This window comes from Achromobacter deleyi (genome assembly GCF_902859705.1).
GTDB classification, from domain to species: Bacteria; Pseudomonadota; Gammaproteobacteria; order Burkholderiales; family Burkholderiaceae_B; genus Achromobacter; species Achromobacter deleyi.
The window spans coordinates 223423-276663 of the sequence record NZ_CADIJO010000007.1 but is presented as its reverse complement, the minus strand read 5'-3'; the positions used below and the strand labels follow the sequence as shown (position 1 = coordinate 276663).

Sequence of the window (53241 nt, the reverse complement as noted above, 5' to 3'; positions counted from 1 at the left end):
CCACACCTGGGCGCCCGGCCTGGCGGCGCTTGCCGACGACGCCGCCTGGCAGGCCTGGAGCCAACCGCTGCTGGACGCCCACGCCAAGGACGGCGCGCGCGAAGCCGGCACCCTGTTGCTGCTGGCCCCTGAAGGCCAGCGCGACGGGCTCGATTCCGAAACCGTGGCCGAGCGCCTGGGCTCGCTGGCCGCGCAGGCCATCGGCGCCTCGCGCGCCGCGGGCGTGGTCGCCACCGGCGGCGACGGCGCCCGCCAGGTGTTGCTGGCGCTGGGCGCCAGCGGCATCGCCCTGGTGGATGAAGTAATGGGCGGCGTGCCCCTGGGCACGCTGACCGGGGGCACGGCCGCGGGCCTGCCCGTGGTGACCAAGGCCGGCGGCTTTGGCACCGAAGACGTACTGGTTCGCGCCGTCCGCGCGATCCGCGACAGGAGATTTTCGCGATGACACAAACCCCTCCCCGCAATCCGCCGCTGCTGGCAGTGACCCTGGGCGACGTGGCGGGCATCGGGCCCGAGATCACGGCCAAGATGCTGATGGGCCACGACGAGCTGCGCCAAAAGGCACGCCTGGTGGTGGTCGGCGACGTGGACGTCATGGCCAACGCCGTGCGCCGCCTGGGCGGTGACCCCGCCATCGTGCGCCGCGTGGAACGCCCCGCGGACGCCACCAACACGCCGGGCACGATCGAAGTGCTGCAAGCCGGCCCGTCACTGGCCGACGTGAAGCTGGGCGAGATCAGCGCCGCGGCCGGAGACGGTTCGGTGCGCTTTGTCACCACCGCCTGCGCGCTGGCGCGGGCCGGCGAGGTCGACGGCATCGTCACCGCGCCGCTGAACAAGGCGGCCATGCACGCCGCCGGCCACAAGTGGCCGGGCCACACCGAGCTGCTGGCCCATGAATTCGGCGTCAAGACCTTCTCGCTGGTGCTGTCGGCCGGCGACCTCTACATCTTCCACGCCACCACGCACGTATCGCTGCGCCAGGCCATCGACGACCTGACGCCGGCCCGCATGCGCGCGGTGCTGCGCCTGGCCGGTTCGTTCGCCAAGGCCCTGGGGCGCGGCGACCAGCCCGTGGCCGTCTCCGGCCTGAACCCGCACGCCGGTGAAAACGGCATCTTCGGCAGCGAAGACGCCGACATCCTGGCCCCCGCCGTGGCCGAAGCCAACGCCGCCGGCATCCTGGCCGCCGGCCCGATTCCGGCCGACGCCCTGTTCCCGCAGGCCGTGCGCGGCAAATGGCAGTTCGTGATCGCCTGTTACCACGACCAGGGCCATGCGCCCTTCAAGGCCGTGTATGGCGATGACGGCGTTAACATCACCGTCGGCCTGCCCGTGGTGCGCGTGTCCGTGGACCACGGCACTGCGTTCGACATCGCCGGCCAGGGCATTGCCCGCGAAGACAGTCTGATCCTGGCCGCCGAGCGCGCCGCGCATCTGGCCCCGGGCTGGACGCATGTATGGGAAACTGCGCGGGCTCAAACAGGAGGTTGATTCCATGGCGCCCGCCACCGCTGACGATTTGCCCACGCTCGACCGCTCGGGCGAGGTGCCGCTGCATGCCCAGATGGCCGCGCTGCTGCGCGGCGACATCCGCACCCGCAAGCTCGATGCCGGCGCCCTGCTGCCCAGCGAGGCCGCCTTGTGCGAGCGTTTTGGCGTGGCGCGCAGCGTGGTGCGGCAAGCGTTGTCGGCGCTGGCGGCCGAAGGCCTGATCCAGCGCGAAGCGGGCCGCCCCGCCGTGGTGGCGGCGCCGCAGGAACATCGCCGGCTGGTGCAGCGGTCCACCGGCCTCTACGAGCAATTCGCCCAGTCCGGCGTGGCGCTCAAGACCCGCGTGCTGGCGTTCGGCGCGGCTGAACCGCCCCAGGCCGTGGCCGATTTCTTCGGCACGGCCGACCTGCTGCTGCTGGAACGGCTGCGCCACGTGGCCGAGGCGCCGCTGGCCTATGTGCGCACCTGGCTGCCCGCCGCCGCCGTGCCCGGCCTGCGCGGACAAGACCTGGCCGATGCCTCGCTGCATGGTGTGCTGACCCAGCGCTTCGGCCTGCGCCCCGGCGCGGGCCGCAACCAGATCCGCGCCGTCGCCGCCGACGCGACCTTGGCCAAGCTGCTGGACACCCAATCCGGCACGCCGCTGCTGATGCTGGAAGGCCAGGGCATGGACCAGCACGGCCAGCCGCTGGAATGGTTCACCACCTGGCATCGGGCCGAAAAACTGGTGTTCGACGTGGACGTGAGCGTGGCCCACGAAAGCGTACAACCGCGGTTGCAGGAAGGGGCCGGCCCTATCGGGTCCATCCATGCGGGGGCCTCCCATGCGGGGGCCGCCCATGCAGGGGCCGCCCATGCGGGGTCAGCCGCCCCCCCGACGCCTGGCGCAACGCCCGACCCGCTGGCCCGCGCCGAAGCCCTGGTGGCCGAGCTTTCCGCCGAACTGGCGCGACTGCGCGCCGATTCCTCGCCGCGCTGACAAGGCCCGCCGTTCAGGCGCGCCCGACCTGCCCCGCCACCTGCCGGGCCAGCGCCTTGCGATCCACCTTGCCCACCGCATTCTCGGGCAGCCGGTCCACCCACCACACGTCCTTGGGCACGTAAATGCGGCCCAATCGCGCCAGGACTTCGGCGCGCACGGCGGCGTCTTGCGGTGCGTCCACGGCCCCCGCCCGCTGCACGAAGGCCACCGGCACCTCGCCCAGGTCCTCATCCGGCGCGCCGACCACGCAGCAGGCGGCCACGCCGGGCATCGCCGTCACCACGCCTTCGATCAGCGCGGGCGAAATATTCTCGCCGCCCCGGATGATCACGTCCTTGATGCGGCCGGTGATGGTGAGGTAGCCCTCGGCATCGAACCGGCCCAGGTCACCCGTCGCCAGCCGCGCGGGCGCCTGCCCGGCCGGCCCGGCTTCCAGGCCCAGGTAGCCCAGCATCAGGCTATCGCCTTCGATGCAGATCTCCCCTTCGCCCCCGGCCGGCGCTTCGCGCCCATCCGGCAGGCGCAGCGTCACGCGCTGGCCCGCCAGCACGGTGCCCACCGTCCCCACGCGGCGCGCATCCGGCGGGTTCATGGTGGACGTGCAGGTGGCTTCCGACAACCCGTACGACACGATCAGCGGACACCCCAGGAACGCCTCGATGCGCCGGTGCAGCGCCTCGGTAATGGGCGCCGAGCCGCAACGCGCGAAACGCAATCCGGCCAGGCTGTCCGGCTCGAACGCCAGGTCCAGCATGCGGGCATACATGGTGGGCACGCCCGTGATGACCGTGGGCCGCCACGTGCGCAGCAAGGCCGGCATGTCCTCGGCCCGAAAACGCCCGTCCAGGACCACGCAGGCCCCGGCCAGCAAGGGCGCGAACACCTGGTTGTTCAGCGCGTTGGTGTGGTGCAGCGGCATCACATGCAGCAAGCGGTCAGCCGGCGTCAGCCCCGTATGCGCCAGCACGCCGCGCGCGTTGTTCATCAGGCCGCCGTGGCTGAGCAGCACGCCCTTGGGGTGGCCGGTGCTGCCCGAAGTGAACAGCAACAGCCCCGGGTCGCGCGCACCGCGCGGCAGGCGCGGCCAGGCGGAATCGCCACGCGCCAGTTCCCGCGCCGGCAAGCACCGCGCTGACGCCAGGCCGCAGGCCTGCGCGGTCGCGGCATGGCCGTCATCGAACAGCATCCACGCCAGCCCCACCGCCGCCACGCGGCGCGCGGTTTCGGCGTGCGCCAGGCGCGGCTCCAGCGGGCAGGGACAAGCCCCTGCCGCCATCACGCCGAGTATCGCCACCAGTTGGGCGGGCGACCGTTCCATCGCCACCGCGACATAGTCCCCAGGCTGCACGCCTGCGGCCTGCAAGGCCGCGGCAGCCACGCCGACCCGCCGGTGCAGTTCGCCGTAGGTCAGCACATCGTCGGCCGCCAGGATGGCGGGGCGCGTTGCCCAGTCAGGCTGCGCCCACAGGCGCGCGCCGGCTGCCGTCACGGTGGTGTCGGTATCGCTCAGCATCAACGTTCCTTTCAGTGAGGCCTGGCGCCGCCGCAAGCCACGACGCCGGGCGCCCCGCTTCAGCGCAGCGCCACCGCCGCGTCGCGTTCGAATTGGCCGTCGGCATCCAGCTCGCGCAGCGCGCGGGCCTCGGCCTCGGTCGGCGGCGGCGTGGGCTCGGCGCCGGTCGCGTCGAACACGAACCCGGTGCGCTCCCGCACTTCCGACAGGCTGGATTCGGGATGCCACGACTGCAACGCCAGCCGGCCGTCGCGTTTGACGAACACCGCGATCGGCGTCACCACGCCGTGAAATCCCCCCCACGACGTCATGAAGTCCAGCTTCTCGACAAAGGCGCGGCGCGAATGCTCGGTGCGCCAGGTGCAGGCCCGCCGCGCGGTCGGCAGCATCACTGCGCCGCCGCCCCCGCCGGGCAGACGCACCTTGGGTGCATGCCAGTCGCCAATGGATGAATTGTTGGCGCAGCCGGCGCCGTCGATCTGCGCCGCGCCCAGAAACGTCAGGTCCATGCGGCCACGCGTGCACAGGTCGTAGAAATCTTCATTGGCGAAGATCGACGCGGTATGTTCCGCCAGCACCGGATCGGAGCTCGACAGCGGAATGTGCGACGGCCGCGGGTTCACGCCGCCCGCGACGTTGATGTAGACGAAGTCCCAGTCGTAGGCGCGCTTGGCCAGCAGGCAGGCCAGCATCGGCATCGTGGAATTGACGCCGCTGAAGGTGATCTCGTCGGGGCGGATGAAGCGCGCCAGGTTCGTCACCACATACGAAAAACCAGACCATTGCTCAGCCATGTGCCGCTCCCGCTTCAGGCGCCGCGGCCAGGTGGGCCGCCAGGTCGCCCTGTTTGTCCATGTAGGCTTGCACTGCCGGATAATCGATGGCGTAGTCCGGCCAACAAGAGCCCGGCCACGCCGAACGCGGCAGCACCGTAAACGCCTGCACCATGAAGTACGGCACCAGCGTGGCCTCGGGCTGCGCTTCGAACACGGCGCTGTCCACGAGCTTTTCGGCCACCACCAGCACACTGCCCGCGGCGCGCGACATGATGCGGTCCCAGTGCGCGGTGCCATGCACGCGCACGTTGCCCAGCGCATCCACCTCAGACGCCTGGATCACCGCGAAGTCCGGCCGCACCGCCGGCACCACCCAGGTCTTCTGGCCGCTGCCGTAGGGGTCGTCCAGGCAGTGCCAGCCATTGAGCTGCGGCAGGTCGCTGCCATGCAGGCCGCCGCAAGGCTGGAACGGCACGCCAAAGGCCGCCGCCCGCAGCCCCGCGGTCAGGCTGGCGCAGGCGTGCTCTTCGAGTTCGACCTCGCCCTGCTCGATCGCCTTGCGATACCAGGGCGCCAGGCCGAAATTGCCTTCCATGGCCACGATGCCCGCCCGTACTTTCTTCAGCGCCCCGGCGCGGCACAGGATGTCCACGTCGTAGCCGGGCGACTGCTTGACCAGTTCCAGGTCCCGCCGTCCCTGGCGGATCAGCTCACGCACGAACGCGAACGGCCCGCGGTGCAGGAAGCTGCCGCCCAGGGCAATGGACGCCCCGTCCGGCACCAGCGCCGCCAGCTCCGCCAGCGTGCGCTGCTTGTCTTTCTGGTTGAATCCCGAACCCATGCTGTCTCCTCGAATTTTTTATGGTGGCGCCGGGGGCTTGCTGGCTGGCTCGCTAACGCGCCTGCAGGTAGGCCGCGAGCCGCGCCTTCAGGCCCGGCTCGGCCGCGGACCGCACCAACCGGGCCAGGTCGGTGTCGGGCTGCTCGGCCGACAGCGCGGCGTACAGTTGCGTGCGGCTGGCAGCGGTAAGCGCCTTGGCCGTGTCTTCGGCCTCGCGCTCGACCTCGGGCCATTCGTCCTGCGCCGCCAGGCGGCTGGCAAAGCCATCGCGCAGCGCTTCGTCGGCGCTGAAGGTGCTGGCCTGCTCCAGGATCGCGCGCGCGCGATCGGCGCCGACCAGTGCGCCAAAGCGGCGCGTGCCCAGCACCAGCCCGAATTTCAGGCCCGGCATGCGAAAGCTGGCGTCGGGCGCGCTGACGCGCCATTTGCAGGCGCCGAACAGGTCCACGCCCGCGCCGAAGTTGCGCCCGTGCGCCAGGCCCACCGTCAGGCAAGGCGAGGCCGCCACGCGCTGCAGCAAGGTTTCGATGCGCACGAAGCGCAGCAGCAGGTCGCCTTCGCTCTGGCTTTCCCAGTCGCCGAAATCAAAGCCGGCGCTGAAGTTACGGCCTTCGCCGCGCAGCACGATCACCTGGGCGCCTTGCGCAGCGGCATCGTCCATGGCCGCAATCAACGCCTCGACCAGCTCGGCCGACAGGGCATTCATTTTTTCAGGGCGGGCCAGCGTCAGCGCGTGCACCGCGCCGCGGCTCTCGATACGCAGCGCCGCGCTCATGCCGCCCCCCCTTTCTTGCGCAGCGCGCCCAGGACTTCGTCGTTGTGCTCGCCCAGCGCGGGCGGCGCACGCCGCAGCGCGGTGGTCTGGCCGTCAAAGCGCACCGGCAGGCCGAAGGTGCGAGTACGCACGCCATTGGGCAGGTCCACCGGCTGCACCCAGCCCATGTGTTCGACCTGCGGATCGGCCAGCACTTCGGAATAGGTATTGATGGGCGCGCAGGGCACGCCGGCGGCGCGAAAACGCGCCAGCCAGGTGGGGGCATCGTCGGCGGCGAAGAGAGCTTCGAGAATGTCGCGCAGGGCGTCCTGGTTGCGGGCGCGGGCGCTGGTGTCGGTAAAGCGCGGATCGGCCAGCAGGTCTTCGCGACCTACGGTGACGCAGACGCCCTTCCACAAGGCGTTGTTGCCGGCCGCCATGCCGAAGTAGCCGCCCTTGCAGCGAAACGCCTGGTAGGGCGCGTTGCGCGGATGCGCCGAACCCAGCTTGACCGGATCGCGGCCGCTGCCGAAGAACTCGGACGTCTGCAGCGCGGCGATGCCCAGCGTGGCGCCCAGCATCGGCACGTCGATGTGGGTGCCCTGGCCGCTGGCCTGCACGGCGCGCAGCGCAGAGGCAATGGCAAAGGCGCCATACAGGCCGGCCGAGAAATCGGCTACCGGCACGCCGCACTTGACGGGTTCGCCGCCGGCTTCGCCGGTGACGCTCATCAGGCCGCTCATGGCCTGGATGGTCAGGTCGAAGCCGCCCTCCTGCGCGCGCGGGCCGGATTGGCCGTAGGCCGAGATCGAGCAATACACCAGGCGCGGGTTGGCTTCGCGCAGCGCGGCGTAGCCCAGGCCCAGGCGGTCCATGACGCCGGGGCGGTTGTTTTCGATGAGCACGTCGACGCTCAGGGCCAGTTCGCGCGCGAGCGCCAGGTCGGCAGGATCTTTCAGGTTCAGGGTGACGGACCGCTTGTTGCGGTTGAGCGAGGCGAAGTTCTCGCTGTAGCCCTGGCTAAGCGGCGGCCAGCTGCGCAAGGTATCGCCGCCTTCGGGGTTTTCAAGCTTGATTACGTCAGCGCCCATGTCCGCCAGCAGCATGCCGCAGAACGGCCCGGCCGCCACGTTGCAGATCTCAAGCACGGTAACGCCGGCCAATGCCGAGCTAGGAGTCATGTCGACCTCTCGTTATAAGAATTCAATATTTAGGATTGGAAAAAAATTATATAGCGGCACCCGGGTGCCTGGCATGCTACCCGACGTGGCGGCGCTACCTAGCGAAATTTCCTAGAGCAATCCCTAGGTAAGGTGCTTAATTGTTGACCAGCATAGCACCGTGTGGAATTCTTGGTAAACCATTTGTTGAAAATCAAATCCTATTATTTAGGATTCATAAAAGGACCGCGGCGTTTCATCGCGCATCCGCGCCACGCGTGACGGCCCTGCCCCACCAAGGAGACTCGGATGAAACGTTTTTGGCGCATTGCGGCGGCAGCCACGCTGTCGCTGACGGTCGCAGCCCCTGTGCTGGCACAGCCCTGGCCGAACAAGCCCGTACGCATGGTGGTGCCGTTTCCGCCAGGCGGCGCGACCGACGCGGCGGCGCGCATCTATGCGCAGCAGCTGGGCGACTTTCTTGGGCAAAGCGTGGTGGTGGAAAACAAGGCGGGCGCGGGCGGCGAGATCGGGGCGGAATATGTGGCGAAGTCGGCGCCCGACGGCTATACGCTGCTGATGGGGGCGCTGGGCAGCCATGCGATCCACGCGGCGCTGCCGGACAAGCCGGGGTATGACTTCGGCACGGCGTTCGTGGGGGTATCGATGGCAACGAGCATGCCGATGGCGTTGGCGGTGAACAGCAAGATTGCGGCGAACAATGTGCAGGAATTGATTGCGTTGGCCAAGCGCGAGCCGGGAACGCTGACGTTCGGGTCGGCGGGGCCGGGGACGTCGCAGCATATGGCGGGCGAGCTGTTCCAGGCGCTGACGGGAACGCGGCTGATGCATGTGCCTTATCGGGGCAGCGGGCCGGCAATTACGGATCTGCTGGGGGGGCAGATCGATATGGTGTTCGAGACGTTGCCGGCGTTGCTGCCGCAGGTGGCCAGCGGGAAGATCCGGCTGCTGGGGGTGACGACGGCGAAGCGGGCGACGGCACTGCCTGAGCTGCCTACGCTGATGGAACAAGGCGTGACGGGATATTCGGTGGCGACGGCTTATGCGTTGTTGGCGCCGGCAGGGACGCCTGCGGGGATCGTGGAGCGGTTGTCGGCGGGGATGCAGCGAGCGGCCGCGTTGCCTGCGGTGCGGGAGGCGGCGTTGAAGCTGGGGGCGGATGCGGTGGGTAGTACGCCTGCGGATACGGATTTGGTGGTGAGGCAGGAGGTTGCTCGGTGGGGGGAGGTCGTCAGGGTGTCGGGGGGGCGGTAGTTTTTTTATTGTGGCGTTTGGGGGTGTGGGTGCGCGGGGGGGTGGGGTTCTTAAGTCGCGCTTGGCGCCGTCGGCGGGCGTAGGGCGGGGCTACGATTGCGGTCCGGAGCCTTCGCTCCGGACTGCCCCGTCGTCATCGTCGTACAGGCCTTCGGCCTTCCCTTCCGATTCCCTCGGGCGCATCTACACGCCCCGCCCTACGCCCGCCGACGGCGCCAAGCGCTGGCGTTGGGGGTGTGCCGCCGGTTTGCGCTTGTTCGGTCCGGGTCAGGATCAAGCTTCGAATGCTGTGGGTGCGTTGACTACCGCGTGGGGTGTGGCGGTGGGGATTGAGGCTGGCGCTGATCCGCTTTTTTATTGGCCCAGGAAGCCTCGGCGGTAGCCCATGCCTTGGGAGATGGATTGGGCGCAGGCGGCGACGTCGGGGGCCAGTTGTTTCATGCGGGCGGCGCTCAGGCGGTCCAGGGGGCCCGAGATGCCGATGGCGGCGACGGGTTGGTCCAGGCTGTTGAAGAGGGTGACGGCCAGGCCGCCTACGCCTTCGCGCCATTCGCCGCGGTTGACGGCGTAGCCGGCGCGGACGACTTTGTGCAGTTCGTCTTTCAGGAGCGGCATGGAGACGATGGTGGCGGGGGTGTGGCGGGCCAGTTTTTCGGCGTAGCGTTCGACGTAGCCGTCGGGCTGGTAGGCGAGCAGGGCTTTGCCGGTGGCGACCGCGTAGGCGGGGGCGCGGCCGCCGATCATGGAGTAGGCGCGGATGGGTTGGGGGCTATCGATCTTGTCGACGTAGACGACGTCGAAGCCGTCCAGGACGGACAGGTGCACGGTCTCGCCGGTCTGGTCGGCCAGGGTGCGCATGTGGGGCGCGGCGAGTTTGCGGATGTCGAGTTGGCCGAGCTGGCGGGCGGCGAGTTCGAACAGGCGGACGGCGCCGCGGTAGCCGCCGCCGTCTTCGTCTTTGATGACGTAGCCGGCGTGGATGAGGGTTTGCAGGGTGCGGTGGGTGTTGCTGCGCGTGAGGCCGACGCGGGCCGCGAGCGCATCGATGGTGCGGGGCGGGTTGTCTACGTCGGTGACGGCCTCCAGCACCATCAGCCCCTTGAGCAGTGTCTTGTCCATTGTTCTGGTATTTCCCAATATTTAGGACGCGAACATAGCACGGGCGCCGGCCCGCGAACAGGTCTTACTGGACGGGCAGCGCGGCGCGCACGGCGGCGGAGCGGTCCCACAGGTTGGGGATGCTGGCTGCGGAATATCCGGAGACGAAGGGTTTGGCCTGGCCGGTGGCGGGGTCGTAGACGTGGCGCGAGACGGCGCCGATGTTGCCGCCGTACATATGCACGCTGATGGAGACCTGGTCGGCAAAGGCGTTGGAGACGCGGTGGATGTCGCCTTCTTGCGGCGACAGGCGTTCGACGTCGCCGGGGCGCAGGGTGTCGGGTTCGCCGAGGGTGGACAGGCGGCCGTCGGCGGCGCGGGTGTAGCGCTGGTTGACTTCGGCGCCGCGCAGCATGCCGACGTAGCCCCAGACTTCGTGATCGTGCACGGGCGTCTGCTGGCCAGGGCCCCAGACGAAGCTGACGAGGCTGAAGCGTTCGAGGGGGTCGCAATGCAGCAGGTATTGCTGGTAGTACTGCGGGTGGGGCACGGTACAGGCGTCGGGCAGCCAGTCGTCGTGACGGATGAGCGCGGCGAATTCGGCTTCGAGTTCGGCGGATTGCGCCAATCCGGCGGGCGTGGCCAGGCGGGTGGCGGTGGCAATGAAATGGCGCAACCGGTCCAGGCCGGCGGGTGCTTCGGACATGCTGGTGTCTCCGGATTCGGGCAGGGCCGCGTCCGGGCCATGCCGTTGAACAATCCCAATTAGGCTATCCAGTATCCATGATTCGGGACGTTGGCGGCAATGCCCGATGCGGACCGCAAGGGCGCAAGGCTTGACAGGCCCCTGTCGGCGCGTGCAGCGTAGCGGGCTGTTCACTTGAGATGGTTTTGCGATGACCCCTGCCCCACTTTCCATTCCGCCCGCACTGGCCGACACGCTGGCGCGGGCGGTGAACGTCGTCGTCTTCACGGGCGCCGGCGTGTCGGCCGAAAGCGGCATCGCGACGTTTCGCGATGCGCTCACGGGACTGTGGTCGCGTTTTGATGCCAGCGCGCTGGCGACACCCGAAGCGTTTGCCGCGCAGCCGGATATTGTGTGGGGCTGGTACGAATGGCGTCGTGCGCAGGTCGATGGCACCGAGCCCAATGCCGCGCATCACGCCATCGCGGCGTTGGCCGGGCACGTGCCGGCGCTGACGCTGATCACGCAGAACGTGGACAATCTGCACGAACGTGCGGGCAGCGCCCAGGTGGTGCATCTGCACGGCAGCCTGCATGCGCCGCGTTGCTCGCGCTGTGCGCGCCCCGCGGCGTTTCCCGCGGATGACGCGCACGTCATTGCAGACGAAGGCCGTGCCATCGCGCCGCCGGCATGCGCGCATTGCGGCGCGCCGATACGGCCCGGGGTCGTGTGGTTTGGCGAAAGCTTGCCGACCGATGCCTGGCAGGCCGCGCAAGCGGCCGCCGAACACTGTGATCTGTTCCTTTGCATCGGCACGTCGGCGCTGGTGTACCCCGCCGCGCAATTGCCGCTGCACGCGTTGCGGGCCGGCGCCACGGTGGTGCAGGTCAATCCGGCCGCGACGTCGCTCGATGGGCAGGCCCACTACAACCTGCGCGGCGCCGCCGCAGAGGTGATGCCGCGGCTGCTGGAGGCGGCCGGGTTCTGAGTTGCGTCCTGCCTCGTGTCCTACCCCGCGCCCTACCATTTGCAGCCGTCATCGCGCACGGTATCGGCCAATAGGAACGGCAAGGCCAGCAAGCCCAGATGGGCATGCGCGTCACGGCAAGGCGGCCTGGCGCTTTGGGCGATGCCCTTGGCCAACGCCGAAGGCTCGGCCCGCGGCTTGGGCGCCAGGTCCACGCGGGCCTCGCCCCGCGCGCGCGGCGCCCCTTGCGCGGCTGCGTCTTCGCCCCGCCAGCGGAAATCGTGTGGGGGTGGGCCGGTGGGCGCCGAGGCCGGCTTGGCCGTTGACGGTGTGGCGGTCGGCGATGTCGAGGTCTTCGGCGCCGTTTGCGGCGCTTGCGGGGCGGCGCGCGATGCAGGACGCGGCGGCGTTGCAGGTGCCGGTCGCGTGGCGGGCGCCGAAGGCCTGGCCGATTCCGGCGGGCGGCCGGGCTGCCCGGATGCGGCCGGCTCCTGCGATCCCCCCGCCTGCGATGGCGGCAGCGCCTCAGGCAAGGTTGCCTCGCGCCGCGCCGGTTCGACCGGCAACAAGTCCACGAAGAATGCCGTTTCCTGCCGCGGCGGCAAGGGCATCGCGGGCCGTTCGCCCGCCTCGCGCCACAAGCACCACGCAAGCAACGCATGCAGGCCGCACACGGCTCCCGCGGCCCACCAGGCAATCCTGCGCACGCGCGGCGCGGGCAAGACGTGCGAGGTGTCGATCACAAGCGAAGACATGACGGCAAACCCGGTCGGACGCTGACGAACAACTCGCAATCTTGCTGGCAACGGGCCGCGCACAGCCTGTTGCCGCGTGAAGATTTGTGAAGATGTTTGGTGGCGAGAGGACTACGATGAAGACACGTTGGCGATGCAGGGGAAACCCCACATCCCACCGTACGCGCAGAGGGATACAGTGGCACAAAATCCTTGCAGCCCTGGAGATCATCATTCCGTTTTCCTGGAGACTTCCCGACGTGTTCGTGCGCTCGCCCGACGGTGTCTTGCACCGGGTGGTGCGCCATGCCACGACCACGGAAACCATCGCCAAACTCGAGAGCATTCCCAGCAATTACCACCTGGATTGCGAATGCATGCTCGATAACGGCGAGGCCCTGTCCTGGATCGGCGAGAACCTCTATCGCCAGGTCAACGGCGGCACGATCTTCACCGCCGAACCTGGCGCCGCGCCGCCGCCCGCCGATGCGCGCAAAAGCGCCAAGGCCCGAAACACCCTGCGGGACGCCTGCCGCCCCGCCGCCGCGCACAAACCTCCCATTGCGCGGCAAAGCGTCGTACCATCAGCTGTAGCAAGTCTAAAAACCGGCAACGATTGGAGCCTGATACGCGCCTGGCGCGAGCACCTGAACATCAGCACCGCTGACATGGCCGCTCGACTGGGCGTTGATCACTCCATTTACATCGAATTGGAAAGGCCCCGCCCGCGGCCGCGCCAGATCATCCTGGACCGCATTTCGGAAGCATTGGGCGTGTCACCCGACCAACTCGATGATTCATCGTTAGGAGGGCACTTTCATTGACGCCAGGCCAGGGTTGTCATGACCTGTTCGCCTGGCTTGATGAAACTGTTCGAGCAACTTTGGCGCCGCGTGAAAGACGGCCCGCGCATCGGAGGTATTTCAAATGCTCGGAACCGCAAGACGATTGACCGACGTCCTGGCCACTGCCCCGGACGGCACGCTATACCGCATCGAGCGCTTCGTGTCGGACCCGGACGCCTATTCGGCGCTGGGCACGTCCCGCTTCGATCCCAAGACGCACTGCGTCTGCCGCACCAGTTCAGGCGAAAAGGTCTCGTGGCTGGGCGGGCAGGTCTATCAACTGATCAAGAACGGCACCTGCCTGACGGCGGTCGATCGACGACGCGGCTGATGCCCGCAAGCCCTACCCGCCCCGGGCGCGCCCGCCCGACTTCCCCGTGAAACGGGCCACGACGAAATCCACGAACGTCGTGAGCTTGGGTAGCGCCTGCCTGTCTTTTGCGTACAGCAACGTGATCGGCCGGGCGGCGGGCCAATGGGGCCGCAGGATCGGCGTCAGCCTGCCCGCGCGCACGTCGTCGGCCAACAGGATTTCCGGTTGCAGCACGATGCCGAAGCCAGCCAGGGCGGCCTGGCGCAGCGCCTGGCCGTTGTTGGAAATGAAGCGGCTGGTCGGCGGATAGTCGGCATCGCCCCCCATGCCGTCGGCCAGGCGCCAGCCCGTGCGGCGGCCCCAATAGGAAAAGTCCAGGCATTGGTGGCGCGCCAGGTCGGCGGGCGTATCCGGGGTGCCATGGCGCGCCAGGTAGGCCGGTGCGGCGCAGATGATCATCTGGTAGCTGCCGATGCGCCGCGCCACCAGGCCGGAGTCTTGCGGTTCACCAATGCGCACGGCCAGGTCGTAGCGCGAGGCCACCATGTCCTCGACGACATCACTCAATGCCAGCTCGACGCTCACATCCGGATAAAGGTCCAGGTAGTCGGCCACGGCCGGCGCCAGGGCCACCGACCCGAATGACACCGTCGACGTGATCCGCAGCGTGCCGCGCGGCGCGACGCGCAGCGCTTCGGCGCCCTGCTCCGCATCGCGGATGTCGGCCAGGATGGCCTTGCTGCGCGCGTAGTAGGCCTGGCCCGCCTCGGTCAGGCTCTGGCGGCGGGTGGTGCGGTTCATCAGGCGCAGGCCCAGCCGCGCCTCGAGCGCCTTGATGTGCTTGGCCGCCATGGCGGGCGACATCTCGTGGCGGGCGGCAGCAGCCGTCAGGCTGCCCAGCTCGACCACCGCCACGAAGATCTCCATGCTGAGCAGACGATCCATGAATTACGCACCCTGAGTGTGAAGTGTTCCAACCATTCCTGGATTTTTCCATAGGAATGCAACCGGCAGAATGCTTTCATGCGCTGGCGGACCGTCCGCTGCGCCCCATTCACGGCTTATCAGGAAACCCTCATGAAAATCGTCCTTATCGGCGCCAGCGGCACCATCGGCCGCGCGGTCGCCCAAGAACTCGGCCAGCGCCACGAGATCATCACCGTGGGCAAGACCCAGGGCCAATACCAGGTGGACATCACCCGCAGCGACAGCATCCGCGCCTTGTTCGAACGGGTGGGTAAAGTGGACGCCATCGTCTCCACCGCCGGCGCCCTGCACTTCGGCCCGCTGGCGGAAATGACCGCTGAACAATTCAAGATCGGCCTGCACGACAAGCTGCTGGGCCAGGTCGACCTGGCCTTGATCGGCCAGCACTACCTGAACCAGGGCGGCTCGATCACGTTGACCAGCGGCATCGTCAGCGACGAACCGATCCGCTTCGGCGCCAACGCGTCGGCGGTCAACTCGGCCATTGATGGTTTTGTGCGCGGTGCGGCGGTCGAACTGGCGGGCGCACGCATCAACTCGGTGAGCCCCACGGTGCTGCAGGAGTCCTGGGAAGGTTACGGACCCTACTTCCCGGGCTTCGAAGCCGCCCCCGCCAAGCGGGTGGCGCTGGCGTACAGCCGCAGCGTCGAAGGCGCCCAGACGGGCCAGACGTACCGGGTCTGGTAAGACGACGCGCGTCGTTCGACCAAACAAAACGGCCTGACGGAAAACCGTCAGGCCGTTCGAATAAGGTGGCGCGCCCGGCAGGATTCGAACCTACGACCCCCTGGTTCGTAGCCAGGTACTCTATCCAGCTGAGCTACGGGCGCGCTAAAGAGGCGTGTTTATAACATGAAGCAGGAAGGGTCCGCAAATCAGCCGGGCCCTGACCTGCGACGGGCGTCGGCATGCGGGGTTGCGCCACATGGCGTTGCGCCACATCAAATGGCGCGCGGGCACGCCGCAGTACGCTGGACTGAACGGCACGCACGCCTTCACCCAGCGACTGACATGGCCAAGAAATTTCCACTGCATCCCAAACACCCCGAGCGCGTCTGCTGGGGTTGCGACCGCTACTGCGCGACCGACGCCTTGGCCTGTGGCAATGGCTCGGACCGCACCATGCATCCCGCCGAACTATTGGGCGACGATTGGTACACCGTCGGAAACTGGGGCCTGGATGACAGCGAAGAAGAGACCGTGGCGCAAACCCGCGCAGCTTGATGGGTTATCGCGGGATGGGTTATTGCTGGCTGGGTTATTGCTGCATTGATCGCACTTAACACGCAAAACCAACACATAAAACTACCGCGCAAAACAAAAAGGCCTTCGATTCGAGATCAAAGGCCTTTCCATTTTTTACTGCGTTTTTTACTACTTTCTTTGCGGTTTTTTGGCGCGCCCGGCAGGATTCGAACCTACGACCCCCTGGTTCGTAGCCAGGTACTCTATCCAGCTGAGCTACGGGCGCGTGAAAAAGCAAGCCTTGAATCATAGCGTTGTTTCGCAAAGCGTGCAAGTCGGGGGCGGATGACAGCGACAGACGGCGCCGCTTTGACTCCCCACGCAGGCGGATCCGAATCGCCAACCGGCAGTGGCGCCAGATCAGGCGACGCGCCCCGCCAGACTCGTCACCCCTGCAGCGGCACGCCCAGCATGCGCAAGTACGCATCGGCAACGCCATCCGCGAAATCCGTGGCATCCGGCAGCTTGGCCAGGATGGCATCGTCCGTCGCACAGTGCACGCCCGCGTAGATCAACAGCGCCGTCATGCGGGGATTGTCGAGCTTCCAGGCGCCGGCCTGCATGCCAGCCTGCAGAATGCCGATCAGTTGCCGGATCACGGCGTTTTCGGTGTGGCCTTCGCGCGCATGGTGATGGGTATGCGTGAAGACAATGTCGTGCACCCGATAGGTGCGCAGATACGTCGCCACGTTGGCGTGGATCCAGGCGCGCAGCCGCCCCACCCAGTCGTTGTCGGCGCAAGCGCCGATGGCCTCATCCAGCGCCTGCACGAACTGGCCGACATAACGCTCGGCCAGCGCGGCCAGCATTTCCTGCTTGGACGGGAAATAGACGTAGAACGTGCCCTTGGCGACCCCGGCCGCTTCCGTGATCTCGCTGATGGTGGTGGCATCCACGCCCTTTTCCAGGAACAGTGCTTCGGCCGCGCCCATCAGTTCTTCCAGCCGCACTTCCGGCGGCTTGGTGCGGGACGGCGCCGCCTTGCGCGCCGGTTCGGCTGCGGAATTGTCGGTCATTGCTTTCACTCGGGTTTCACCAATTCCACCAGTCTAAGGGAAATCTGCGCGGCGCTCCCCGGCGTACAGCTTGCTGACAGCAGAACGTCACATCGATAGAACCTTGCGTCTCTAGCCTAGCGGCCGTTAACGATGCCGGCTGTCATCCGGCGATCCCGTGGCGCAATGACAGGGCGCCGCCCTCTCCGCAAGGTCTACAACCATGTCTGAAAAAGAAAAGAGCGCGAACGCGCAGGCTGCCGCGACGCCGACGGCCGCTGACCCCGTGGGCGCCGATTCGCCTGTCCGCGCCACCCGCCGGGGCTTCCTGACCGGCATCGCCGCGCTCGGCGCCAGCGCCGCCACCCTGGGCGCGCTGGCCGGGTGTTCCAGCGATAGCGATGACGACAACAACGGCACCACGACGCCGCCGCCTCCCGCCACGCCGCCCGCCGCGCCCGACGTCACTGCGCTGTTGCGCAAGAACGTCAAGACGGTGGTCGTGATCTTTGCCGAGAACCGCAGCTTCAACAACCTGTTCGCCAATTTCCCCGGCGTGGAAAAGCCGCTGTCCGCGCTGACCGCCGCCGACTACACGCAGAACGACCGCGACGGCACGCCGCTGTCGGTGCTGCCGCCCGTGTGGGGCGGCATGGTGCCGACCTCGCAACAGGCCAACCACGTCACCTACCAGGTCGACCAGGCCGCGCCCTACATGAACAACCTGGCCAACGCGCCGTTCGACCTGCGCGGACCGCAGGGCGAGCCGCTGCCGCAAGGCGTGGTCACGCGCGACCTCTGGCACGTGTTCTACCAGAACCAGATGCAGATCAACGGCGGCAAGAACGACCGCTTCGTCGCCTGGGCCGACTCGGGTGCGCTCGTCATGGGCCACTACAGCGATTCCGCCTACAACCTGCGCCTGTGGAAGCTGGCCCAGGAATTCGTGCTGTGCGACAACTTCTTCCAGGGCGCGTTCGGCGGTTCGTTCCTGAACCACCAGTACCTGGTGGCTGGTCGCCCACCGTTCTACCCCAACGCCACGACCTCGCCGGCCAGCACCCAGATCGCACAGCTGCAAAGCAGCGACCCGACTGACCCGCGCCTGCAGCCCAAGCCCACCTCGCCCGCCAGCGCGCTCACCGGCATTCCGCAGTTCGGCGCCAGCGCGCTGACCCCGGACGGCTACGGCGTCAACACCATGGCCCCGCCCTACTGGCCGTCCTTCTCGCGCGATGCCACGCACCCCGAGCTGGCCGACGCCACCAGCCCGCAGACCATGGTGCCGCAGGATCACAACAACATCGGCGACCTGATGACCGCCAAGGGCCTGGACTGGGCCTGGTACGCGGGCGGCTGGCAAGCGGCGGTCGACTCGACCGCCAACACCGGCTTTCCGTCGTCGCCCAACTTCCAGGCGCACCACCAGCCGTTCAACTACTTCAAGACCACCGGCCCCGGCACCGCGGCGCGCTCATCGCACCTGCGCGACGGCGGCCTGGGCGACCTGTCGTCGACCAACAAGTTCCTGGCCGACGCCGAAGCCGGCAAGCTGCCCCCGCTGACGTTCTACAAGCCGCAAGGCAACCTGAACATGCACGCGGGCTACGCCGATGTGGACTCGGGCGACCGCCACATCGCCCACATCGTCGACAGCCTGCGCAAGAGCGCGCAATGGCAGAACATGGTGGTCGTCATCACCGTCGACGAGAACGGCGGCTGGTGGGATCACGTGGCGCCGCCCCAGGGCGACCGCTGGGGCCCCGGCACGCGCATTCCGGCCATCGTCGTGTCGCCCTTCGCCAAGAAGGGCACCGTGGATCACACCATCTACGACACCGGCTCGATCCTGCGCCTGGCCACCCGCCTGTTCGACCTGCCCACGCTTGACGGCCTGAAGGCCCGCGACGACGCCATGAAGGCACGCGGCCAACAGCCCATGGGCGACCTGACCAACGCGCTGACGTTCAGCGCGTAAAGGCCCCTCCGCCCGCGGACGACGCCCATTGCGTCGCCCGCGGGCGCACCGCCACGCGTCGCCGGCCGCCGCATGCGAGAATTCGCCATCCCCCCTTGGATGGCTCCCCCTTGAAACACCTGCTCGCCGGCCTGGACAGACTGGATGATTTCGACGAAATCATCGACGTGCGCTCGCCGCTGGAATTCGCCGACGACCACATCCCCGGCGCGATGAATGCGCCGGTGTTCAGCAACGACGAACGCGCCCGCGTGGGCACGCTGTACCGCCAATCGCCGTTCGACGCGACCCGCCTGGGGGCTGCGCTGGCCGCGCGCAACATCGCCGCCCACCTGGACACCACCTTTGCCGATCGCCCGCAAGGCTGGCGCCCGCTGATCTACTGCTGGCGCGGCGGCAAGCGGTCGGGTTCGATGACGGTGATGTTCAACATGATCGGCTGGCGTGCGCGGCAGCTCGATGGCGGCTACAAGACCTATCGGCGCGCCACGCTCGACCTACTGGACACCTTGCCGCCCACGCTGCGCCTCATCGTGCTGACGGGCCCCACCGGCAGCGGCAAGACGCGGCTGCTGGATGCCTTGGCGCAAGCCGGCGCGCAAACGCTGGACCTGGAAGCGCTGGCGGCGCACCGCGGCTCGTTGCTCGGCGCCTGGCCCGGCATGGCGCAGCCCACGCAAAAGGGCTTCGACACCCATCTGGCCGCCCGCCTGCGTCAGCTGGATCCCACCCGGCCCGTGTTCGTCGAAGCCGAAAGCCGCAAGATCGGCGCGGTGGCGCTGCCGGCCGCACTGTTGGCCGCCATGCATCAGGGCGCCTGCATCGCGGTCACCGCCAGCGGCGCAGACCGTGCGGCCTTTCTGCAACAGGACTACGCCCAGCTGTTCGCCCATCCCGATTGGTTCAAATCCCAGCTGCAACGCCTGGTGGGCCTGCACAGCCGCGACACCATTGCGGCATGGCACCGCATGATCGACGAAGGCCGCCGCACCGACCTCGCGCGCGAGCTGATCGAGCGTCACTACGACCCCACCTACGCGCGCAGCAGCCACGCCCATTTCGCGCAGCTTGCGCAGGCCCTGCCGTGGGTCTTCCGGCCCAATGACGCCGACGTCGTGGCGCAGGCACGCGCCCTGCTGGACACGCTGGGCTGAACGCGCCGCAGGGTGGCGGACGAGGCTTCGTGCAGGCATCGAATCGCCGTCACGGGTTTGAGAATTTTCTGGTTTTCAGTCGCTTACCAGTCCTGCAAATCAATGCGGCGCTTTTGAGAATCGTCCTGTTTTTTAGTGTCCTGCCGCAACGCAACATGAAGGCTACCGCTACGTCATCGCCTTTGTCCGAGACGTGCCAGTACGCTTGAACGACGCGGGGGTTCTCCGACCAGGTCCTGTTTGATGTGTATGGGTGCGCCAAAGCCAAGGGCCAAGGAGCCCTTCATGCGCACCCCTCTGAACCCCATCATGCTCGGCCTGCTGGCCGCCACGCTGCCCGTTCTTCCCGCCGCGACCTCAGCCGCGGACCTGGGCCAGGTCATCGTCAATGACGCCACCGGCAGCACCCAGCTCACGCTGAACAACGGCGACACCGTCACCCATGCCGGCACCGGCGCCGCCATCGACGTTTCCGTGGCCGGCAACGCCGTGCGCGGCGATGGCGTGACCATCAGCGCCGGCTCGGCTTCCGCCCGGGCCACCCTGGGCGTGCGCGCCAGCGCGGGCGGCAGCGTCACCTTGACCGGCAGCACGGTCAAGACGCTGGGCGACGGCCAGGGCGCCCATGGCCTGGCCGCCATCGGCGCCGGCAGCCTGATCACCGCCGGGCAAACCGATGTGTCCACGCTGGGCTCGTATTCCCATGGCGTCTACGCGCAGAACGGCGGCCGCGTCGACCTGGACGGCGGCAGCGTCACCACGTCGGGCAGCGGCAGCAGCGCCCTGCGTGCCGAAGGCGCCAACGCCGTCATCACCGCCAAGGACGTCACCGTCGCCACATCGCTGTACAACGCGGGCGGCGCCTACGTCGACAGCGGCGGCCGCGTCGCGATGGAAGGCGGCACCATCACCGTCACCGGCAATCTTGCGCCGGGTGTGAACGTGAATGGCCAGAATTCCCTCGTGACCTTGCGCGGCACCGTGGTCAACGCGGCCAACGGCGCAGGCGCCAGCGTACAAGGCGGGCGCTTCGAAATGGACGGCGGCAGCATCACGTCAAGCGGCGCCGCGGTCATGCTCAGCTCGGGCACCGGCCCCGCCGCCGTTGCCGACATCCGCAACGCCACGCTGACGTCCACCGGCGACGTCAGCTACGGCATCAACATCAATGCCAAGGACACGTCTGCCACCGTGGACAATGTCTCCATCTCGGCGCTGGGCTACCTGGGCACCGGCGTGTGGCTGCCGTCCACCGGCACGGCCTTCACCGCCACGCGCTTCGACATCGCGTCGTCGCACGTGGGCATCGACAACCGCGCCGGCGTGGTCACGCTGACCGACGGCACGGTCAAGACCCTGGGCAACAACGCCCATGGCCTGTATGTCTCGCGCGAATACGGCAGCTCGGCCACCATCCAGGCCACCCGGGTCGACATCGACACCCAGGGCGACGGCGCAGTCGGCGCGCTGGCCCGCGTGGGCGGCGCCGCCGTCACCCTGGAAGACGTCAACATCACCACCCGCGGCGCCAGCGCCTACGGCCTGTTTGCCAGCGGCACCGGCGCCAGCCTGTCGGCGCGCAACACCGTCGTCAACACATCCGGCGCCAACGCCTCCGGCCTGTCGATGAGCAACCGCGCCGCGGTCACGCTGGACAACACCCGATTCACGATGCAAGGCGCAGGCGCCAACGGCATCTGGAGCTACCTGACCGGGTCCGGGCTGAGCAACAGCGTCGTCCTGCGCAATGGCAGCCAGATCAGCACCCAGGACGGCGTGGGCCTGCTTGCCTCGGGCGGCGGCCATACCTTCCTGGTGTCGGATTCCAACATCACGACGCGCACGGGCGGCGATATCGATAGCGGCGTGTTGCTGCATTCGCGCTCGGTCACCGTGACCAGCGGCGGCGTGTCGACCGTGATCGAAAGCGAACAGGTCAGCCTGGACGCCTCCAACGCCGTGCTGACTGGCGACGTGCTGGCCGACAGCGGCACCGTGGACGTATCGCTCAAGAACGGCTCGACCCTGACCGGCGCCCTGGTGCAGCGCGGCCCCGGCCGCATCAACAGCCTGACGCTGGACAGCGCCAGCGCGTGGACCGTGCGCAATGATTCCAGCCTGGGCACGCTGAACAACGGCGGCACCGTCGCCTTTGCGGCGCCGGCGGGCGGCACGGGTTTCAAGACGCTGACGGTCAACAACTACATCGGCGGCGGCACCCTGGTGCTGAACACGCAGTTGGGTGACGATGCCTCGCCCACCGACAAGCTCGTCATCGATGGCGGCACCACGTCGGGCAACACGTCGCTGCGTATCGTCAACGCGGGCGGCAACGGCGGCCAGACCGAATACGGCATCCGGGTCGTCGAGACCGTCAACGGCGGCACCACCACCGCGGACGCGTTCCGCCTGGACAGCGGGTCCACCGGCTACCGCGCCAGCGCCGCCACCGTGTCACTCAATGGCTACGACTACAGCCTGGTGCGCGGCGGCAATGGCGGCGTGGCGCCCGACTGGTACCTGACGTCCGACTACACGCCGCCCACGGCGCCGCCGGGTCCCACGGACCCGACCGACCCGATCGACCCCGGCACGCCCGCCCCGCCCATTGCGCCGCCCGATCCGGTGCTGCCCGGCAATGGCGTCAAGAACGTATCGCCTGAAAGCGGCGCCTATGCCGGCAACCGCCTGGCCAGCACGCGCCTGTTCACGCACAGCCTGCACGACCGTGTGCCGGCCTATGCCGATGGCGACACGACGGCCGCGACCGGCCGTGGCCTGTGGGCCCGGGTGCAGGGCCGCCACGACAGCGGCTTGCGCATGTCCGAAGGCCGCGTCGATGTCGATACCGACAGCGCCATGGTGCAGCTGGGCGGCGACGTGATCAAGGCGGCCGTCGGCCAGGACGGCGCCGCCTACGCGGGCCTGATGGGCGGCTACGGCGATGCACGCTCGCGCGCCGTGTCCACGCTGATGCTGCCCGGCACGACCGCGCAGACCCGCGCCCGCGCACGCGGCAAGGTCTCCGGCTACGCCGTGGGCATTTACGGCACCTACTATGAAAACGATCTCACCCGCCTGGGCGCCTATGCCGACACCTGGCTGCAGTATGGCCGCTACACCAACCAGATCAGCAGCGAACTGGGGTCCGTCCGCTACCGCTCAAACGTCTGGAGCGCTTCGCTCGAAACCGGCTACGCGCTCCAGCCTTTCGCGGGCGGCACGGCGTTGGACGCCCTGGTGATCGAACCGAATGCGCAGGTGATCTACACCCGCTACGACGCCAAGGACGCCACGCTGCAAGGCACCCGCATGCGTAGCGACGGCGACAACGCCTGGAATTCCCGCGTGGGCGTGCGCGTGTATCCGCGCGCCGCGCCCCAGGCCGACAAGCCGGCGGTGCGCCCGTTCCTCGAGACCAATTGGCTGCATAACGGCGGCAACCCCAAGGTGCGCATGGGCGAGAACACGCTGGCGGCCCTGCCCGCCCGCAACGCGCTGGAACTGAAGCTGGGCGCGGAAGGCCGCATCGGCAAGCAGGTGCAGGTGTCCGGCCACGTGTTCGGCCAGGCCGGCAACCACGACCAGCGTGGCTACGGCGGCATGCTCAATGTCAGCTACCGCTGGTAGGCGCCAGGGTGACGCTGGCCGGGGTCATACCTCGGCCAGCGCTTTGCCCAGCGCCGCCGTCAGGGTAGCCAGGCCCATGCGGGTGGCGTCATTCAGTCCACCCGCCGCCAGTTGGTCTTCGGCATGTTGCGTCAGTTGCTGCAGATCGCGCGCCTGCACCGCCGCGAAGCCGCCCCGCATGCGGTGCAGCACTTTGCGCAGGTCCGGCGCATCGCTCGCGGCCAGCGCGCGCTCGAGCCGCGCCAGGTCCTGGCCCATGGTCTGCAGGAAGACCTCGCGGTACTTCGCGGGTATCGCCGGCACGGCCGGCGCCGTGGGCAAGGAAGCGGCCGGCGACTGACTGCTGTCGGCCAGGCTTGCCCGGGCCGCGTCGGCCCCGCCTCGATAGACCCGCAACTGATGCCACAACAGGCTCAACTTGATCGGCTTGACCAGCCAGTGGTTCATGCCCGCCGCCTTGCAGCGGGTCTCTTCGTCTTTCAGGGCATTGGCCGTCACGCCGATGATGGGCACCGCCGCGTCCAGTGCGCGCAAGGCGCCCGCCAGCTCGTAGCCGTTCATTCGGGGCATGTTCACGTCGGTCAACACCACATCAAAGGGCGCGATGTGCCACTGTGCCAGGGCCTCGGCGCCGTCGGGCGCCACCGTCACCTGACAACCCAGCTGCTCGAGCTGGTCTCGCATGGTGACCTGGTTGATCGGATTGTCTTCGGCGACCAGCACCCGCAGATTCAGGGGCGCATAGCGCACCACGGCCGCTTCGCGGGCGATGGCGGCGTCGCCGGCCGCGCACCGCGCGACCGCGAAGCCGATGCTGAACAGGTCGTGCCGGTCTGCCTGGTAAAGCGTTTCGGCCAACGCATCGCCGCCCCCGGCCGACACCACCGGCCCGGGCCACGGCATGACGGCCATCACGTCACCGGCGATATGCACGTCGACCAGCACGCCGTCGTGCGCGTCGTCGCGAGGCGCGTCCACCGGCGCCAGGCACGCGGACGCGCCCCAGTGCGTCAGCCACAGGCAGATGTTCTCGCTCAGTTCCTTGCGCGAGCTGCGCACATAGGCACGCACGCCGGTCAGTTGCGGCGCGGGCGCCGGCCGCGCCTCGGCCACGTCCAGGTCGATGGCCAACGAAAAACTGCTGCCCAGGCCAAGTTCGCTGGTGACCTGGATGCTGCTGTCCATCAGTTCGGCCAGGCGGGCGCAGATCGACAAGCCGATGCCGGCGCCGCGCACCAGATGCGAGCCGCTGTCGATCTGGTAGAACGGCTCGAACAGGCGGACCTGGTTTTCCGCGCTGATGCCCACGCCGCTATCGACCACCTGCATGTGCAGCCGCACCCGGCCGCCCGGCAGGTCTTCGGCCCGCAGCCGCATCACCACATGGCCCGAATCGGTGAACTTGATCGCGTTGTTGACCAGGTTGTTCAGGATCTGCCTGACGCGCCCGCCGTCGCCCATGAGACTGGCCGGCACCGCCGTATCGACGCAGCTATAGATCACCAGCCCCTTCTGCTCGGCCATGCTGGCATACGAGGCCACGCAGGCCTGCACCAGCTCGCGCGGATCGAAACGGTCCATTTCCAGGGCCAGCTGGCCCGATTCGATCTTGGTGATGTCCAGGATGTCGCTGATCAACTGCTGCAGGATCACCGACGAATCCTGGATGCGGTCCACGTGGCGGCGCTGCGCGTCGTCCAGCTGCGTCAGGGACAGCACTTCCAGCGTGCCCAGCACGCCGTACAGCGGCGTGCGGATTTCATGGCTCATCGTGGCCAGGAAGGTCGACTTGGCCTCGTTGGCGCGGTCGGCCTGCTGCTTGGCCTGCGCCAGGGTGTGTTCCATTTCGGCGCGGGCGCTGATATCGGCAAACGCGCACAGCACGACGTCCTGCTTCTTGTAGCGCGTGGGCGCGAAGGCCACGAACAGCGGCCGGTCTTCATGCGTGCGAAAGGTTTCGATCGTGCCCGGCCCCGTGGCGCCCAGCACCTGGCGCAGCAGCTTGTCGGCGTCCGGCGAATCGTGCAGCTGTTCGCCCACGCCGATGCCCAGCCATTGCGCCGCCAGCGCATTGCCGAACACCACCCGCCCCTCGGGACGCGACAGCACGCACAATGCGACCGGCGCAGTATCCAGCACCGTGCGGCTGAATTCCTCGCTTTCGACCATGTCCAGGTGCGCCAGCTCGGCGGGCTGGATCACGCGCCGGTTGTACCAGAACAGATAGCCGGCGCCCGCAGCCAGGCCCACGCCGAACATCAGCAGCACCGCCACCGGCAGCCACATGTTGGCCCGAAAGAAGCCGCCATAGCCTACGCGGTAGTAGGCGGTCCAGGTTGCGGTGCGGTCCGCGATGCGCAGGATCAGGCCTTGCGAGGTGACATGAAACCCGGCTTTCGCCACGGGCGGCGGCGGACCGTCGCCGATCAGCACCGTGCCGTCCTGGTGCTGCAGCCAGAACTGGTCGTACAGCGGCACATTCAACACCTGCTCGGCCACGCTGACGCGGCTGCGATTGAGCAAAGACACGGCATAGACGTTGCGCCGCTGGGTCGCCGAGCCGTCCCTGGCATTGAGCGGCAGCATCACCGGCAGCATGGCGATCATGGTGTTGGGCAGTTCCGGGTCGCGCAGCCAGGTCACATTGGCGCCGTCGCCAATGGCGCGATCGTCCGGATCGGTGCCGCCCGATGCCGCCTGCACAGCGTCCACCACCGACAGGAAGGCCGAGCGCGTCAGGGGCTCGTAGCCCGAGACGGCCGAGATCGCCGGCACGCTCAGGCTCAGCTGCTGGCCCGGCGAAATGACGAACAGCGGCGCCGCCGGATACACCGACGCCGCCCAGCGGGTGGAATAGAAATCCGACATATAGCCGCCGATGCCGGTGAACACGCCCTTGACCACCGGACAGGCATCCGGGCTTTGGCACAGCAGCGAAAAAGGCATGGCCGCGATCGCATGCTGGCCATCGAAGAATTCCCATGACGCCCGCTCGAAGCCGGAGGTCTCGCTGACCGGGGTCGCGGACACCAGCCGGTGGCCGTCGGGATTCTGGCCCTGCGCATGCAGGCCCTGCAAGATGGCTTCATGGGCGCGGATATAGCCCGTCAGGATCGAGAAGTCGATCCGCAGCTTTTCCTCTTCCTGCTGCAGGATGCGCTGCCCGCCCCAATACAGCACGCCCCCCAGCACCAGCAGCAGCGGCAACACGCCGAACAGCGCAATATTGAGCCGGCGCGACACGCGTATGACCTTGATGAGCGGCGTATCCAGTTTCATGGGCAGCCTTGCCTAATAGGGTATCGCCTGCGGCAGCCCCGGTACGTGCGCCGCCTCGTGGCCGGGTTCATGGGCCAGCAGGGCATTGAATGCCGCCAGGTCGACCGCCGCCGAGATCAGGAAGCCCTGCACGCAATCGCAGCCGATGCGGCGCAGGAATTGCAGGTCTTCGAGCGTTTCCACGCCTTCCGCCGTGACCTGCAGGCCCAGTTGGCGGCCCAGTTGCACGGCCGACACCAACGCGGCCGCGCGGACCTCGTCGCCCGCGGCGCCATGGACAAAGGCGCGGTCTATCTTCAGCTCGGTGAATGGGGTCGAGATCAGGCTGTACATCGAACTATATCCCTTGCCGAAGTCGTCTTGCGACAGGCCGAAACCCTTCAACCGCAAGCGGCTGGCGCCCATATAGTAGTTGCCGGGCGTCACGGTCATGTCGTCCTCGAGAAGCTCGAATGTTACGTCTTCGGCCGGGATGCCGCTATGGGTGACCTGCTCGTACAGTTCGTCCGGCAACTGCGGCCGGTCCAGCAGGCTGACCGGCAGATTCACCGACACCGGAATGCGATGCCCAAGGCGACGCCAGGCGCGGCAGGCCGCCAGGCTGTCCTCGAGCATGCGCATCAGCAGCTCCAGGTCCAGCCCATAGTCGCGCACGGTGCGCAGGAACGATCCGGGCATCATCAGCCCCAGCCCGCGGTGCTGCCAGCGCACCAGCGCCTCGGCCCCGACGATGGCGCCCGTGGCCAACGATTTCTTGGGCTGGAACCAGGCCTGGATGCTGCCGTCGCGCAGGGCGGCCACCACGCTCTGGCGGTCGAGCAGGCTGCTGGCGTCGTCCTCATCGCCTGGCGGGGTGGGCGCCGCTTCAAGCGGGCGGTGCCGCAGGCGGTCTGCCAGGCCGGCGATCTGCTCGCGCGTCACGGGCTTGACGAACGCCCCCAGCATCGCAAAACCGTTTTCCTTGGCCATCAGGCCGATGCTGTTGGCGATCCGGCGCGAGCACGCCGTGGCAATCGCCAGGATCGGCCGCAGGTTCAGGCGGGCCAGTTCGTGGATGAACTGGGCCCCGTCCATCCCGGGCATGCTCACGTCCATCACCACCAGGTGATAGCCCTCGTCGCGTATCCGCACCAGCGCGTCCGACGCGCTCTCCAGCGTATCCACGCGGCCAAAGCCGGCTTCTTGCAGCAAGTCTTTCAACTGCATGCACTGCAAGGCATGATCGTCCAGGACCAGCACTTTGTAATCGGACAGCCTGTTCACTTCAATTCCTTTGCGATGCCATGCAAGGTTTGCGCCAATGCCATGAACGGCAGCGGCTTGGACAACACCTGGGTCATGCCCGCCGCCAGCGCACGCTGGGCGACTTCGGCCGCCGAACTCGACGTCAGGCCGATGAGGGGGCCGGCATAGCCGCCGGCCCGCAACGACCGCGCCAGTTCAAAGCCATTGACAATGGGCATGTTCAGATCGGTCAGCACCAGGTCAAAGCGCTCGGCGTCCCAGCGCCGCAGCGCCTCGCCGCCATCGGACGCCAGCGTGACCGTGCAGCCCAGGTGTTCCAGTTGTTCCTGCAGAATCAGCTGGTTGATGGCGTTGTCTTCAGCCACCAGCACCCGCAGCCCCAGATGCCGCGGCCGGGCGCCATCCTGATCCTGCTCGCCGCTTTCCTCGCCATCCTGCGCCATCCGCACCGCGCGGCAGATGCTGGCCGGATTGAAGGCGCTGGCCAGGCCCAGGCGGCCCGTCGAGGCCAGGAACGCATCCTGACTCGCCCCCGGCGCGGACACGCGCACCCGCGGCTGGCGCCAGCGCGGCTCCGCTGCGGCGGGCGGCCAGGCCTGTACCAGCACGGCGCCCGCCAGGTCGGCCGCATCCGCCTGCTTGCGGTAGGGCAACGCGATCGCGCCGCAGGCATTCAGCCAGCTGCACACATTGGCCACCACCTCGGGCACCGCCCCATCCACATAGACCGCGCGTGGCTGCAGCACGACCGGCACGGCGGCCGGAGCATCGCCCGTTGCCGTCGGCAGCGTCAGGCAGAACGAAATGCTGGTGCCCAGCCCTTCCTCGCTGATCACCGACAAGGTGCCGCCCATCAGGTCCGACAGGCGTCGGCATATCGTCAAGCCCAGGCCCGTGCCGGTGACATCGCCGTCCTGCCCTGCCGGCGCCCGGAAATACGGTTCGAACAGCCGTGCGCGATGGCTCTCGCGGATGCCCGGCCCGGTGTCGGCCACCTGAAAGCGCAGCCGCACGCGCCCTGGCCCGTCGGGTTCGGCGCGGGCGCGCAGCACCACCCGGCCCGACTCGGTGAACTTGATGGCATTGCTGACCAGGTTGTTCAGGATCTGCAGGATGCGGATCGCGTCGCCCATTGTGGCCAGCGGCATGCCGACGTCGGTGATGGCGTACAGGTCCAGCCCCTTGGCCTGCGCCCGGGCCAGGTAATTGGCCACCACCTGCTCGGCCACGTCTGCCGGCGAGAACGCGCCGATCTCAAGCTCTTCCCGCCCCGCTTCGATGCGCGACAGATCCAGCGTGCCGTTGATGGTGCGCAGCAAGGTCGACGACGATTGCTGGATGGTCCGCAGGTATTGCTCCTGCTGGCCGGACAAGCCGGTCAACGCCAGCAGTTCCAGCGTGCCCAGGATGCCGTACAGCGGCGTGCGGATCTCGTGGCTGATGGTGGCAAAGAACATGGCCTTGGACTCGCTGGCCTGGTCGGTGGCCAGCTTGGCGCTGCGCAGGGCGCGTTCCACCCCCTTCTGCGCCGTGATGTCGCTGATGCCGCACAGCACCACGTCTTCGGACTGGTACGTGGTGGCGGCAAACGTCAGATAGGCGCTGCGGCCGTCGGCCAGCGCGTATTCCTTGCCGCCGGTCTCGGCGCCGGCCTGGCGCAGCGTGTCACGCCACTGGTCCTGCTCGCCCAGCCACTGACGCGCGGCGGCGTTGGACAGCAGCAAGGCCCCGTCCGCGCGCCGCAACAGGCACAGGCCCACGGGCGCCACTTCGACGATCTTCTGGTTCAGCGCCACGCTGTCCACCAAGGCCTCGTACTGGCGCAAGGCGGGCCTGACCAGCCGGTTCCTGATATGGCGCACCGCCAGCAGCACGATGGCGATCAGCAGCGCCGCCACGCCGCCCGCCGTCCAGAACGAGCGCGCGCCGTCTTCCAGCAGATCGCTGATCGGCACGTAATAGGCCAGCCGCCAGCCCGCCTCGCCCACCGACTTCACCAGCACCAGCGTCTGCGGCCACCAGCCGTCGCCCTGCAACCGGAAGGCATCCTGCGACCGATGCGCGGCCGTCTCCTCCACGCCCGCCGGTAGGTTGCCGCTGTGCAACGCCATCACGCCATTGCCGTCGTACAACGCATAGCTGGCGCCGCCGCTGGCGCACTCTGCCTGGCCGACCACTGCGCCCAGGCCCCCGACCTCCAATCCGACCCACGTGCCCTCGACGCCGTCGATATCCACGGGCGTATACAGGAACAGCCGGTTGGCCGGGTCCATCGGCGGGCGCAGCCAGACGATAGGTGTGCGGCCGTCCCGCCCGGGTGCAGTGGCATGTTGGTGCAGCGCCTGCGCCAGCCATCGAAAGATCTCGCCCGTCAGCGGCGGCCCGTCGTGCGCCGCTTCGTCTTGCGCCGACAGGTGCCTGGCCATCGGATCTGCCGGCGATACGTACACGACGTGCGCCTGCAAGCGCGCCACATCCGCGCGGTCGCGCGGCGTCAGGATCAGCGCCCATTCATAGCCCCCATTCGTCTCGATGAGCGGGTCGACGCTGATCTGCCCCGTCTCGCCAAACGTGCGCGGCGTGCGCGACACCGGCATGCGATCGGTATTGCGCACCGCCGATGCCGCCACGGACCGCAGCAGCGCTTCACGCTGGTCGAAATACAGCTGCGCGTTGTACGCGCCGGCATTCATCCGGCGGCGGTATTTCGAGACTTCCCCCGTGAACGACCAATAGGCGTACAGCGCCGTTCCCACCAGAATGCAGGCCGTCAGGGCGACGGCGAACAGGTGAAGAAGAAGCATGGGCAAACCAGGGGCCGCCGCCGTCAATGCTTCCCGCATGCGGGGCTTTACGATCATGAATCGATCATAAAATTCGGCGTTGGCGGCAGGGTTGAGAATATTCTCAAAGGCGGTGCGTCCTGCCAGGCTTGCTACCGAAAGGACTGCGTGAACCCGCAAGGTTTCATCGTCCTACTTGTGGCAACCTGACGCACCAAGAGTCGATCGCGACGATACACTTTTCGCACCGACTCCCGAACAGGCCCGCATCTTGCTCCGTCCCCCGCTTCGTACGATCCACACGCTCGACACCACGCCCCAACGGGTCACGCCAAGCGCACTCCCTACCCGCCTTTCGGCGTACCTGCCCGCCACTCACGAAGTCGCGGCAGAAAACACCGGTGCCCAGGCGCGTAGGTCTGCTTTCCAAGCAGCCCGCAAAATTGGGGTCCCGGATGCACTCGTTCGCGAGCAACTCAATCTGATGGACGGCATCCGCCGGGCACGCGGCCTTCCCCGGCCCACCCTCAGCTATCACGCCACCGATGTGCCCGACATTTTCATCGGCATGGCACTCGAAGCGCGCGTTCCCGTCGATGCCGCAACCGCTTTCGCGATGAACGTCGAACTCGCTGCCCAAATGCAGCGGCAAGGCATCGATCCCCATCCTCGTTTCGCGGTGCTGTTCAGCAGGTTCGAAGCATGAGTTGCTCACCCCGGCAACTGCTCGCAGCGGCTTCGTCTATCGGTATCAAGGGCAATACGGAAGCGCTACATCGCGCCACGGCGAGCCGCGCGTACTATGCCGCCTATCACGCAGCAAAGGCCTACCACGATCGTCTGGCCTCGCCGGGCAGTGTCGCGTATGCGAAGGGGGGCATGCACGAAATGCTGCATACCCAATTGCGCTATCCCACTGTCACCGATGCAAAAGCAAAAGCCGAAAGCCGCGCTTTAGGAAATCTATTGATGGCGGTTTACGCCCTGCGTGTCAACGCGGACTACAAGCCAGAGCAGGATTTCTTGGCCATGGCTGGCTTGGCTGCTCTTGAAAAGGCCAGCACCATCATTGAAGCGATCAATCAATTGCACGCATAGTCTCGCATCGGTAAGCCCCCACTCAAACGCCATCGCAAGCCATGCAGGACCCACGCCGCGCGCAATCCAAGTTCCAGTACCAGGCAAAATTCCAGACAAACCATTTTGGTCTGTAATCTACCAATTTGGTATATCATGCGCACCGTGCATCGCAGGGTGCACACGCTATCCCCCTGGACACACACTGGAGAATTCCCACCGTGAAGGCAACTCTTGCGCTGCTGGCGCTGCTACCGCTTACGGCCTGCGTCACCGATCAGTTGAACAGCGGCTTCGCTCGCCTGCGAGGTCAACCGGTCTCCCTGGCGATGGACAGCCTGGGCGTGCCCAGCAGCGAGCGCACCATTGCAGGCCGTCACGTCTATACCTGGACGAACACCGAACTCGTGTCGCGGTATCAGCCGACGACCAGCTACACCACCGGCAAAGTCCCCGCCAAGTCCGGCGACGCGCGCTACTCCGGCTCCACCATCGGCGGCACCACCGTGCAGACCAGCGCCACCTGCAAGATCGAAGCCGAAGTCGACGAGCAGCAACGCATCCGCAACATCTCGTACGATGGCACGGTCGACGCCTGTGCCAAGTATGCGCAGGCGTTGAACCGCTGACGCCTTGACCGACTGATCCGATCCCGGCCCGCGCATGCCGTCGCCAACGCGCCGGGCCCGGGCACTCAAGGAGCCCCCCTTGCCTGCCGCCGCAGACTCCTCCCGCAATCCCGCCAACGCGGTACCCACCGACAAACACGACCTGCTCGGCGCAGAGATCATCGTGGCGTCGGGCTACCCCGCCGTGCACGCGCAATTGCCCGCCCTGCTCGTCTGGATGCAGGACATCAACTGGCCCGTCGCCCGCGTACTGGCGCCCTTTCTAGCCGGCATCGGCGCGCCGTTGGCCGACCACGTGCGCACGATCCTCGCGTCCGATGACCCCATCTGGACCTACAACGTTCTGGCCTATCTGGTCAGCGCATCCGCCCCCCTCGCCATGGCGGTGGAACCGCAGTTGACGCGCCTGGCGGCGCAGCCCAGCCAGGCAGAGCGCGACGAAGGCGTCGACGAACTGGCCCGCCAGATCCTGGCAACGCTGTCCGCCCATCGTTAAGAGCACGCCCCCTTCAGGACACCGGGTCTTCACGACCCCACGATAACCCCGCCTGTCACCGTTCCATTTGGGCTTCTGGGCATGCCATGAGATAATTGATAACGATTCCCATTTATTTACAGCCCCAGCCGTGGATTCCACTCGTGACAGCCGGTTTTCAGCCATCTACAAGAATGACCATCCCTGGCTGGAGCGCCGCCTTGTCAATGGCTTGCGCAATCGCGAAGATGCCGAGGATGTCGCGGGCGAGACATTCACGCAGTTGCTGAGCCTGCCCGCGCTGGAACACCTGAACGAACCGCGCGCGATGCTCCTTACCATCGCGCGCCGCATCACCTGGCGGCTATGGCGCCGTCGCGAACTCGAAAATGCCTGGCTGGAAGTGTTGCGCCTGCAACCCGAGGCCCTCGAACCCTCCGCCGAGGAACGCGTCCAGACCCTGCAATCCCTGCAAGCGCTCGACGCCGCGCTGGACGGCTTGTCGTCCAAGGCGCGAATGGCGTTTCTGTACAGCCAACTCGATGGCATGACCCACGTCCAGATCGCGGCGCGCCTGGGCGTGTCGCCCACGATGGTGCGCAAATACATCGCCCAGGCGCTTCGCCGCTGCTGCAATGTGTTCGGCCTATGACGCCGGCCGAACAGCGCACCCGCGAAGCCGCCATCCAGTGGCAGGTCTGTCTGTCCAGCGGCGCGGCAAGCGAGGCGGACCGTGCCGCCTTCGCCCGCTGGCTGGCCGAGAGTCCCAGCCACGAAACGGCCTGGCAGCGACTCAACGCGGCGCTCGACGGGACGCTGCACCGGCTGAACATCCGTCTGCTCGCAGACGGACATCCGCTACGGCGCTCGCTGGTGCAGCCGCAACTGGCGCAACGGCGCCGGCTGGCCAAACTCGCGTTCACGGGCGGCGTCCTGTTGTTGGGCGCGGGCGCGGCCGACCGGTATGTACCAGTGCGCCACGTGGCGGCGGGTTACGTCACCCGCACTGGCGAAAGGCGCCGCGTGGCCCTGCCCGACGGCAGCCTGATGGAGCTGGACGCGCGCAGCGCCGCGTCGCTGGCCGGTGCAAGCGCGGTCCAGGTGACCACCGGCGCCGCGCTGTTCACCGTCGCATCCGCGGCCGGCTTGCAGGTGCGCCTGCCGCAAGGCGAGGTCAGACTGACTCCTGGCCAAGCCATGGTGCGCTGCACGGACCGCCGCAGCTTCTGCCTTGTCCTGAGCGGCAGCGCCGAGATTCAAACGCGGTCTGGCGCCCACCAACCATTGGCGGCCGGTGAAAGCGCATGGTTCGATGCGCGGCAGATCGAGGCACCCCAGACCGGCCAGCAATACCTGGCGGCCTGGCAGCACGGCGAACTGGAGGTGCACGATGCTCCCCTGCAAACCGTGATCGACACACTTGCCCGCTACCGCCCAGGCTGGCTACGAGTTTCGCCCCAGGCGGCGCGCCTGCGCGTCACCGGACTATTCCCGCTCGATGACAGCGACCGGGCGCTGGAGGCGCTGCGCAATACCCTGCCGATCCGGCTCCAGCGCTTGAGCGGGTGGTACGTCATGGTCGACCTTGCCTGAAAAAAAAAGCGCTCAGCAGGTGTTTTTTTCTACGCGGCGATGCACATACCAGGAACGCGTCCTCACGCATCCTCGGAGTGTTCCATGTTGTCCCTAAGGTTTCCTGTCGCTTGCGTGCTTGCGGCCGCCGCCGGCGCCACCCAGGCCCAGTCGTTGCGCCACTACGATCTGCCCGCAGGTCCGCTCGACATCACGCTGACACAGGTCGCACGCGTCGCGGGCGCCGTCATCTCGTTCCCCGCCCACCTGGTCACCGGTAAGTCCGCCCCGCCCGTTTCCGGCCAGTTCACGGTCGAGCAGGCCACTGCGCGGGCGCTCAGTGGCAGCGGCCTGGAACTGCGCCGAGCGCAGGACGGCACCCTGACCATCGTGCTCTCCAACACGGCGACGCTAGCACCGGTAACCGTAGAGGCCAGCCTGGGCGCGACCACCGAAGGCACCCATTCGTACACCACCGGCTCCATGGCGACGGCCACCAAATTGGCGCTGTCGCCGCGCGAGACGCCACAGTCGGTCAGCGTCGTGACGCGCCAACAGATCGAAGACCGCGGCTTTCAGTCTCTCGACGATGTGGCCCGCGACGTGCCTGGCCTGACGACACGCCAGATTGGCGGCGGTGAACGCACCCAGTTCTTCTCGCGCGGCTTCGAGATCAGTTCCTTTCTGGCCGATGGCGTGCCGCTGGCGTACGACTACGACACCCAGGGCGTAGCGACACTCGCCATGTACGACCGCATCGAAGTGCTGCGCGGTGCCGCGGGCATGATGACCGGCGCCGGCAATCCGTCGGGCACCATCAACCTGGTACGCAAGCGTCCCACGAGCCTCCCGCAATTCTCGGTGACCACCAGCGCCGGCAGCTGGGACAACTACCGCGGCGAGGTCGACGGCGGCGGTGCGCTGAACCAGAGCGGTAGCGTACGCGCGCGCGGCGTCATCTCATACCAGGACTCCAACACCTTCAAAAAAGCCTACGAACACCAGCGCCAGCTGTACTACGGCACGATCGAGGCCGACATCACCGCCCGCACCACGCTCAGCATCGGCGGCTACTACAACCGCGAAGACAGCCCTGGTGCCGACTGGAATGGCCTGCCCACCCGGCGCGACGGCAGCTTCTACGACTTCAAGCGATCCACCCGCCTCTCGCCGGACTGGGCCTACTGGAACAAGGAGAACACCAGCTTCTTCGCCGAGCTAGACCACCGTTTCGACAGCGGCTGGTCCGGCAAAGTCACGGCGCGCACGCTGCGCGCACGCATGAACATGCTTGGCAGTTATCTCTATCCCCTGGAAGACTCCGAATACTTCGGCCAGAGGCTCGGACAGTATGACTACGACAAGACGCAGTACAGCCTGGACGCCTATCTCAGCGGCCCCTTCACGCTGCTGGGACGCAAGCACGAACTCGTGCTGGGCGGCAGCTTCCTGAAAAACCGCGACAACGACGGTCCCGGCGGATGGCCGAGCGCCTACGACATGACCGTGGATCCCGAAAGCTGGAATTCCAGCGCTGTAGCCAAGCCGCAGTTCGACTATCCCTGGTCGCGCAAAGGCTACCAACGCCAGGTGAGCGGATACGCCACCACCCGCCTGAGCCTGGCGGACCCGCTCACCCTCATGCTGGGCGCACGGCTGGACTGGTACGCGTACGACATGATGCTGAAGTCGGGCGACTACGTCAGCCCGCCGGCCGGCTACACGGTCAATCACGAGCTCACGCCCTACGCGGGGCTGATCTACGACCTGGACTCGCATCACTCCGTCTACACGAGCTGGACCAGCGTGTTCCAGCCGCAAGGCAGCCAGTCGGCCAGCGGCACGCCGCTGGCCCCCGTCATCGGCACCAACCTGGAGGCGGGCGTCAAAGGCGAGTACTTCGACGGCCGTCTGAACGCCAGCGCCGCCGTGTTCCAGATTCGCCAGCGCAACCGGCCCGTCGCGCTGGAAACATCCGCTTGCGCCCCCGGAGTGATCGAGTGCTACGCGCCCTCGGGCAAGGTCGAGAGCCGGGGCTTTGAGGTCGAGGTGGCCGGCGCCCTCACGCCCGGCTGGCAGATTTCGGCCGGCTATACCTTCAATCGATCCAAATACCTGGAAGCCTCGGGCAGCAACCCGGCCGGCGCGCCCTACGATACGCAGACCCCACGCCATCTGTTCAAGCTATCCACCATGTACACGCTGCCAGGGTCGCTGAACGCTTGGCGCGTGGGCGGCGCCGTGCGCATGCAAAGCGCTATCAGCCTGCCGGCCTATCACGTACGCCAAGCCGGCTACAGCATCTGGGACGCCGTAGTCGCGTATCGCGCCAGCCCGCAGCTCGACCTGCGCCTGAACGTCTACAACTTGTTCGACAAGTACTACTACCAGGCGATCGGCAGCACCCAGGACAACAACCATTTCGGCACCCCGAGATCGTTCCTGCTCACGGCGAGGTACACGTTCTGAACGAGGCTTCGGTCCGCGGCCCTGCGGGTTCCCATTAAGGATGCCGCATGTACCGGGCCGCGTAACAAAAGTAAATAAATCAGAACGGCGCGGCGAACACCCCGTCTGCGCCTGACGCCTGGCCACGCGCTCGTGAGTGCCTGCCGCGCTATGAAGCGCCCTCGCTTTCCCCGAACCTTGCCCAATGGGAACCCCGGCAAAACCGATTCGCGGGCTAAAAAGGGGTGCGAACAGGCTGTTGAATCCACGCCACACCCCCTCTCGCCAGACGCACAAGCTGCTGGCATGATGCGGCGCGTAGGGAACCTGTCTGGCATCTGAACAAGGAAAACAAACGTGCGATTCAGCTTTTTCAAGGCCCTGCTGGCCGGCCTGATCGGCGCCGTGCTGAGCGGCTGCACCACCTGGGACGTGGCGATGATGCGCCACAAGGGCAAACCCGTGAACGACATCGTGGCCGAATGGGGCGTCCCCGATCGCGTCTACGCCAGCGACGACCTGCCGGTCGGCCAACTGGTCTACCAGTGGCAGACCTCCGGCGAAGTCTCGTGGGATGAAGCCGTCGGCACCTTCTACGTGCCTCCGCCCGGCGGCGTCAGCTACGGCTTCGGCAACAACACCGGCACCATCTATCAACGGCGCACGGGCGTGGCCAGTTGCTACACCATGCTCCACGTCAACGAGCAAGGCATCGTCGTCGGCGGCGACCTCGTCAACCACGGCACGACATGCAAGATGTGGTGATGGCAACGCGCCGCGCGCCGCCCCTGCGGCCGCCAGCCCGCCCCACCTCGGACAACCCGCGAACCCATTCCCGATGACGACCATGAAAGCCACCTTCGCTCCCTTGATCGCCCTGGCCTTGCTGGCCAGCCCCGCCTTCGCCGCCGAAAAGAAGCCCACGCCCGGCGACATCTCGCGCGCCATCGCCTATGCCGACGTGATGCGTGCCTTTGCCTATGGCGAACAAGCCGAGAAGTACAAGGCACGCTACGACAAGATCGGCGCCAGCCAGGACGGCCTGGAAGCCATGACCAACGCCGCCAACCTGATGACCCTGGCCAACCAGGCCATGCGCGCCGCCTGCGCGCGTGAACCGCACTACGTCGAGAAAGGCATCGAGGCGTTTCGTTGCAGCAAGATCAAGTAGTCGGCTGACGGCAGCGCCAAACGAAAAAGCCCGCAGAACGAAAGTTCTGCGGGCTTTTATTCAGCTTGGCAAAGCCAGGCTGAGAATCTGGCGGAGATGGTGGGATTCGAACCCACGATGCAGTTTTTAGCCACATACTCCCTTAGCAGGGGAGCCCCTTCAGCCTCTCGGGCACATCTCCGAAGAGAACGAGATTCTAGCACGACTTTTTAACGGTTTTCCCCTGGCGGGGCCTGCCCGTGAAAAAAATCGTGCCGGAACTGCGATCCTCAGGCCTTGGTGGCGGGCGCCTGGTCCAGGCCGAAGGCCTTGTGCAGTGCGCGCACGCCCAATTCCATGTACTTGTCGTCGATGATGACCGAGGTCTTGATTTCGCTGGTGCTGATCATCTGGATGTTGATGCCTTCTTGCGAAAGCGTCTGGAACATCAGGCTGGCCACGCCGACGTGCGAGCGCATGCCGATGCCGACGATCGAGACCTTGGCGACCTTCTCGTCGGTGGACAGCTCGCGAGCGCCCACGGCGGGGATGACTTCGCGCTTGAGCAGGTCGACGGCGCGGGCGAACTCGTTGCGGTTCACGGTGAACGAGAAATCGGTCGTGCCGGCCACGGACTGGTTCTGCACGATCATGTCGACATCGATATTGGCGGCGGCAACCGGGCCCAGGATCGAGAAGGCGATGCCGGGCTTGTCGGGAACGCCCAGCAGGGTGATTTTGGCTTCGTCGCGGCTGAAGGCGATGCCGGAGACAACGGCGGCTTCCATTTTTTCGTCTTCCTCAAAAGTAATCAGCGTGCCCGAAACCATTTCCTGGTCGAGCGGGATGAGCGGGTCGGTCAAGGACGACAGGACCCGCGTCGGCACACGGTATTTGCCGGCGAATTCCACCGAGCGGATCTGCAGGACCTTGGAGCCCAGCGACGCCATTTCCAGCATTTCCTCGAAGGAAACGACGGCCATGCGGCGCGCTTCGGGCACCACCCGCGGATCGGTCGTGTAGACGCCATCCACATCGGTGTAGATCAGGCATTCGTCGGCCTTGAGCGCCGCCGCCACGGCCACGGCCGAGGTGTCGGAACCGCCACGGCCCAGCGTCGTGATGTGGCCTTCCGGGTCCACGCCCTGGAAGCCCGTGACGATGACCACGCGGCCGGCGTCGAGGTCGGCGCGGATGCGGGCGTCGTCGATGGACGTGATGCGCGCTTTGGTGAACGAAGAATCGGTGCGCACCGGCACTTGCCAGCCCGCGTAGCTGCGGGCGGCCACGCCTTCGGCTTGCAGCGCGATGGCCAACAGGCCGCTGCTGGCTTGTTCGCCGGTGGCGGCGATCATGTCGAGCTCGCGCGCGTCGGGCTGGGGCGTAATTTCGCGGGCCAGGCCGAGCAGGCGATTGGTTTCGCCTGCCATGGCCGACGGCACCACGACAACCTGGTGGCCGGCAGCGTGCCACTTTGCGACGCGTCGCGCCACGTTCCGGATGCGCTCTACCGAGCCCATCGAAGTACCGCCATATTTATGAACGATCAGGGACATCTCGTACTCTGGCTGGGAACCCGCCGCAAGTGTTGACGGGCAAAACCTCATATTCTATCGCGGCGGTAAAAATTTGCGCAGCACGTGGAATTTTCTTTCCATTCCACGGTCATTTTTCGCGGAATTTGTCGTCTTTCGCTGAATTTTCCGGCGCTGGGGCCGGGATCGGACGCGGTTTCGCCGACAGTTGGCCATCGTCCGGCCGCGCTTCCAGCCACACCCGTCCTCGATGGCAGCGAATCACGTGCCCGGCCTGCTCCACCCGCAACTGGCGGTCGTGCCCCAGGCTGTGCAGTTCGCGCAGTTGGCGCAATAGATCGCGCAGGCGTGCATCGGTGGGCATGCGGGCGCCGTTCTGCGCCAACCAGTAGCGCAGTACCTGGGCCTGGCGCGCGGGCGACAGTTTGCGCCACGCGGCCAGCGAGAAGCTGGCGCCGTCCGGCCCGGGTTCCAGGCCGGCCAGGTCGTCGCGGGCGACTTCGTCCAGGATCTCGGCGGCTTCGGCCATGTGGCGGGCGTGGCGGGCGACGATGGCGCGCCAGCCAGGCCAGCGGCCATCCAGCGCGGGCGCCAGCAGTTCGCGCAAGGCGGCGCGGGTGTAGCGCGGATCGGCGTTGGTGGGGTCCTGCACGGGACGCCAACCGGTGGCATCGGCGAATTGCGCGGCGGCGTGCAGGATGGCGTCCCTGCCCTCGTCCAGCCAGGGGCGCAGGTAGGTCAAGCCATCGCGACGGGTCAGCGGCGCCATGGCCGCCATGCCGGCCAGGCCCGTGCCGCGCAACAGGCGCAACAGCACAGTTTCGGCCTGGTCGTTGCGGTGATGGGCCAGCAGCACCAGCGTCACGCCGTCGTCGTGGGCCAGGCGGGCCAGCGCGGCATAGCGGGCATCGCGCGCGGCGGCCTCGATGCCCTTGCCGGTGGCCTCGTCCACCTGGACCCGCGCCAGCCGCAGCGGCAGGCCCAGCAGATCGGCCAACCCCCGCACCTGCTGGCTCCAGCCATCGGCGGCCGCCTGCAGGCCGTGGTGCACATGGAACAGCAGCACCTCGATACCCGCGGCGCGGGCCACGGCGGCCGCATGTACGGCCAGCATGGCCGAATCGGCGCCGCCGCTGACGGCCACGGCGATACGCCCCGGCGGTTGCGGCAGGGACTGCAAGGCGCGCCGCAAGGCGGCGGCCAGGTCAGGCGATACGGGATAGGGAAACGACTGCCCCGCGCTGGCCGCGTCAGACGGATCGGATGCGGCGGGGGGGCGGGTCATGGCGGACGGCGCGAAGAGAGCCTGGCCGCGGCGCCGGCATGGGCCGGCGCGCGGGGCGCTCTTAAGCGCGCACTTCCTGGAAGGCGCCGTAGGACAGCACGCGCTGGACGCGCTGTTCCACGAGCTGCTCGGGCGTCAGACCCTGCAGCTGGCGCAGGGCGTCGCCCAGCGCGCGGCGCAACAGGCGCGCCATGACGCGCGGGTCGCGGTGGGCGCCGCCCACCGGTTCGTTGATGACGCGGTCGACCAGGCCCAGGTCTTTCAGGCGCGGGGCGATGATGGCCAGCGCTTCGGCGGCCTCGGGGGCCTTGTCGGCGCTGCGCCACAGGATGGACGCGCAGCCTTCGGGCGAGATCACGGCGTAGGTGGCGTACTGCAGCATCAGCACGGCGTTGCCCACGGCGATGGCCAGGGCGCCGCCCGAGCCGCCTTCGCCGATGATCGTGACGATCACGGGGACCTTCAGTTCGGCCATGGCGTACAGGTTGTGGCCGATGGCTTCGGACTGGCCGCGTTCTTCGGCGCCGATGCCGGGATAGGCGCCGGGGGTATCCACGAAGGTGAACACGGGGATGCCGAATTTTTCGGCCAGGCGCATCAGGCGCAGGGCCTTTCGATAGCCTTCCGGACGCGGCATGCCGAAGTTGCGGGCGGCGCGTTCCTTGGTGTCGCGGCCTTTCTGGTGGCCGATCACCATGCAGGGCGTGCCGTTAAAGCGCGCCAGGCCGCCCACGATGGACTGGTCGTCGGCGTACATGCGGTCGCCGTGCAGTTCGTGGAAGTCGGTGAAGATTTCGCGCACGTAGTCCAGCGTGTAGGGACGCTGGGGGTGGCGGGCGACGAGCGCCGTCTGCCAAGGCGTGAGCTTGGCGTAGATTTCCTTGGCCAGTGACTGACTCTTCTGCTGCAGACGTCCGATCTCGTCGGAGATGTCTACCGCCGAATCGGCCTGCACGTAGCGCAGCTGCTCGATCTTGTTTTCAAGCTCGGCGAGCGGCTGTTCAAATTCCAGAAATGTATTGCGCATGTAGTGTGGTTCCGTAGATGGGCGACCTGGTTTGCGTCAGTATTGGACCGGCGTCGGTTCCAGACTGCGCCACAGATACCAGGTAGCCACGGTACGCCAGGGTTGCCACGCCAACGAGACTTCGCGAGCCTCGAAGCGCGAGACAGGCTCGCCGCTGAAATAGTGTAGCGAGATTGCCTTGAGCAACCCAGGATCATCCAGCGGCAGAACATCAGGCCGCTGCAGATTGAAAATCAAAAACATCTCCGCCGTCCAGCGTCCGATGCCCCGGATGGCGGTCAATTCAGAAATAACGGCCTCGTCGTCCATGGCCGCCCATTTTTCAGGGTGGACCCGGCGTTCGCCGAAATGCACGGCCAGGTCCAGCACGTATTCGGCCTTGCGCTGCGACAGGCCGGCATTGCGCAGGCCTTCCAGGCCCACGCGCAGCACCGCCACGGGGGTGGGCCGCTTGCCGGCGGCTTCCAGGAACTTGTCCCAGACGGCGTCGGCCGCCTTGGCCGAGACCTGCTGGCCGATGATCGCCCGCGCCAGCGTCACGAAAGGCGTGCCGCGCGAGGTCAGCCAGACCTCGGGGTGCTGGGGGATGATCTTTTTCAGGATGCGGTCGCGCCGCATCAGGTGGGCGACGGCGGCCTCCCAATACTCAGGCTTGGGAATGTCGGTATCTACGATGGACATGTGGGGCGTTTCCTGGGGGTTCACGCCCGACGCCATTGCGTCAGGCCGCCCGGTTTGTCATCGAGTTCGATGCCGGCATCGCGCAGCTCGGCACGGATGCGATCCGCCTCTGCGAAGTTGCGGGCCGCCTTGGCGGCCGCGCGGGCGTCGATCAGGGTCTGGATGGCGTCGGCGTCCAGTTCGCTGCGTACGCCTTGTTCCATCGCGGCCGCCGAATAGCGGGTGGACGACTGGAAGTAGGCGGCCGGGTCCTGTTGCAGCAGGCCCAGCAGCGAGGCCAGCGCCTTCAGCTGGCCGGCGCTGCGCGCGCTCTTGCTGCGGTTGGCTTCGGACGCCAGTTCGAACAGGGCCGCGACCGCGCCGGAACTGTTGAAGTCGTCGTCCATGGCGGCCTTGAAGGCCTGCGCCTGGGGGTCGTTCCAGTCGATGCCCTGGTCGTCGGCCGGCACGTTCTGCAGCGCCTGGTACAGGCGGTCCAGCGCGTTCTGGGCGTCGACCAGGTTGTCCGGCGTGTAGTTCTGCGGGCTGCGGTAGTGGTTGCGCACGATGAAGAAACGCACCATTTCGGCTTCGCGCGGGTTGACGCGGTAATCGGCCTGGTCGGCCGCGGGGTCGCCTTGGGCGATGGTCTGGCGGATGGTGCGGAAATTGCCCAGCGACTTGGACATCTTGTCCGAATCGACCATCAGCGGGCCGCAATGCATCCAGATGTTGGCCAGCACGCCGCCGAAAGCGCCTTCGGTCTGGGCGATCTCGTTTTCGTGGTGCGGGAATTTCAGGTCGGGACCGCCGCCGTGGATGTCCAGGGGCAGGCCCAGCAGCGATTTGCTCATGGCCGAGCATTCGATGTGCCATCCCGGACGGCCCATGCCATAGGGCGATTCCCACTTGGTGTCGGCGGGTTCTTCGGCCTTGGCCGATTTCCACAGCACGAAATCAAGCGGATCGCGCTTGGACGAACCCACTGCCACGCGTTCGCCGGCGCGCAGGTCGTCCAGCGTCTTGCCGGACAGCTTGCCGTAGCCTTCGAAGCCGCGCACGGCGTAGTTCACGTCGCCGTCGTCGGCCTGGTAGGCCAGGCCCTTCTGTTCGAGCTTGCCGATGATGTCGAGCATCTCGCCCACGTACTGGGTGGCGCGCGGCTCGCGGTCGGGCGTGTCCACGCCCAGCGCGCGCTCGTCGGCGTGCATGGCGGCGATGTAGAACTCGGTGACTTCACCGATGCGGCGGCCGGTTTCGACGGCGCGGCGGATGATCTTGTCGTCGATGTCGGTGATATTGCGCACGTAGTCGACGGCCAGGCCGCTGGCGCGCAGCCAGCGCTGCACCACGTCGAACGACACCAGCATGCGGGCATGGCCCAGGTGGCAGAAGTCGTACACGGTCATGCCACACACGTACATGCGCACCTGACCAGCCTGGGCCGGCTTGAACGGTTCTTTGGTACGCGATAACGTGTTGTAGATTTGCAGCATGGCGCTTTTGAGGTTGTCCAAATTTTTTCCGAGGCGGCTGCGGAAAACGTTGTGCCCGAAGGACGATACCTTCAGGGCTTGCCGCCGATGGGTTGCCGACGTTGCCAGGATTGCCGCCCGGGGGGTTAAGCCCGAGGTTTAAGTCCGAAGTTTCGCCCCGGGGCTTCATCACCCCGGCACACTTGTCGGCCTATCCCGACACACTTGTCGGCCAGCGTTTTGCCTCAATGTCGAGCCAAAAACTGAACCGAGGCTAAAATGGCGGTCGTCAAGTATAGCAAGCGGCCCGGTCGCGCGCGTAAGCGCGCGCCAGCCACGACTTTTAACGGATGCCCACGTGACTATCAAGCCGCGTTTTTGCGTCACCCTGCTCGCACTGGCCCTGGCCGGCGCGCCGGCTGCCGGCGCCTTTGCCCAATCCATGGGCGGCTCGGGGCAGAACCCGAACGCCAACCGCACCACGCTGGACCCCATTCCGCCTGAAGGCGGCTGGGAAGGCCTGGCCAATGTGCTCAAGTCCGTGCAGCCCAGCGTGGACACCCGGCTGCAGCCCAGCGCCTCGCAGATCACCAACTACATCGAACGCCTGCTGAACCACGGCGACAACGCCGAGGCGCTGGCGATGATCGAAAAGCGCGAGGCCCAGATCAAGGATCAGCGCGGCACCGACGTGCAGCTGATGTTCCAGCACGCGCGCGCGCTGGCCGCCCTGGATCGCAAGGCCGAGGCCATCGACATCTACACCGAGATGACGACCCGTTTCCCGGAACTGCCGGAACCTTGGAACAACCTGGCCGCTCTATATGCCAGCCGGGGCGAACTTGAAAAAGCACAAGACGCCCTGCAACAGGCCTTGCGCGCCGACCCGGGCTACGCCGCCGCGCGCGCCAACCTGGGCGACCTGCAATTGCTGCAGGCGTTGCGCACCTACAAGCAGGCCGCCAAGGAAGGCGTGCCGGGCATGCAGGACAAGGCTCGCGAAGTCGAAACCATGCTGAAGGATAGGCAACACAAATGATGTCCCGCTATTCCCCTCTCCACCTGCTGCGCCTGACGGCGTGCTCGTTCGCGCTGGCCGCCTTTGCCCCAGCGCTCGTCAGCGCCGCGCCTGCGGCCGCCCCCTCAACCTCTCCCTCTGAAGGCACAAAAGCCATGAGCACCAATCCCCGCGTCAAGCTTCACACCAACCAAGGCGACATGGTCATCACCCTGGACGCCGCCAAGGCGCCCAAGACCGTCGAGAACTTCCTGACCTACGTCAAGGAAGGCTTCTACAACGGCACGGTGTTCCACCGCGTGATCGACGGCTTCATGATCCAGGGCGGCGGTTTCGAACCCGGCATGAAGCAGAAGCAAACCCATGCCCCGATCGAAAACGAGGCCAACAACGGCCTGAAGAACGACAAGTACACCCTGGCGATGGCCCGCACCAGCGACCCGCACTCGGCGACCGCCCAGTTCTTCATCAACGTGTCCAACAACGACTTCCTGAACTTCACCGCGCCCACGCCCAACGGTTGGGGCTACGCCGTGTTCGGCAGCATCACCGAAGGCACCGACGTGGTCGACAAGATCAAGGGCGTGAAGACCGGCAACAAGGGCTTCCACCAGAACGTCCCCAACGAAGACGTGATCATCGAGAAGGCCGAAGTTCTTGAATAAGCTTGCCCTGGCCGGCCCGATCTGGCTGGCATCCGACCTGCACCTGGGGCCGGCAACGCCGGCCACCTCGGAGGCCTTCCTGGCCTTCCTGCAGGCCGCCGAAGAAGAAGCCGCCGCCCTGCTGCTGCCGGGCGACATCTTCGATGCCTGGATCGGCGACGACGTAATCCGCGCCGCGCCGCCGTGGCTGGCCACGGTGCTCAAGGCGCTGCAGGCCACCGCAGCGCGCATTCCGGTCTGGCTGGGCCGCGGCAACCGCGACTTCCTGATCGGCGAAGAACTGGCCGCCGCCGTGGGCGCCAAGCTGCTGCCCGAACCGGCGCTGCTGCAGACCGACTACGGCAACGTGCTGCTCACGCACGGCGACGAATTCTGTACCGACGACGCCGCGTACCAGCAGTTCCGCCAGATGGTCCGCAACCCGCAATGGCAGGCTGAATTCCTGTCCAAGACCATTCCCGAGCGCCTGGCCATGGCGCAGCAGGCCCGCGGCGAAAGCCAGGCCGCCAACCAGGCCAAGTCGATGGAAATCATGGACGTGAATGCCGGCGCCATCGCACAGGTCTTCCGCGACTCGGGCGTCAGCGTGCTGGTGCATGGGCATACCCATCGCCCCGCCCGCCACGTGCTTGACGTCGACGGCAAGAAGCGCGAACGCTGGGTACTGCCCGACTGGGACTGCGACCACGTTTCACCGCCCCGCGGCGGCTGGCTGGTCATCGACCAGGACGGCCTGCAGTTCTACGATCTCGACATCGAAGCATAGGCCTGGGGCCCGCCCCCGCCATGCTCCATGAAAATGGGCCGCGTCATGTGACGCGGCCCATTTTTTTCCTGTGCGCGGGACCCGGGCCCCGCGCCAGGCGGAATCAGAGGAAGATCCAGGCCGCCACGATGGCGCCGAACACGATGCGGTACCAGGCGAACACGCGGTAGGTGTGGTTGGCCACGAAACGCAGCACCGCGCGCACCACCACGATGGCGCTCAGGAAGGCCGCCACGAAGCCCACGGCGATGCCGGACAGGTCGTGCTGGGTGAGCAGGTCCATGTTCTTGTACATGTCGTACACGGCCGCGCCCAGCATGGTGGGCATGGCCAGGAAGAACGAGAACTCGGTGGCCGTCTTGCGCTGGATACCCGCGATCATGCCACCGATGATGGTGGCGCCGGACCGCGAGGTGCCGGGGATCATGGCCAGGCATTGGGCCACACCCACGCCCAGCGCCTGCTTCCAGGTGATCTGTTCCAGCGTGCGGGCGGTGGCGTGTTCGTCGGACGCGGTGTCGTCCGCGGCGCCGGGCACGTCGCCCGGCGTGTGGCGGGTACGGCGCTCGACATACAGCATGATCAGGCCGCCCAGCACCAGGGTCACCACCACCACGCCCGGGTGGTAGAACACCTGCTTGATCGACTTGATGAAGATGGCGCCGATGACGGCGGCCGGCAGGAAGGCGATGATCAGGTTGCGGGTGAAGGCGACTTCGCTGGGCACGCCGGTGAGCGTGCCGCGGATCAGCTGCAGCAGGCGGGCCCGGAAGATCCACATCACGGCCAGGATGGAACCGAGCTGGATCACGACTTCAAACACCTTGCCCTGGCTGGATTCGAAATTGATCCAGTCGCCGATCAGGATCAGGTGGCCCGTGCTGGACACGGGGATGAATTCCGTCAGGCCTTCGACGATGCCCAGGATGAAGGCCTTGATCAGGTAGAGCGTGGAATCGGTCACGATGGCGGGTTCCAGGTAGATGAGGTCGGGTCCGGGGTTGGCGGCGCTAGTCGTTGGTCAGCGACGCGTCTTCGTCCAGCAGTTCGGGCGCGCGCTTTTCAACGCGCACCAGGGCAATGCGGCGGCCATCCATTTCCAGGACTTCGAAGCGGAAATGGTCGTGGTGGATCTCGTATTCGCAGACATCGCCCGGCTTGGGCAGATGGCCGAAACGCGACAGCAGGTAGCCGGCCAGCGTGGAGAAATCCTGGGCGTCGTCGACCAGGCCTTCGGTTTCCAGCACTTGTTCGACATGGTGCAGGTCGGCCGCGCCGTCGATCTTCCAGATGTTGGGGCCGTCGGCGACGATGTCGGGCAGTTCGTCTTCGTCGGGGAATTCACCGGCGATGGCTTCGAACACGTCGATCGGGGTCACCAGGCCTTCGATGGCGCCGAACTCGTCGGCCACCAGCACCAGCTGGCCGCGCGAGCGCTTGAGCGTATCCATCAGGCGCAGGATGCCGATGGCCTCGTGCACGATGATCGGATCGCGCAGGCGGTTGCGGCGCACGCGGCCTTCGGTGATCAGGTCGGCCACCAGGTCCTTGGCGCGGGCGATGCCCAGCACTTCGTCGAGCGAGCCGCGGCAGACCGGAAAGAAGCTGTGCGGCGCCTCGGTGATCTGGCGCCGGATGGTCTCGGGATCATCGTCGATGTTGATCCACGACACGTCGGTGCGCGGCGTCATGATCGAACGAATGGAACGTTCGGCCAGCGTCAGCACGCCGCTGACCATGTTGCGTTCTTCGACGCCAAAGGCCGGCATGGCCGGGCCGTCGGCGCTGGGCAGGTCGGGTTCTTCGGCGGGCGGGCGCTTGCCCAGCATGCGCAGCACGGCGGACGCGGTGCGTTCGCGCATGGGGCGGCGCGCGTCCAGCTTGAGCAGGTTGCGGCGCGCCACCTGGTTGAGCGCCTCGATGGCGACCGAGAAGCCGATGGCGGCGTACAGGTAGCCCTTGGGCACTTTGAAGCCGAAGGCCTCGGCCAGCAGCGAAAAGCCGATCATCAGCAAGAAGCCCAGGCACAGCACGACCACCGTGGGGTGGGCGTTGACGAAGCGCGTGAGCGGCTTGGACGCCAGCAGCATGATGCCGATGGCGATGACCACGGCAATCATCATGATGGCCAGGTGATCGACCATGCCGACGGCAGTGATGACCGAGTCCAGCGAGAACACGGCGTCGAGCACCACGATCTGCGTCACGATGACCCAGAAGCTGGCGTACACGCGCGGCCCCGACGAGCCGCCATGCTGGCCGCCTTCGAGGCGCTCGTGCAGTTCCATCGTGCCCTTGAACAGCAGGAAGAAGCCACCGACCATGAGAATCAGGTCCCGCCCCGATGGCGAGAAGGGTCCGACGGCAAACAGGGGGGTGGTCAGGGTGACCAGATACGACATGACCGACAAGAGGCCAAGCCGCATGACGAGCGCCAGGCTGAGGCCCAAGATGCGCGCACGGTCGCGTTGCGACGGGGGCAGCTTGTCCGCCAGGATGGCGATGAAAATCAGGTTATCAATTCCCAGGACGATCTCAAGGACGACCAGGGTAAGCAAGCCGACCCACGCAGCGGGGTCCAGCAGCCACTCCATCAGGAGCTCCAGAAGTTATGCGACCGGTAATCGTACATGGAAAATCCGTGACACGCCGGTGACACGCCTCGTCCGCACGCCCTACGGCCGCGGGTTGCGGGGCGATGAGACGCCTGGACGAGGCCATGAAAAAACCGGCCGCGACGGGCCGGTGACCGATGCTGTGCCCGGCGGCCAAGGCCGCCGGTTCATGCAGAAAGCTTAGGCCGCCGGGGCCGGATTCAGGGCCGACAGCATCTGCGTGAAGATCTTGGGGCTGGCGGCCAGCACGTTGCCGGAATCCATCCAGCCCTGCTCGCCGTCGAAGTCAGCGACCAGGCCGCCGGCTTCCAGCACCATCAGGCTGCCCGCCGCCAGGTCCCAGGGCTTCAGGCCGACGCCGCAGAAGCCGTCCAGGCGGCCGCAGGCCACGTAGGCCAGGTCCAGCACGGTGGCGCCCAGGCGGCGCACGCCGGTGCTGCCTTCGGCCATGTTGCGGAAACGGGCCGAGCCTTGTTCCGGATCGCCGGAGTTGGGCCAGTGCGCGCCCAGCAGGGCCTCGTGGTAGCGGGTGCGGCCCGAGACGCGCACGCGGCGGTCGTTCAGGAACGTGCCGCTGCCACGGCTGGCCGTGAACAGTTCGTTGCGCGACGGATCATAGATGACCGCCTGCGTGACCTGGCCGCGCTGCGTCAGCGCGATCGACACGGCGTAGTTGGGCAGGCCGTGGATGAAGTTGGTCGTGCCGTCCAGGGGATCGATGATCCATTGGAATTCGGCCTGGTCGGGGCCCTGCAAGCCGAATTCCTCGCCCAGGACTGCGTGATCCGGGTAAGCGGCGTGCAGCGTCTCGACGATGGACTCCTCGGCGGCGCGATCGACTTCCGTGACATAATCGCGCGGCCCCTTGCGAGCCACGCTGAGTCGTTCCAAATCCATGCTGGCACGGTTGATAATGGTGCCGGCACGCCGGGCCGCCTTGATGGCGATGTTGAGCATCGGGTGCATAAAATTCCGTACGTATGCGGTGAACAGGCCGCTAGCCGCCCCCCCGGGCCGGCCGTTGTCCCCATAGGGGAAATCGACCCAAAAAACCAGGAAGGCACTAAGCCAAACGTGCCATTTTAAATGACTCAAGCATTTTCACGCGTTCGGTTCATTATGGTGAACCCCAGCCACCCCGGAAACGTCGGTTCGGCGGCCCGTGCAATCAAGACCATGGGCTTCTCCGAATTGGTCCTGGTGGGCCCGAAATTCGCCGATGTGACCACCCAGCCGGAAGCCGTGGCGCTGGCCAGCGGCGCCCTGGACGTGCTGGAAAACGCCCGTATCCACGACACCCTGGAAGAAGCCCTGGCGCCGGTCACCCTGGCCTTCGCCCTGACCGCCCGGGTGCGTGACCTGGGTCCCCCGCCCTGCGACATCCGTCAGGCGGCCGATCTGGCCTGCGCCCACCTGGCCGAAACGGCCGAAGGCTGCACCGCCATCGTGCTGGGCACCGAGCGCGCCGGGCTCACCAATGAGCAGATCGGGCTGTGCCACCGCATCTGCCACATCCCCGCCAACCCCGAATACAGCTCGCTGAACGTGGCCCAGGCGCTGCAACTGGCCGCCTGGGAACTGCGCTACGCATTGCTGGTGGACCAGGGCGCCGCCCTGCTGCCAACCTCGACCGCGCAAGAGCCGTCGCGCGGCGCCCAGCCGGCCTCCGGCGAGGCCGTACAGGCATTCCTGGCCCACTGGGAAGAAGCGCTGGTGGGCGTGCAGTTCCTGGACCCGGCCCATCCCAAGAAGCTGATGCCGCGCATGCGGCACCTTTTTTCGCGTGCAGGCCTGACCCGCGACGAAGTCGACATGCTGCGCGGCGTCTGCACCGCCATGCTGGCCACCGCCCGGGGCGAGCGCACAAAAAAATAGGGACGGGCATCGCCCGTCCCTGCGCATCGGCTGCGGGCGGCTGACCGCCCGCGGCACGAAGAAGATCAGTCCACCGTGGCGCCCGAGGCCTTGACCACCGGGGCCCAGCCTTCGACTTCCGACTTGATGAACTGGCCGAATTCGGCCGGCGTGGTCTTCACGCCCACGGCGCCCAGCTTTTCGAAGCTGAGCTGCACTTCGGGCTTGTCCAGCGCCTTGACCATGGCGGCGTTCAGCTTGTTGACCACGTCGGGCGGGGTGCCGGCCGGAGCGATCAGGCCGAACCACGACGACACGTCGAAGTTGGCGAAGCCGGATTCCTTCATGGTGGGCACGTCCGGCGCGCTCTTGGAACGCTCGTTGGTGGTCACCGCCAGGGCGCGCAGCTTGCCCGATTGCGCGTGCGGCCAGGCCGACGGCATGTTGTCGAACATGAACTGCACCTGGCCGCCGATCAGGTCGGTGATGGCCGGGGCGCTGCCCTTGTACGGCACGTGCAGCACGTCGATGCCGGCCTGCATCTTGAACAGTTCGCCCGCCATGTGGATGGACGTGCCGCTGCCCGACGAGGCGAACGCCAGCTTGCCCGGGTTCTTCTTGGCGTAATCCACCAGTTCCTGCACCGTCTTGACCGGCACCTGGGGGTTGACGACCAGGATGTTCGGCACCTTGGCGCCCAGCGCCACGGGGGTGAAGTCCTTCGTCAGGTCGAACGTGACGTTCTTGTACAGCGTCTGGTTGATGGCGCTGGTGACGGCCACGAACAGCAGCGTGTAGCCGTCCGGCGCGGCGCGCTGGACCTGGTCGGTGGCGATGTTGCTGCCGGCGCCCGGCTTGTTTTCGACCACGAACGATTGGCCCAGGGCTTCGGTGAGCTCCTTGGCCATGATGCGGGCGATCACGTCAGTAGTGCCGCCGGCGGAAAAGCCGACCACGATGCGGACAGGTTTGTCGGGGTAGGCAGCCTGGGCAGAACCCATTGCGAAAGCGCTGGCGGCGGTAGCCAGCAGCGTGGCGGCAAAGCGCCGCAGACCAGGCTTTTGACCGGTAATCATAGAGTCTCCGTGCAGATACTGTCCATTAGATGGACGTTTTGAATTATTGGATGACGCATTTTGATCTATACACGAGCGAGGCATCAAGGTAGAGTCCACGCTACGGACTATGGTTTTCCCTTGACCGTTCCGCAATAACCCCCCAAGTTTTCAGAGAGTTGCATGCAAGACAGCGATGCCGCGGCCGCAGGCCCACGCACATTGCGGCGCGGATTGGCCGTTCTGGCCGCCCTACGGGACCAAGGGCCCGACGGGCTCAGCGTGACTGATATCGCCCGGCTCACGGGCATACAGCGTCCCACCATCTACCGGCTGCTGGCCGCCCTGCTCGATGCGGGCCTGGTGCTGCCTGTCACGGGCACCAAGAAATACCGTGCCCAGCTGGCGGTGGACCCCGACACCCGTTCCCGCGATCCGCGGGTGCGCCAATTGCTGCCCGTGCTGCGCCGCCTGGCCGACCGGACCGGCGACGCGGTATTTCTGGTGGTGCGCGACGACGACGATTCCATCAGCCTGCACCGCGAAATCGGCAGCTACCCGGTGCAGATCCTGGCCACTTACGCCGGCAAGCGCCAGCCGCTGGGCGTGGGATCGGGCGGCATGGCGCTACTGGCCGCCCTGCCCGACGACGTTGCCCGCGGCATCGTCGAGCGCAACTCCAGCCGGCTGGACGAGTACGGCGGCATGACGCCGCAGGAAATGTTCCGCCTGATCGAAAACACCCGTGCGCGCGGCTATTCGGTGGTGGGCAACCACGCCGTGCGCGGCGCGCTGGGCGTGGGCTGCGCGCTGCTCGATGCACAAGGCGCGCCGCTGCTCGCAGTCAGCGTCACGGCCATCATTGACCGCATGCCGGCGCAGCGCCAGCGCGAAATCGCCGGCTGGATCAAGGGCGAACTGGCGCGGCTGGCCGTGCAGGCCTGACGCCCGCCTTGGATGGCGGCGCACCTCTGCTGAGCCGACGGCCGGCCACGCTGGCCTGGCTGCCAGCGCCGAACCCCAGAAAAAAAGGGCGTCCGTGCCAGCACGGACGCCCTTTCTGTTTGCGCGGACCGTTCAGGTCGGCGCGCCGGTCTTGGAGTTCTGGATCTCGCGAAGCGGGATCGGCGCCTGGAAGCCTGCGGCTTCGAGCGAGCTGCGGATTTCCTGGTACAGGCCCCAGCGCAGGTCCCAGTACTTGC

The 53241-nt window shown here is 67.0% G+C and carries 50 protein-coding genes and 3 tRNA genes (1 of these 53 only partly in view); 27 read left to right on the top strand and 26 right to left on the bottom strand.

Annotated elements, in window-relative coordinates; translation table 11 throughout:
- The 3 genes from HV798_RS13400 to HV798_RS13390 form a co-directional block, all read left to right on the top strand.
- Positions 1–445: nucleotide-binding domain containing protein (locus tag HV798_RS13400; protein ID WP_281360861.1), on the top strand; the 445-nt coding region annotated here is incomplete at its 5' end.
- A complete protein-coding gene (gene pdxA / locus HV798_RS13395) occupies positions 442–1494 on the top strand; it encodes a 4-hydroxythreonine-4-phosphate dehydrogenase PdxA (RefSeq protein ID WP_175192700.1) in 1053 nt (350 codons plus the stop codon). The genes HV798_RS13400 and pdxA, both read left to right, overlap by 4 nt.
- Before the next feature lie 4 nt (positions 1495–1498).
- Positions 1499–2473 carry a GntR family transcriptional regulator gene (locus HV798_RS13390; RefSeq protein WP_175192701.1) on the top strand — a complete coding sequence of 325 codons (975 nt, stop codon included), beginning with the start codon at positions 1499–1501 and terminating at the stop codon, positions 2471–2473.
- A gap of 13 nt (positions 2474–2486) precedes the next feature.
- Here HV798_RS13390 and HV798_RS13385 read toward each other — a convergent pair whose 3' ends face one another.
- The 5 genes from HV798_RS13385 to HV798_RS13365 are packed head-to-tail and all read right to left on the bottom strand — an operon-like array spanning position 2487 to position 7541.
- Positions 2487–3989: a class I adenylate-forming enzyme family protein gene (locus HV798_RS13385; protein ID WP_343038551.1), complete on the bottom strand. Its 1503-nt coding sequence runs from the start codon at positions 3987–3989 to the stop codon at positions 2487–2489.
- Positions 3990–4048: 59 nt separating this feature from the next.
- The gene (locus HV798_RS13380; RefSeq protein WP_025140051.1) at positions 4049–4783 is read right to left on the bottom strand and encodes a CoA-transferase subunit beta; all 735 of its coding nucleotides are present in this window, start codon (positions 4781–4783) and stop codon (positions 4049–4051) included.
- The gene (locus HV798_RS13375) at positions 4776–5606 is read right to left on the bottom strand and encodes a CoA transferase subunit A (RefSeq protein WP_175192702.1); all 831 of its coding nucleotides are present in this window, start codon (positions 5604–5606) and stop codon (positions 4776–4778) included. The genes HV798_RS13380 and HV798_RS13375 overlap by 8 nt, the downstream gene beginning before the upstream one ends.
- Positions 5607–5658: 52 nt before the next feature.
- Positions 5659–6381, bottom strand: coding sequence for an enoyl-CoA hydratase/isomerase family protein (locus HV798_RS13370; RefSeq protein WP_175192703.1), 723 nt, complete (start codon positions 6379–6381; stop codon positions 5659–5661).
- Positions 6378–7541, bottom strand: coding sequence for a CaiB/BaiF CoA transferase family protein (locus HV798_RS13365; RefSeq protein WP_175192704.1), 1164 nt, complete (start codon positions 7539–7541; stop codon positions 6378–6380). Before HV798_RS13365 ends, HV798_RS13370 begins: the two co-directional genes overlap by 4 nt.
- A gap of 288 nt (positions 7542–7829) precedes the next feature.
- Here HV798_RS13365 and HV798_RS13360 point away from each other — a divergent pair, with 288 nt between their 5' ends.
- Positions 7830–8795 (top strand): tripartite tricarboxylate transporter substrate binding protein, encoded by a 966-nt coding sequence (locus HV798_RS13360; RefSeq protein WP_175192705.1) that lies wholly within the window; start codon positions 7830–7832, stop codon positions 8793–8795.
- A gap of 354 nt (positions 8796–9149) precedes the next feature.
- Here HV798_RS13360 and HV798_RS13355 read toward each other — a convergent pair whose 3' ends face one another.
- Together HV798_RS13355 and HV798_RS13350 are read right to left on the bottom strand one after the other, a co-directional pair.
- On the bottom strand, positions 9150–9914 hold the full coding sequence (locus HV798_RS13355; protein WP_175192706.1) for an IclR family transcriptional regulator: 765 nt from the start codon (positions 9912–9914) through the stop codon (positions 9150–9152).
- Positions 9915–9978: 64 nt separating this feature from the next.
- Entirely contained in the window at positions 9979–10599 is a 621-nt protein-coding gene (locus tag HV798_RS13350; protein ID WP_175192707.1) for a cysteine dioxygenase family protein, read from the bottom strand.
- Between the two features lie 190 nt (positions 10600–10789).
- On the opposite strand from HV798_RS13350, the gene HV798_RS13345 reads away from it, so the two are divergent.
- Entirely contained in the window at positions 10790–11566 is a 777-nt protein-coding gene (locus HV798_RS13345) for an SIR2 family NAD-dependent protein deacylase (RefSeq protein ID WP_175192708.1), read from the top strand.
- A 32-nt stretch (positions 11567–11598) separates the two neighbouring features.
- On the opposite strand, the gene HV798_RS13340 is transcribed toward HV798_RS13345, so the two are convergent.
- Complete coding sequence (locus HV798_RS13340) at positions 11599–11760, bottom strand: hypothetical protein (RefSeq protein ID WP_175192709.1); 162 nt, start codon at positions 11758–11760, stop codon at positions 11599–11601.
- A gap of 100 nt (positions 11761–11860) precedes the next feature.
- On the opposite strand from HV798_RS13340, the gene HV798_RS13335 reads away from it, so the two are divergent.
- The 3 genes from HV798_RS13335 to HV798_RS13325 all read left to right on the top strand — a co-directional run bounded on the left by HV798_RS13335 (position 11861) and on the right by HV798_RS13325 (position 13455).
- Complete coding sequence (locus HV798_RS13335; RefSeq protein WP_175192710.1) at positions 11861–12325, top strand: hypothetical protein; 465 nt, start codon at positions 11861–11863, stop codon at positions 12323–12325.
- Positions 12326–12500: 175 nt separating this feature from the next.
- Entirely contained in the window at positions 12501–13103 is a 603-nt protein-coding gene (locus HV798_RS13330) for a helix-turn-helix domain-containing protein (RefSeq protein WP_175192869.1), read from the top strand.
- Between the two features lie 103 nt (positions 13104–13206).
- Positions 13207–13455: a hypothetical protein gene (locus HV798_RS13325; protein WP_025137969.1), complete on the top strand. Its 249-nt coding sequence runs from the start codon at positions 13207–13209 to the stop codon at positions 13453–13455.
- Positions 13456–13467: 12 nt separating this feature from the next.
- On the opposite strand, the gene HV798_RS13320 is transcribed toward HV798_RS13325, so the two are convergent.
- Positions 13468–14382 carry a LysR family transcriptional regulator gene (locus HV798_RS13320; RefSeq protein WP_175192711.1) on the bottom strand — a complete coding sequence of 305 codons (915 nt, stop codon included), beginning with the start codon at positions 14380–14382 and terminating at the stop codon, positions 13468–13470.
- Between the two features lie 132 nt (positions 14383–14514).
- Here HV798_RS13320 and HV798_RS13315 point away from each other — a divergent pair, with 132 nt between their 5' ends.
- Complete coding sequence (locus HV798_RS13315) at positions 14515–15111, top strand: short chain dehydrogenase (protein WP_175192712.1); 597 nt, start codon at positions 14515–14517, stop codon at positions 15109–15111.
- Positions 15112–15177: 66 nt separating this feature from the next.
- Here the strand turns inward: HV798_RS13315 and HV798_RS13310 are convergent.
- Positions 15178–15254, bottom strand: a tRNA-Arg gene (locus HV798_RS13310).
- A 181-nt stretch (positions 15255–15435) separates the two neighbouring features.
- Between HV798_RS13310 and HV798_RS13305 the strand changes: the two genes are divergently transcribed.
- A complete protein-coding gene (locus HV798_RS13305; protein ID WP_025137973.1) occupies positions 15436–15648 on the top strand; it encodes a DUF3079 domain-containing protein in 213 nt (70 codons plus the stop codon).
- Between the two features lie 170 nt (positions 15649–15818).
- Here the strand turns inward: HV798_RS13305 and HV798_RS13300 are convergent.
- Together HV798_RS13300 and HV798_RS13295 are read right to left on the bottom strand one after the other, a co-directional pair.
- Positions 15819–15895 (bottom strand) — tRNA-Arg (locus HV798_RS13300).
- Positions 15896–16055: 160 nt separating this feature from the next.
- Complete coding sequence (locus HV798_RS13295; protein ID WP_175192713.1) at positions 16056–16685, bottom strand: TetR/AcrR family transcriptional regulator; 630 nt, start codon at positions 16683–16685, stop codon at positions 16056–16058.
- A 202-nt stretch (positions 16686–16887) separates the two neighbouring features.
- On the opposite strand from HV798_RS13295, the gene acpA reads away from it, so the two are divergent.
- The 3 genes from acpA (at position 16888) to HV798_RS13280 (ending at position 23426) form a co-directional block, all read left to right on the top strand.
- A complete protein-coding gene (gene acpA, locus HV798_RS13290) occupies positions 16888–18642 on the top strand; it encodes an acid phosphatase (protein ID WP_175192714.1) in 1755 nt (584 codons plus the stop codon).
- 110 nt (positions 18643–18752) lie between these two features.
- Positions 18753–19796, top strand: coding sequence for a tRNA 2-selenouridine(34) synthase MnmH (mnmH, locus tag HV798_RS13285; RefSeq protein ID WP_175192715.1), 1044 nt, complete (start codon positions 18753–18755; stop codon positions 19794–19796).
- A 285-nt stretch (positions 19797–20081) separates the two neighbouring features.
- Complete coding sequence (locus HV798_RS13280; protein ID WP_175192716.1) at positions 20082–23426, top strand: autotransporter outer membrane beta-barrel domain-containing protein; 3345 nt, start codon at positions 20082–20084, stop codon at positions 23424–23426.
- A 24-nt stretch (positions 23427–23450) separates the two neighbouring features.
- Here the strand turns inward: HV798_RS13280 and HV798_RS13275 are convergent, their stop codons facing one another.
- The 3 genes from HV798_RS13275 to HV798_RS13265 are packed head-to-tail and all read right to left on the bottom strand — an operon-like array spanning position 23451 to position 30754.
- Positions 23451–26705, bottom strand: a complete 3255-nt coding sequence (locus HV798_RS13275) for a hybrid sensor histidine kinase/response regulator (RefSeq protein WP_175216455.1) — start codon at positions 26703–26705, stop codon at positions 23451–23453.
- A 12-nt stretch (positions 26706–26717) separates the two neighbouring features.
- The gene (locus HV798_RS13270) at positions 26718–27911 is read right to left on the bottom strand and encodes an EAL domain-containing response regulator (RefSeq protein ID WP_425486145.1); all 1194 of its coding nucleotides are present in this window, start codon (positions 27909–27911) and stop codon (positions 26718–26720) included.
- 53 nt (positions 27912–27964) lie between these two features.
- The gene (locus HV798_RS13265) at positions 27965–30754 is read right to left on the bottom strand and encodes an ATP-binding protein (protein ID WP_175192719.1); all 2790 of its coding nucleotides are present in this window, start codon (positions 30752–30754) and stop codon (positions 27965–27967) included.
- Positions 30755–31217: 463 nt separating this feature from the next.
- On the opposite strand from HV798_RS13265, the gene HV798_RS13260 reads away from it, so the two are divergent.
- The 9 genes from HV798_RS13260 to HV798_RS13220 all read left to right on the top strand — a co-directional run bounded on the left by HV798_RS13260 (position 31218) and on the right by HV798_RS13220 (position 38105).
- A complete protein-coding gene (locus HV798_RS13260; RefSeq protein WP_175192720.1) occupies positions 31218–31439 on the top strand; it encodes a hypothetical protein in 222 nt (73 codons plus the stop codon).
- Positions 31436–31831 carry a hypothetical protein gene (locus HV798_RS13255; protein ID WP_175192721.1) on the top strand — a complete coding sequence of 132 codons (396 nt, stop codon included), beginning with the start codon at positions 31436–31438 and terminating at the stop codon, positions 31829–31831. Before HV798_RS13260 ends, HV798_RS13255 begins: the two co-directional genes overlap by 4 nt.
- Before the next feature lie 200 nt (positions 31832–32031).
- On the top strand, positions 32032–32439 hold the full coding sequence (locus tag HV798_RS13250) for a hypothetical protein (protein WP_175192722.1): 408 nt from the start codon (positions 32032–32034) through the stop codon (positions 32437–32439).
- Positions 32440–32518: 79 nt separating this feature from the next.
- Complete coding sequence (locus tag HV798_RS13245) at positions 32519–32935, top strand: DUF5071 domain-containing protein (RefSeq protein ID WP_175192723.1); 417 nt, start codon at positions 32519–32521, stop codon at positions 32933–32935.
- A 130-nt stretch (positions 32936–33065) separates the two neighbouring features.
- A complete protein-coding gene (locus HV798_RS13240) occupies positions 33066–33566 on the top strand; it encodes a sigma-70 family RNA polymerase sigma factor (RefSeq protein WP_425486142.1) in 501 nt (166 codons plus the stop codon).
- Positions 33563–34507: a DUF4880 domain-containing protein gene (locus tag HV798_RS13235; RefSeq protein WP_175192724.1), complete on the top strand. Its 945-nt coding sequence runs from the start codon at positions 33563–33565 to the stop codon at positions 34505–34507. Before HV798_RS13240 ends, HV798_RS13235 begins: the two co-directional genes overlap by 4 nt.
- Positions 34508–34591: 84 nt before the next feature.
- Positions 34592–36955 (top strand): TonB-dependent siderophore receptor, encoded by a 2364-nt coding sequence (locus tag HV798_RS13230; protein ID WP_175192725.1) that lies wholly within the window; start codon positions 34592–34594, stop codon positions 36953–36955.
- A gap of 336 nt (positions 36956–37291) precedes the next feature.
- A complete protein-coding gene (locus tag HV798_RS13225; RefSeq protein WP_175192726.1) occupies positions 37292–37699 on the top strand; it encodes a periplasmic binding family protein in 408 nt (135 codons plus the stop codon).
- 82 nt (positions 37700–37781) lie between these two features.
- Positions 37782–38105 carry a hypothetical protein gene (locus tag HV798_RS13220; RefSeq protein ID WP_246288759.1) on the top strand — a complete coding sequence of 108 codons (324 nt, stop codon included), beginning with the start codon at positions 37782–37784 and terminating at the stop codon, positions 38103–38105.
- A gap of 88 nt (positions 38106–38193) precedes the next feature.
- Here HV798_RS13220 and HV798_RS13215 read toward each other — a convergent pair.
- The 6 genes from HV798_RS13215 to cysS form a co-directional block, all read right to left on the bottom strand.
- A tRNA-Ser gene (locus HV798_RS13215) sits at positions 38194–38286 on the bottom strand.
- 88 nt (positions 38287–38374) lie between these two features.
- A complete protein-coding gene (locus tag HV798_RS13210) occupies positions 38375–39640 on the bottom strand; it encodes an aspartate kinase (RefSeq protein ID WP_025137988.1) in 1266 nt (421 codons plus the stop codon).
- A gap of 109 nt (positions 39641–39749) precedes the next feature.
- On the bottom strand, positions 39750–40811 hold the full coding sequence (gene tilS / locus HV798_RS13205; RefSeq protein WP_343038553.1) for a tRNA lysidine(34) synthetase TilS: 1062 nt from the start codon (positions 40809–40811) through the stop codon (positions 39750–39752).
- A gap of 154 nt (positions 40812–40965) precedes the next feature.
- Entirely contained in the window at positions 40966–41931 is a 966-nt protein-coding gene (locus HV798_RS13200; protein ID WP_025137990.1) for an acetyl-CoA carboxylase carboxyltransferase subunit alpha, read from the bottom strand.
- Positions 41932–41967: 36 nt separating this feature from the next.
- Positions 41968–42612, bottom strand: a complete 645-nt coding sequence (locus HV798_RS13195; RefSeq protein ID WP_025137991.1) for a DNA-3-methyladenine glycosylase family protein — start codon at positions 42610–42612, stop codon at positions 41968–41970.
- A 20-nt stretch (positions 42613–42632) separates the two neighbouring features.
- A complete protein-coding gene (cysS, locus tag HV798_RS13190; RefSeq protein ID WP_175192871.1) occupies positions 42633–44087 on the bottom strand; it encodes a cysteine--tRNA ligase in 1455 nt (484 codons plus the stop codon).
- Between the two features lie 337 nt (positions 44088–44424).
- Between cysS and HV798_RS13185 the strand changes: the two genes are divergently transcribed.
- The 3 genes from HV798_RS13185 (at position 44425) to HV798_RS13175 (ending at position 46515) form a co-directional block, all read left to right on the top strand.
- On the top strand, positions 44425–45105 hold the full coding sequence (locus tag HV798_RS13185; protein WP_175192729.1) for a tetratricopeptide repeat protein: 681 nt from the start codon (positions 44425–44427) through the stop codon (positions 45103–45105).
- 134 nt (positions 45106–45239) lie between these two features.
- A complete protein-coding gene (locus HV798_RS13180; RefSeq protein ID WP_025137994.1) occupies positions 45240–45749 on the top strand; it encodes a peptidylprolyl isomerase in 510 nt (169 codons plus the stop codon).
- Positions 45742–46515, top strand: coding sequence for a UDP-2,3-diacylglucosamine diphosphatase (locus HV798_RS13175; protein WP_175192730.1), 774 nt, complete (start codon positions 45742–45744; stop codon positions 46513–46515). The genes HV798_RS13180 and HV798_RS13175 overlap by 8 nt, the downstream gene beginning before the upstream one ends.
- A gap of 103 nt (positions 46516–46618) precedes the next feature.
- Here HV798_RS13175 and HV798_RS13170 read toward each other — a convergent pair whose 3' ends face one another.
- The 3 genes from HV798_RS13170 to HV798_RS13160 all read right to left on the bottom strand — a co-directional run bounded on the left by HV798_RS13170 (position 46619) and on the right by HV798_RS13160 (position 50096).
- The gene (locus HV798_RS13170) at positions 46619–47479 is read right to left on the bottom strand and encodes an undecaprenyl-diphosphate phosphatase (protein ID WP_175192731.1); all 861 of its coding nucleotides are present in this window, start codon (positions 47477–47479) and stop codon (positions 46619–46621) included.
- A gap of 46 nt (positions 47480–47525) precedes the next feature.
- Positions 47526–49109 (bottom strand): TerC family protein, encoded by a 1584-nt coding sequence (locus HV798_RS13165; RefSeq protein ID WP_175192732.1) that lies wholly within the window; start codon positions 49107–49109, stop codon positions 47526–47528.
- A gap of 201 nt (positions 49110–49310) precedes the next feature.
- Positions 49311–50096: an inositol monophosphatase family protein gene (locus HV798_RS13160; RefSeq protein WP_175192733.1), complete on the bottom strand. Its 786-nt coding sequence runs from the start codon at positions 50094–50096 to the stop codon at positions 49311–49313.
- Between the two features lie 120 nt (positions 50097–50216).
- On the opposite strand from HV798_RS13160, the gene HV798_RS13155 reads away from it, so the two are divergent.
- Complete coding sequence (locus tag HV798_RS13155) at positions 50217–51005, top strand: RNA methyltransferase (protein ID WP_175192734.1); 789 nt, start codon at positions 50217–50219, stop codon at positions 51003–51005.
- Positions 51006–51070: 65 nt separating this feature from the next.
- Here the strand turns inward: HV798_RS13155 and HV798_RS13150 are convergent, their stop codons facing one another.
- Entirely contained in the window at positions 51071–52060 is a 990-nt protein-coding gene (locus HV798_RS13150; protein ID WP_175192735.1) for a Bug family tripartite tricarboxylate transporter substrate binding protein, read from the bottom strand.
- A gap of 162 nt (positions 52061–52222) precedes the next feature.
- Here HV798_RS13150 and HV798_RS13145 point away from each other — a divergent pair, with 162 nt between their 5' ends.
- Positions 52223–52984: an IclR family transcriptional regulator gene (locus HV798_RS13145; RefSeq protein WP_025138001.1), complete on the top strand. Its 762-nt coding sequence runs from the start codon at positions 52223–52225 to the stop codon at positions 52982–52984.
- Between the two features lie 132 nt (positions 52985–53116).
- On the opposite strand, the gene HV798_RS13140 is transcribed toward HV798_RS13145, so the two are convergent.
- Positions 53117–53241, bottom strand: the 3' end of a protein-coding gene (locus HV798_RS13140; protein WP_175192736.1) for a mechanosensitive ion channel family protein. Its footprint extends 709 nt past the window's final position; only the last 125 of its 834 coding nucleotides appear in the window; its start codon lies beyond the right edge, outside the window; it ends in the stop codon at positions 53117–53119.

What these genes read in the sequence shown, in the direction of transcription:
- HV798_RS13165 (WP_175192732.1), bottom strand. Translation starts at nt 49,109, where the DNA reads ATGGAGTGGCTGCTGGACCCCGCTGCGTGGGTCGGCTTGCTTACCCTG.
- HV798_RS13305 (WP_025137973.1), top strand. Translation starts at nt 15,436, where the DNA reads ATGGCCAAGAAATTTCCACTGCATCCCAAACACCCCGAGCGCGTCTGC.
- HV798_RS13390 (WP_175192701.1), top strand. Translation starts at nt 1,499, where the DNA reads ATGGCGCCCGCCACCGCTGACGATTTGCCCACGCTCGACCGCTCGGGC.
- HV798_RS13255 (WP_175192721.1), top strand. Translation starts at nt 31,436, where the DNA reads ATGAGTTGCTCACCCCGGCAACTGCTCGCAGCGGCTTCGTCTATCGGT.
- acpA (WP_175192714.1), top strand. Translation starts at nt 16,888, where the DNA reads ATGTCTGAAAAAGAAAAGAGCGCGAACGCGCAGGCTGCCGCGACGCCG.
- cysS (WP_175192871.1), bottom strand. Translation starts at nt 44,087, where the DNA reads ATGCTGCAAATCTACAACACGTTATCGCGTACCAAAGAACCGTTCAAG.
- HV798_RS13380 (WP_025140051.1), bottom strand. Translation starts at nt 4,783, where the DNA reads ATGGCTGAGCAATGGTCTGGTTTTTCGTATGTGGTGACGAACCTGGCG.
- HV798_RS13320 (WP_175192711.1), bottom strand. Translation starts at nt 14,382, where the DNA reads ATGGATCGTCTGCTCAGCATGGAGATCTTCGTGGCGGTGGTCGAGCTG.
- HV798_RS13220 (WP_246288759.1), top strand. Translation starts at nt 37,782, where the DNA reads ATGAAAGCCACCTTCGCTCCCTTGATCGCCCTGGCCTTGCTGGCCAGC.
- HV798_RS13275 (WP_175216455.1), bottom strand. Translation starts at nt 26,705, where the DNA reads ATGAAACTGGATACGCCGCTCATCAAGGTCATACGCGTGTCGCGCCGG.
- pdxA (WP_175192700.1), top strand. Translation starts at nt 442, where the DNA reads ATGACACAAACCCCTCCCCGCAATCCGCCGCTGCTGGCAGTGACCCTG.
- HV798_RS13195 (WP_025137991.1), bottom strand. Translation starts at nt 42,612, where the DNA reads ATGTCCATCGTAGATACCGACATTCCCAAGCCTGAGTATTGGGAGGCC.
- HV798_RS13230 (WP_175192725.1), top strand. Translation starts at nt 34,592, where the DNA reads ATGTTGTCCCTAAGGTTTCCTGTCGCTTGCGTGCTTGCGGCCGCCGCC.
- HV798_RS13155 (WP_175192734.1), top strand. Translation starts at nt 50,217, where the DNA reads ATGACTCAAGCATTTTCACGCGTTCGGTTCATTATGGTGAACCCCAGC.
- HV798_RS13235 (WP_175192724.1), top strand. Translation starts at nt 33,563, where the DNA reads ATGACGCCGGCCGAACAGCGCACCCGCGAAGCCGCCATCCAGTGGCAG.
- HV798_RS13370 (WP_175192703.1), bottom strand. Translation starts at nt 6,381, where the DNA reads ATGAGCGCGGCGCTGCGTATCGAGAGCCGCGGCGCGGTGCACGCGCTG.
- HV798_RS13345 (WP_175192708.1), top strand. Translation starts at nt 10,790, where the DNA reads ATGACCCCTGCCCCACTTTCCATTCCGCCCGCACTGGCCGACACGCTG.
- HV798_RS13365 (WP_175192704.1), bottom strand. Translation starts at nt 7,541, where the DNA reads ATGACTCCTAGCTCGGCATTGGCCGGCGTTACCGTGCTTGAGATCTGC.
- HV798_RS13180 (WP_025137994.1), top strand. Translation starts at nt 45,240, where the DNA reads ATGAGCACCAATCCCCGCGTCAAGCTTCACACCAACCAAGGCGACATG.
- HV798_RS13350 (WP_175192707.1), bottom strand. Translation starts at nt 10,599, where the DNA reads ATGTCCGAAGCACCCGCCGGCCTGGACCGGTTGCGCCATTTCATTGCC.
- HV798_RS13200 (WP_025137990.1), bottom strand. Translation starts at nt 41,931, where the DNA reads ATGCGCAATACATTTCTGGAATTTGAACAGCCGCTCGCCGAGCTTGAA.
- HV798_RS13295 (WP_175192713.1), bottom strand. Translation starts at nt 16,685, where the DNA reads ATGACCGACAATTCCGCAGCCGAACCGGCGCGCAAGGCGGCGCCGTCC.
- HV798_RS13280 (WP_175192716.1), top strand. Translation starts at nt 20,082, where the DNA reads ATGCGCACCCCTCTGAACCCCATCATGCTCGGCCTGCTGGCCGCCACG.
- HV798_RS13160 (WP_175192733.1), bottom strand. Translation starts at nt 50,096, where the DNA reads ATGCACCCGATGCTCAACATCGCCATCAAGGCGGCCCGGCGTGCCGGC.
- HV798_RS13265 (WP_175192719.1), bottom strand. Translation starts at nt 30,754, where the DNA reads ATGCTTCTTCTTCACCTGTTCGCCGTCGCCCTGACGGCCTGCATTCTG.
- HV798_RS13210 (WP_025137988.1), bottom strand. Translation starts at nt 39,640, where the DNA reads ATGTCCCTGATCGTTCATAAATATGGCGGTACTTCGATGGGCTCGGTA.
- HV798_RS13260 (WP_175192720.1), top strand. Translation starts at nt 31,218, where the DNA reads ATGGACGGCATCCGCCGGGCACGCGGCCTTCCCCGGCCCACCCTCAGC.
- HV798_RS13360 (WP_175192705.1), top strand. Translation starts at nt 7,830, where the DNA reads ATGAAACGTTTTTGGCGCATTGCGGCGGCAGCCACGCTGTCGCTGACG.
- HV798_RS13145 (WP_025138001.1), top strand. Translation starts at nt 52,223, where the DNA reads ATGCAAGACAGCGATGCCGCGGCCGCAGGCCCACGCACATTGCGGCGC.
- HV798_RS13385 (WP_343038551.1), bottom strand. Translation starts at nt 3,989, where the DNA reads ATGCTGAGCGATACCGACACCACCGTGACGGCAGCCGGCGCGCGCCTG.
- HV798_RS13150 (WP_175192735.1), bottom strand. Translation starts at nt 52,060, where the DNA reads ATGATTACCGGTCAAAAGCCTGGTCTGCGGCGCTTTGCCGCCACGCTG.
- HV798_RS13375 (WP_175192702.1), bottom strand. Translation starts at nt 5,606, where the DNA reads ATGGGTTCGGGATTCAACCAGAAAGACAAGCAGCGCACGCTGGCGGAG.
- HV798_RS13315 (WP_175192712.1), top strand. Translation starts at nt 14,515, where the DNA reads ATGAAAATCGTCCTTATCGGCGCCAGCGGCACCATCGGCCGCGCGGTC.
- HV798_RS13270 (WP_425486145.1), bottom strand. Translation starts at nt 27,911, where the DNA reads ATGCAGTTGAAAGACTTGCTGCAAGAAGCCGGCTTTGGCCGCGTGGAT.
- HV798_RS13355 (WP_175192706.1), bottom strand. Translation starts at nt 9,914, where the DNA reads ATGGACAAGACACTGCTCAAGGGGCTGATGGTGCTGGAGGCCGTCACC.
- HV798_RS13325 (WP_025137969.1), top strand. Translation starts at nt 13,207, where the DNA reads ATGCTCGGAACCGCAAGACGATTGACCGACGTCCTGGCCACTGCCCCG.